Annotated in this window: 50 protein-coding genes (1 of these 50 running past the window's edge); 30 read left to right on the plus strand and 20 right to left on the minus strand. The window is 53.3% G+C overall.

The annotated features are described in order from the left end of the window. Positions 1–328: 328 nt before the first annotated feature. Positions 329–1,633: a tyrosine--tRNA ligase gene (tyrS, locus tag MO867_RS03615; RefSeq protein WP_252464695.1), complete on the minus strand. Its 1,305-nt coding sequence runs from the start codon at positions 1,631–1,633 to the stop codon at positions 329–331. Between the two features lie 276 nt (positions 1,634–1,909). Here tyrS and MO867_RS03620 point away from each other — a divergent pair, with 276 nt between their 5' ends. Both MO867_RS03620 and MO867_RS03625 read left to right on the plus strand, forming a co-directional pair. Beyond that, entirely contained in the window at positions 1,910–3,289 is a 1,380-nt protein-coding gene (locus tag MO867_RS03620) for an OapA family protein (protein WP_252464697.1), read from the plus strand. Between the two features lie 15 nt (positions 3,290–3,304). Further along, positions 3,305–4,414, plus strand: coding sequence for an anhydro-N-acetylmuramic acid kinase (locus MO867_RS03625; RefSeq protein ID WP_252464699.1), 1,110 nt, complete (start codon positions 3,305–3,307; stop codon positions 4,412–4,414). Between the two features lie 25 nt (positions 4,415–4,439). Here MO867_RS03625 and erpA read toward each other — a convergent pair whose 3' ends face one another. The 4 genes from erpA to argC all read right to left on the minus strand — a co-directional run bounded on the left by erpA (position 4,440) and on the right by argC (position 7,277). After that, positions 4,440–4,793, minus strand: a complete 354-nt coding sequence (gene erpA / locus MO867_RS03630) for an iron-sulfur cluster insertion protein ErpA (RefSeq protein ID WP_252464701.1) — start codon at positions 4,791–4,793, stop codon at positions 4,440–4,442. 163 nt (positions 4,794–4,956) lie between these two features. Next, positions 4,957–5,400, minus strand: a complete 444-nt coding sequence (locus MO867_RS03635) for a bactofilin family protein (RefSeq protein ID WP_252464702.1) — start codon at positions 5,398–5,400, stop codon at positions 4,957–4,959. Between the two features lie 33 nt (positions 5,401–5,433). Then, on the minus strand, positions 5,434–6,177 hold the full coding sequence (locus tag MO867_RS03640; RefSeq protein WP_252464704.1) for a DUF6776 family protein: 744 nt from the start codon (positions 6,175–6,177) through the stop codon (positions 5,434–5,436). Between the two features lie 53 nt (positions 6,178–6,230). Then, positions 6,231–7,277 (minus strand): N-acetyl-gamma-glutamyl-phosphate reductase, encoded by a 1,047-nt coding sequence (argC, locus tag MO867_RS03645; protein ID WP_252464705.1) that lies wholly within the window; start codon positions 7,275–7,277, stop codon positions 6,231–6,233. A gap of 176 nt (positions 7,278–7,453) precedes the next feature. Between argC and MO867_RS03650 the strand changes: the two genes are divergently transcribed. From MO867_RS03650 to hemB, 7 genes are all read left to right on the plus strand, one after another. Beyond that, a complete protein-coding gene (locus tag MO867_RS03650; protein WP_252464707.1) occupies positions 7,454–9,199 on the plus strand; it encodes a chloride channel protein in 1,746 nt (581 codons plus the stop codon). A 33-nt stretch (positions 9,200–9,232) separates the two neighbouring features. Then, complete coding sequence (hemJ, locus tag MO867_RS03655) at positions 9,233–9,655, plus strand: protoporphyrinogen oxidase HemJ (RefSeq protein WP_252464709.1); 423 nt, start codon at positions 9,233–9,235, stop codon at positions 9,653–9,655. Positions 9,656–9,737: 82 nt separating this feature from the next. Beyond that, a complete protein-coding gene (gene thiD / locus MO867_RS03660) occupies positions 9,738–10,523 on the plus strand; it encodes a bifunctional hydroxymethylpyrimidine kinase/phosphomethylpyrimidine kinase (RefSeq protein ID WP_252464711.1) in 786 nt (261 codons plus the stop codon). A gap of 162 nt (positions 10,524–10,685) precedes the next feature. Then, positions 10,686–11,969, plus strand: a complete 1,284-nt coding sequence (gene hemL, locus MO867_RS03665; protein ID WP_252464713.1) for a glutamate-1-semialdehyde 2,1-aminomutase — start codon at positions 10,686–10,688, stop codon at positions 11,967–11,969. Positions 11,970–12,134: 165 nt separating this feature from the next. Next, on the plus strand, positions 12,135–13,310 hold the full coding sequence (locus MO867_RS03670; protein ID WP_252464715.1) for a benzoate/H(+) symporter BenE family transporter: 1,176 nt from the start codon (positions 12,135–12,137) through the stop codon (positions 13,308–13,310). Between the two features lie 7 nt (positions 13,311–13,317). Further along, positions 13,318–13,944, plus strand: coding sequence for a GntR family transcriptional regulator (locus MO867_RS03675; RefSeq protein WP_252464717.1), 627 nt, complete (start codon positions 13,318–13,320; stop codon positions 13,942–13,944). A gap of 113 nt (positions 13,945–14,057) precedes the next feature. Further along, on the plus strand, positions 14,058–15,071 hold the full coding sequence (gene hemB, locus MO867_RS03680; protein WP_252464719.1) for a porphobilinogen synthase: 1,014 nt from the start codon (positions 14,058–14,060) through the stop codon (positions 15,069–15,071). A 55-nt stretch (positions 15,072–15,126) separates the two neighbouring features. On the opposite strand, the gene mrcB is transcribed toward hemB, so the two are convergent. Continuing rightward, entirely contained in the window at positions 15,127–17,673 is a 2,547-nt protein-coding gene (gene mrcB, locus MO867_RS03685; RefSeq protein ID WP_252464720.1) for a penicillin-binding protein 1B, read from the minus strand. Positions 17,674–18,055: 382 nt separating this feature from the next. Here mrcB and MO867_RS03690 point away from each other — a divergent pair, with 382 nt between their 5' ends. After that, positions 18,056–19,054: an adenosine kinase gene (locus MO867_RS03690; RefSeq protein WP_252464722.1), complete on the plus strand. Its 999-nt coding sequence runs from the start codon at positions 18,056–18,058 to the stop codon at positions 19,052–19,054. 34 nt (positions 19,055–19,088) lie between these two features. Here MO867_RS03690 and MO867_RS03695 read toward each other — a convergent pair whose 3' ends face one another. The 4 genes from MO867_RS03695 to MO867_RS03710 form a co-directional block, all read right to left on the minus strand. After that, entirely contained in the window at positions 19,089–20,882 is a 1,794-nt protein-coding gene (locus MO867_RS03695) for an EAL domain-containing protein (protein WP_252464724.1), read from the minus strand. A gap of 168 nt (positions 20,883–21,050) precedes the next feature. Beyond that, entirely contained in the window at positions 21,051–21,620 is a 570-nt protein-coding gene (locus tag MO867_RS03700; RefSeq protein ID WP_252464726.1) for a YajG family lipoprotein, read from the minus strand. A 35-nt stretch (positions 21,621–21,655) separates the two neighbouring features. After that, a complete protein-coding gene (locus MO867_RS03705) occupies positions 21,656–22,120 on the minus strand; it encodes a copper chaperone PCu(A)C (RefSeq protein ID WP_252464728.1) in 465 nt (154 codons plus the stop codon). Further along, entirely contained in the window at positions 22,117–22,845 is a 729-nt protein-coding gene (locus tag MO867_RS03710; protein ID WP_252464730.1) for an N-acetylglucosaminyltransferase, read from the minus strand. The genes MO867_RS03705 and MO867_RS03710 overlap by 4 nt, the downstream gene beginning before the upstream one ends. Before the next feature lie 120 nt (positions 22,846–22,965). On the opposite strand from MO867_RS03710, the gene MO867_RS03715 reads away from it, so the two are divergent. The 11 genes from MO867_RS03715 to coq7 all read left to right on the plus strand — a co-directional run bounded on the left by MO867_RS03715 (position 22,966) and on the right by coq7 (position 35,067). Beyond that, positions 22,966–24,765: a protein-disulfide reductase DsbD family protein gene (locus tag MO867_RS03715; RefSeq protein WP_252464731.1), complete on the plus strand. Its 1,800-nt coding sequence runs from the start codon at positions 22,966–22,968 to the stop codon at positions 24,763–24,765. A gap of 260 nt (positions 24,766–25,025) precedes the next feature. Continuing rightward, positions 25,026–25,499: a type II 3-dehydroquinate dehydratase gene (gene aroQ, locus MO867_RS03720; protein ID WP_252464733.1), complete on the plus strand. Its 474-nt coding sequence runs from the start codon at positions 25,026–25,028 to the stop codon at positions 25,497–25,499. 6 nt (positions 25,500–25,505) lie between these two features. After that, on the plus strand, positions 25,506–25,982 hold the full coding sequence (gene accB / locus MO867_RS03725; RefSeq protein WP_252464735.1) for an acetyl-CoA carboxylase biotin carboxyl carrier protein: 477 nt from the start codon (positions 25,506–25,508) through the stop codon (positions 25,980–25,982). 15 nt (positions 25,983–25,997) lie between these two features. Further along, positions 25,998–27,338, plus strand: coding sequence for an acetyl-CoA carboxylase biotin carboxylase subunit (gene accC, locus MO867_RS03730; protein ID WP_252464737.1), 1,341 nt, complete (start codon positions 25,998–26,000; stop codon positions 27,336–27,338). 132 nt (positions 27,339–27,470) lie between these two features. Further along, a complete protein-coding gene (prmA, locus tag MO867_RS03735) occupies positions 27,471–28,352 on the plus strand; it encodes a 50S ribosomal protein L11 methyltransferase (protein WP_252464739.1) in 882 nt (293 codons plus the stop codon). Positions 28,353–28,427: 75 nt separating this feature from the next. Further along, positions 28,428–29,618 (plus strand): DUF3426 domain-containing protein, encoded by a 1,191-nt coding sequence (locus MO867_RS03740; protein ID WP_252464741.1) that lies wholly within the window; start codon positions 28,428–28,430, stop codon positions 29,616–29,618. Positions 29,619–29,824: 206 nt separating this feature from the next. Further along, positions 29,825–30,817, plus strand: a complete 993-nt coding sequence (gene dusB, locus MO867_RS03745) for a tRNA dihydrouridine synthase DusB (RefSeq protein ID WP_373565859.1) — start codon at positions 29,825–29,827, stop codon at positions 30,815–30,817. Further along, positions 30,814–31,122 carry a DNA-binding transcriptional regulator Fis gene (gene fis / locus MO867_RS03750; protein WP_020411495.1) on the plus strand — a complete coding sequence of 103 codons (309 nt, stop codon included), beginning with the start codon at positions 30,814–30,816 and terminating at the stop codon, positions 31,120–31,122. The genes dusB and fis overlap by 4 nt, the downstream gene beginning before the upstream one ends. Before the next feature lie 148 nt (positions 31,123–31,270). Then, entirely contained in the window at positions 31,271–32,842 is a 1,572-nt protein-coding gene (purH, locus tag MO867_RS03755) for a bifunctional phosphoribosylaminoimidazolecarboxamide formyltransferase/IMP cyclohydrolase (protein WP_252464743.1), read from the plus strand. Between the two features lie 221 nt (positions 32,843–33,063). Next, a complete protein-coding gene (gene purD, locus MO867_RS03760) occupies positions 33,064–34,362 on the plus strand; it encodes a phosphoribosylamine--glycine ligase (RefSeq protein WP_252464745.1) in 1,299 nt (432 codons plus the stop codon). A 60-nt stretch (positions 34,363–34,422) separates the two neighbouring features. After that, positions 34,423–35,067, plus strand: a complete 645-nt coding sequence (gene coq7 / locus MO867_RS03765) for a 2-polyprenyl-3-methyl-6-methoxy-1,4-benzoquinone monooxygenase (RefSeq protein ID WP_252464747.1) — start codon at positions 34,423–34,425, stop codon at positions 35,065–35,067. Positions 35,068–35,183: 116 nt separating this feature from the next. Here the strand turns inward: coq7 and MO867_RS03770 are convergent, their stop codons facing one another. Next, positions 35,184–35,591, minus strand: coding sequence for an OsmC family protein (locus MO867_RS03770; RefSeq protein ID WP_252464749.1), 408 nt, complete (start codon positions 35,589–35,591; stop codon positions 35,184–35,186). Between the two features lie 301 nt (positions 35,592–35,892). On the opposite strand from MO867_RS03770, the gene crp reads away from it, so the two are divergent. Beyond that, positions 35,893–36,543, plus strand: a complete 651-nt coding sequence (gene crp, locus MO867_RS03775) for a cAMP-activated global transcriptional regulator CRP (protein ID WP_256473739.1) — start codon at positions 35,893–35,895, stop codon at positions 36,541–36,543. A 63-nt stretch (positions 36,544–36,606) separates the two neighbouring features. Here the strand turns inward: crp and trpC are convergent, their stop codons facing one another. The 8 genes from trpC to MO867_RS03815 form a co-directional block, all read right to left on the minus strand. Continuing rightward, on the minus strand, positions 36,607–37,401 hold the full coding sequence (trpC, locus tag MO867_RS03780) for an indole-3-glycerol phosphate synthase TrpC (protein WP_252464751.1): 795 nt from the start codon (positions 37,399–37,401) through the stop codon (positions 36,607–36,609). Continuing rightward, complete coding sequence (gene trpD, locus MO867_RS03785; RefSeq protein ID WP_252464752.1) at positions 37,398–38,447, minus strand: anthranilate phosphoribosyltransferase; 1,050 nt, start codon at positions 38,445–38,447, stop codon at positions 37,398–37,400. Before trpD ends, trpC begins: the two co-directional genes overlap by 4 nt. Positions 38,448–38,520: 73 nt before the next feature. After that, positions 38,521–39,099 carry an anthranilate synthase component II gene (locus MO867_RS03790; RefSeq protein WP_252464754.1) on the minus strand — a complete coding sequence of 193 codons (579 nt, stop codon included), beginning with the start codon at positions 39,097–39,099 and terminating at the stop codon, positions 38,521–38,523. Beyond that, positions 39,099–39,959, minus strand: coding sequence for an ion transporter (locus MO867_RS03795; protein WP_252464756.1), 861 nt, complete (start codon positions 39,957–39,959; stop codon positions 39,099–39,101). Before MO867_RS03795 ends, MO867_RS03790 begins: the two co-directional genes overlap by 1 nt. Next, positions 39,946–41,457, minus strand: a complete 1,512-nt coding sequence (gene trpE / locus MO867_RS03800; RefSeq protein ID WP_252464758.1) for an anthranilate synthase component I — start codon at positions 41,455–41,457, stop codon at positions 39,946–39,948. Before trpE ends, MO867_RS03795 begins: the two co-directional genes overlap by 14 nt. A 231-nt stretch (positions 41,458–41,688) precedes the next feature. Then, positions 41,689–42,351, minus strand: a complete 663-nt coding sequence (gene rpe / locus MO867_RS03805) for a ribulose-phosphate 3-epimerase (RefSeq protein ID WP_252464760.1) — start codon at positions 42,349–42,351, stop codon at positions 41,689–41,691. 19 nt (positions 42,352–42,370) lie between these two features. Continuing rightward, on the minus strand, positions 42,371–43,078 hold the full coding sequence (locus tag MO867_RS03810) for a nucleotidyltransferase family protein (RefSeq protein WP_252464761.1): 708 nt from the start codon (positions 43,076–43,078) through the stop codon (positions 42,371–42,373). A gap of 29 nt (positions 43,079–43,107) precedes the next feature. Next, positions 43,108–44,190 (minus strand): aminoglycoside phosphotransferase family protein, encoded by a 1,083-nt coding sequence (locus MO867_RS03815; protein WP_252464763.1) that lies wholly within the window; start codon positions 44,188–44,190, stop codon positions 43,108–43,110. Positions 44,191–44,502: 312 nt separating this feature from the next. Here MO867_RS03815 and MO867_RS03820 point away from each other — a divergent pair, with 312 nt between their 5' ends. The 5 genes from MO867_RS03820 to MO867_RS03840 all read left to right on the plus strand — a co-directional run bounded on the left by MO867_RS03820 (position 44,503) and on the right by MO867_RS03840 (position 51,302). Continuing rightward, the gene (locus MO867_RS03820; protein ID WP_252464765.1) at positions 44,503–47,112 is read left to right on the plus strand and encodes an LPS-assembly protein LptD; all 2,610 of its coding nucleotides are present in this window, start codon (positions 44,503–44,505) and stop codon (positions 47,110–47,112) included. Then, positions 47,112–48,455, plus strand: coding sequence for a peptidylprolyl isomerase (locus tag MO867_RS03825; RefSeq protein WP_252464817.1), 1,344 nt, complete (start codon positions 47,112–47,114; stop codon positions 48,453–48,455). The genes MO867_RS03820 and MO867_RS03825 overlap by 1 nt, the downstream gene beginning before the upstream one ends. Before the next feature lie 72 nt (positions 48,456–48,527). Next, positions 48,528–49,514 (plus strand): 4-hydroxythreonine-4-phosphate dehydrogenase PdxA, encoded by a 987-nt coding sequence (gene pdxA, locus MO867_RS03830; RefSeq protein WP_252464767.1) that lies wholly within the window; start codon positions 48,528–48,530, stop codon positions 49,512–49,514. A 147-nt stretch (positions 49,515–49,661) separates the two neighbouring features. Next, positions 49,662–50,459: a 16S rRNA (adenine(1518)-N(6)/adenine(1519)-N(6))-dimethyltransferase RsmA gene (gene rsmA, locus MO867_RS03835; RefSeq protein ID WP_252464769.1), complete on the plus strand. Its 798-nt coding sequence runs from the start codon at positions 49,662–49,664 to the stop codon at positions 50,457–50,459. A 30-nt stretch (positions 50,460–50,489) separates the two neighbouring features. Next, positions 50,490–51,302 (plus strand): symmetrical bis(5'-nucleosyl)-tetraphosphatase, encoded by an 813-nt coding sequence (locus tag MO867_RS03840; protein WP_252464771.1) that lies wholly within the window; start codon positions 50,490–50,492, stop codon positions 51,300–51,302. Positions 51,303–52,690: 1,388 nt separating this feature from the next. Here MO867_RS03840 and galE read toward each other — a convergent pair. Continuing rightward, a complete protein-coding gene (galE, locus tag MO867_RS03845; RefSeq protein WP_252464773.1) occupies positions 52,691–53,719 on the minus strand; it encodes a UDP-glucose 4-epimerase GalE in 1,029 nt (342 codons plus the stop codon). Between the two features lie 353 nt (positions 53,720–54,072). On the opposite strand from galE, the gene MO867_RS03850 reads away from it, so the two are divergent. The 3 genes from MO867_RS03850 to MO867_RS03860 form a co-directional block, all read left to right on the plus strand. Further along, positions 54,073–55,995, plus strand: coding sequence for a PrkA family serine protein kinase (locus MO867_RS03850; protein WP_252464775.1), 1,923 nt, complete (start codon positions 54,073–54,075; stop codon positions 55,993–55,995). A 177-nt stretch (positions 55,996–56,172) separates the two neighbouring features. Then, positions 56,173–57,450, plus strand: a complete 1,278-nt coding sequence (locus MO867_RS03855; RefSeq protein WP_252464777.1) for a YeaH/YhbH family protein — start codon at positions 56,173–56,175, stop codon at positions 57,448–57,450. Beyond that, positions 57,450–57,671, plus strand: the 5' end (the start) of a protein-coding gene (locus tag MO867_RS03860; protein ID WP_252464779.1) for a SpoVR family protein. 1,368 nt of this gene lie beyond the right edge of the window; the window shows 222 of its 1,590 coding nt (coding positions 1–222); it begins with the start codon at positions 57,450–57,452; its stop codon lies beyond the right edge, outside the window. Before MO867_RS03855 ends, MO867_RS03860 begins: the two co-directional genes overlap by 1 nt.

Below are 57,671 nucleotides of genomic sequence, written 5' to 3' on the forward strand. Positions count from 1 at the left end.
GATGCGTATTCTACACATCCTAGCTACTTAATCAAGTGATTTTTTGCAGCTTTTTCCGGCGACCCGTGAGGCTCAAGGCCTGCTCCGAATCCCTGCAAGGTCGTTTCCTTCCTTGCTTTGAGTGGCGTGCATTATAGCCGCCTCTCAGTGCTTGGCAAGCTCTTTTTTGAAGTAATTTTCTTAGGAAAATCAATCACTTGGAGCTGCCTTCCCGCTACTGCCTGAGCAGCGAGGAGGCGAACTATACGGACTTCAGGGGGGGGCGGCAAGCACTTTTATGACAAAAGCGTGAAAAAGATTTACCGCTGCAAAGCCGCCTAAAAAACCATCAACCGGGAAGGGTAAATAGGTGGTACTTTTTCTTGCCCAAGCGCACGATAAAGTAGCTGTTACTCATGGCTTTATCACCACTAAACACTGACGCCGGGGCTGCGTTAGCCGCCATGCCAACAGCCTCCCCATTCACCAGTACCGCATTGCGGCCCAGAGCGTCCTTTATTGGCTTACCCGAAGCAGCCATGCCCGCATCCACGAGTAAATTAATCAAACTTTGCCCACCAAAGTCATTCGGGAGAGAAGAAGAGGGCAGCCCATCGAGACGTAACTGCTCAAGATCACCGGCAGACAGGTCGGCAATATCACCCGAAAAAAGCGCACGAGAAATACGCTCTGCCGCTACCAAGCCATCTTCACCGTGAACCAAACGGGTCACCTCACGGGCAAGAATCCCTTGAGCTTCCGGTTTGCCGGCACGCTCGCTGTCCGCAATCTCGATTGCTTCTATCTCAGCAACACTGAGGAAAGTAAAGTAACGCAGGAAGCTATAGACATCAGCATCGGCGGTATTCAACCAAAACTGATAAAAAGCATAGGGGCTGGTGCGCTTGGGATCGAGCCAGATAGTGCCGCTTTCGGTCTTGCCAAACTTGGTGCCATCCGCTTTAGTCACCAGAGGCAGAGTCAAGCCGAATACCTTGCCACGGTGCTGGCGGCGGGTCAGGTCGACGCCACCGGTGATATTGCCCCACTGATCAGAGCCACCGATTTGCAAGGTGCAACTGTGGAGTTTATACAGCTCGGAAAAGTCCATGGACTGCAGCAACATATAGGAGAACTCGGTAAAGGAAATACCCTCGCCTTCACGCTGGATACGCTGTTTTACTGATTCCTTGTTAACCATATTGTTGATTGAAAAATGTTTTCCCACGTCACGCAGGAAGTCGAGCACATTTAAATCGCGTGTCCAGTCTAGGTTGTTAGCAACGACAGCGCTATTTTCGCCGCAATCGAAGCTGATGAATTGGGAAACTTGCCTCTTTAGCTTATCTACCCAACCGGCAACCACATCGGGCGTGTTAAGACTACGCTCCTGAGCCTTGAAAGATGGATCGCCAATCAACCCGGTAGCACCACCGACCAGGGCAATTGGTTTATGTCCTGCCGCTTGAAACCTCTTCAAGGTCAGCAGCGGTACTAAACTGCCAATATGAAGGGAGTCTGCGGTGGGATCAAAGCCACAATAGAGGGTTCGACTCTCCGACAAATGCTGCGTCAGTTCGCCATCACCAGTCGCTTGATTGATTAATCCGCGACGGTCCAAGTCTTCAAGCAGTGTCATGTCGACCCCAGCCATGCTTTCCCCTCATATTCAGGCTTGAAATTAGCGCCGCCGGTCGGCGGCAAAATGCGCTGCAACATTACCGAAGTTTGCGGCAAATACAAGCATACAGCGGCCTTGTATCTGCTCTAAAAAGAATCCACATGAGGAACCAAATGATGCCGGCACTTGTCAATTATCTCGTGAACCAAGGCGGCTTTTTTGCTATAAAGTCTCCTCAATGCCTGTTTTTTAAACACTCATATCCTCACGTGCAAATAACAACGACCGCCGGTACCGTCCGTTAACGTCATGCAAAACCATCGTAAATCGAATTCAAGCCTACGTATTGGTGGCTTACCCAAGCATTTCCCCCGCGTTCATGCCCTGATTGCCGGCACTGCGGCTTTTATGCTCTCACTCGCCATCATTATCCCTACGCCAGAGGTGGCAGCGAAACGAACCCCGCTGCCAGTTAATCTCTCGGCAGTGACAAGCACCGATGAGCCATTACCCACTCCCGCACCAACGTTCACACCAGCAGAGACCCCGCTACTGAATGTCAGCGTTGAGGCGGTGAAATCATTGAGCTTGCAAGTGCGTAATGGCGATACGCTTTCAGATTTATTTCAACGCGCAAAAATTAGCGCCAAAGAAATGTATCAATTACTCGGTAGTGGTAGCGAGGCAAAACAATTAGCACGCCTAGCTCCAGGTGAAGAACTCACCTTCCAGATGAATAACGATGGTCAGCTACAGTCGCTGAAACTGCAGCGCGATCGCCTTAGTCATATCGAGTTTACCCGGACAACTTCAGATCAGTTTGAGCACGCCCTGATACAGCGCGAACCGGACAGCCACCCCGCCTATCGCCAGGCGCAAATCGACAGTTCACTTTTCCTGGCCGGTAGTGACGCCGGTTTAAGTGACAGCCTAATTATGGAGATGGCCGATGTATTCAGCTCCGATATCGATTTTGCCCTGGACATTCGCAAAGATGACCACTTCAGCGTGATGTTCGAAGAACAGTTCCTCGATGGGGAGAAAATTGGTAATGGCCCAATTTTAGCGGTGAGCTTTACCAATCAGGGGAAGACCTTTAGTGCCGTACGCTATGTGGATAACAGTGGAGATGCCAATTACTACACCCCAGAAGGCAAGAGTATGCGCAAGGCGTTTATTCGCACACCTCTGGATATAGTACGTATCAGCTCCCATTTTAACCCGCGACGACTGCACCCCGTTTTCAAATCCCGCCGCCCTCACAACGGAACTGATTATGCGGCGCCACGAGGGACTCCAGTCTATACCACCGGCGACGGCCGGGTGATCGCAGCCGGCTACAGCAAGCCCAACGGAAACTATGTGTTTATCCAGCACGGTGAGCGCTACGTTACCCGCTACCTTCACCTAACTAAGCGCAAGGTTAAGCGGGGGCAGCGAGTCAAGCAGCATCAGGTGATTGGCACCGTTGGCTCAACCGGATACGCTACAGGTCCTCATTTGCACTATGAGTTTCTGGTGGATGGAAGACATCGCAATCCTGCCACTATTGTGCGCAAGCTGCCCAAAGCCAAATCTGTGCCAGCTTCAGAAATGATCCGCTTTAAAAATCAGACACAGCCATTGCTGGCAAAGCTGGAAAACTTCCAGGGTCCGGCACTGGCTCAACTGGACGAAGATAACCCTTAAAAAGCGCCAACGAATATGCCCGATCTGTTTATCGGCCTGATGTCCGGCACCAGCGTTGACTCCATCGACGCAGTGCTGGTTGATTTTGGTGATGAAGAAAAAATAACGCCCCACATCCTGGCCGCACTTGCCCATCCCATTCACGCTCGTCTGCGCGAGTCCATTCTGGGGCTGTGTGCCCCCGGCCCCTCAGAGTTGGACCGCGCCGGCCAGCTCGATCGGCAACTCGGACAGATTTTTGCTGAAGCCACCAATACGCTCTTGGCACGAGCTGGCGTTAAGGGCGACTCGATCACGGCTATCGGCAGCCACGGCCAGACCGTACGCCACCGCCCGCCTGGCACTGTAACTTCACCCTTTACTCTTCAGCTCGGCGACCCAAATACTATCTCGGCACTCACCGGGATCTGCACTGTCGCGGACTTCCGCCGACGCGATATCGCTCTCGGAGGCCAAGGTGCACCTTTAATGCCGGCATTCCACCAAGCCGCCTTTAGAACTGATAGAAGTCGTGCCGTTGTGAATATTGGCGGAATGGCCAACATCACGGAGCTGACGGCAAGTGGGCAGGTTTATGGCTATGACACAGGGCCTGGTAATGCACTGCTGGATTACTGGGTAGACCTACATAGAAACCAACCCTATGACCGGGACGGCGCTTGGGGCGCAAGTGGCCGCGCCATCCCAGAATTGCTCAATCGCTTGCTGTCAGCCCCCTACTTCGCCGCCGAACCTCCCAAAAGCACCGGACGCGAGACTTTCAATCCTAGCTGGCTGGAACAGGCTTGTATCGGCCTGGAACTGGCCCCAGCCGATGTCCAGGCCACTCTGGCAGAGGTAACTGCTGCCAGCATCGCTGAGGCAGTGCGTGCATTTGCCGATGGTGGAGAATTGTTGACCTGTGGCGGAGGGGCAAAGAATAAGGATTTGATCGCGCGTCTACAGCGCCGCTTACCCACCTGGTCAATTACTGACACTGGCACCTATGGTATTGATGCAGACTGGCTTGAAGCGGTTGGGTTTGCGTGGCTGGCCCGCCAGACATTGCGGGGGCTGCCAGGGAACTGTCCAGGAGTTACCGGTGCGCAGAAGGAGGCCGTTTTAGGCGCTATTTACCCGCCCTGACAAAGTCGAGCGGGTCGTGAACTATTCAGATAGAAAATGAGGATCCGCAGCCACAGGTAGCAGAAGCATTGGGATTCTGTACGACAAAGCGCGAACCGGAAAGCCCCTCTTCATAGTCCACATTGGCGCCGGCCAGATAAGGGTAACTCATGGCGTCTACCAGAACCTGAATGCCGTCTTTTTCTATCACGGCATCGTCCTCAGCGACCAACTCGTCAAAGGTAAAACCGTATTGGAAGCCAGAGCAGCCACCCCCGGTAACAAATACTCTGAGCTTCAACTCCGAGTTTCCCTCCTCTTCCAACAGGCTTTTTACCTTGGCCACAGCCTTGTCAGTTACCACCAGGGGCGCGGGAGAAAAGGATACAGCTTCTGACATAAGTTTCTCTCAACTCATCGGGACGTTCACAACTCGGATAAAAGTTATACAAAGCGCAGCCCCTGGGGGCATCATCTTGCTTAAACCCAGCAAATCAGTCAAGTATTAACCAGCAGATCAACGGCCGAGCAAAGTGTCGATAGGCCGCTGCAGCACCTCTCGGCTAAGAAGCCTCGATCACGGTTTCATCTTCGGAATAACCAATCATATGGGGCTCACCGGTACTGCTCAAATCAACACTAGAAACAAGTGCCCCATTCACCTGCGCACCTTTAAGCATCTCGATCAGTTTATAGTGTACATTGCCTTCGACCATTGCCTTGGCGGCAAGCTCCAAATGGCGTGCTGAGTAGACATCTCCTTTCACGTGGCCATTGATCACTACCTGGGGCACGCGAATCTCGCCTTCGATAATACCGCCATCGACAATTTGCAAGCGCGCATCGCTATCGCTATGAGCGGAAACATTACCGCGCACTTTACCCTCAACCACTAAATTGCCGCGAAAGTGGATATCTCCGGTAATTTCTGTTTGCCGAGCGATCAGTGTCGTGTGGTTACTACCGGTATTGGCCATAGTTATCTGTTTCTCTTTTTTTCTTAACATAATCCCCAAAACCTCGTGCCTTTGGCACCTATGTTAGCTTTCCTGTACCAACCAACCGTAACGCTGCTCAATATTGAAGCCTTTGCGCTCAGAAGATTTAAGAGACAGCTCCACACCTTCAGGCACAAAGCCCTCCGGTAAGCGCAGCTCGCCTTCGATATTCTGAAAATATTTGAAACGCAGTAGTATCGATTCACTATCCACCTGCTCTGAAAGGTCCCTCAATGGGTAGCTTTTCGGCTCTCCTCCCTCGCGGCCGACTACCGTAAATGTGGCCGAACCCTTTACAACATTGCGACGTGCAGCCGACTGCTGTACCTGCAATTTGTATTGATAATTCCGTGGATCTGCAGTCTGCGAAAGAATAAAACGCCCGATTGATACGCCTTCGCCATCATCGGCCGGAGCCATAACACCGCGGTAAAAAGAGATTTCTTGTTTTAACTCTGCAATTTGGCTTTCTTTTTGTACCAGCTCAGCACGTACCGACTCGCTCGCTTGCTCGCCGATCGTCAGTGATTGCTCCGCAGTGGCCACACGCACGCGCAGAGATTCATTTTCGCTCTCCAGCCCCGTGAGACGATCAAGCACTCGGGTGTACTCTAGCGTTTTTTTATCGAGATTTTGGCGCAACTGATACTGCCCGGCAAAATAAGAACCTGCTGAAGCGGCCAATACCAAAAAAGCGACCCCCACTACGGCAATAACGCCAGAGAAGGGTCGGTGGGGCACCACTTTCATGCGGTACTGCTTGCTGTTTTTAACTTTGAGCACCATGAAATCTGCTAAGTATTATCCGGGATTTATCGATTGTCGGGAATATCCCGATTCTAAGGCAGCAATGCCAGGCTATCCAGGCCCAACGTCTCAGTTAAGCCAAACATAATATTCATATTCTGGATTGCCTGAGCCGAGGCACCTTTGGCAAGATTATCAATAGCCGACAAAACCAGCACCGTATCCCGCTCTTGAGGTTGCATTACCGAAATGCGACACATGTTGGTGCCTCTCACCGTGCGGGTCTGTGGATGGCAGCCCGCCGGCATAACGTCTACGAACGGTTCATTTTTATAGCGCTCTTCAAAGACCTGCTGCAGCTCTCTAGCATCTAACTGTCCAACTGCGCGGGCAAACAAAGTGGCGTGAATACCACGAATCATAGGCAGTAAGTGAGGTACAAAAGTAACTTGCGCCGGGCTGGAAGCCCGTGGCTGTACTTGGCGCAGCCCCTGCTCAATCTCCGGCAAGTGACGGTGGCCTGCGGCAGAATAGGCACGGAAGTTGTCACTATTTTCAGCCATAATCAAATCGGTCTTACCCTGTCGCCCGGCACCGCTAATACCGCTCGCGGCACTGGCAATCAGCTCAGCAGGCTGCACGATTCCTTTTTCCAGCAAGGGTACCCAGCCAAGCTGGATCGCTGTAGGGTAACAACCGGGACAAGCGATCAACTGCGCCGTTACAATTTGCTCTCGGTTAACTTCGGGCAAGCCATAGACGGCTAGCTCTGCCAACTCGGGCGCCGTATGGGCTTGACCGTACCACTGCTCCCAGGAGGAGATATCCTTAAGACGAAAATCGGCGGACAAATCGATAACCCGTACACCGCGCTTGATCAGCTCCGGTACTTGAGCCTGGGCAACCCCGTGAGGTGTGGCAAAAAATACAACGTCACAGGCTGCCAATTGGTCAATCTCAGGAGTACAGAAAGACAGTTGCGAATGACCACGCAGACTGGGGAAAAGCTCGGCAACAGGAGTGCCATTCAATGATCGAGAAGTGATAGCGGTTAATTCCGCCTGCGGGTGTGTCGATAGGAGTCGAAGTAACTCCACTCCTGTATAACCGGTACCTCCAACAATCGCTACTTTTATCATCTTACTAAAATCTCCGCTAAATCCGCCAACTGAGACGATAATCGTAAAGCCAAACAGGCACTCTACCACAAGCCCCAGTATTTTAAGGATGTGCGGTGTCACAGCGCCCCGGTAAATCACTAAAAAGGCCTCTTGCGCGATGTTTACCCAGGTCAGGTAGCCTGGAGCATATACGCTTGCAACTATCCTCCAAGGACGCTCTGGCGCCGTTGGTAGGAATGGCCCTGCTCACCGGAGCTCTCGCCGGAGGCGTCACCGTGCTTTTTCGCCTGGTGATGGAATGGCCCACAAACCTGTTTTTATCGATCCCGCAAAATTATGAGTCGCTTCCTCCCCACTGGCGCTTTGCACTGCCGGTCATCGGTTCTTTAATTGTTGGCAGTATTTATCTATTAATCAGTCCAAACCGCTACAACGTCGGAGTAGTTCACGTTCTCGATCGGCTTTACAACCACCAGGGACAGATGCCGATGCAAAATGCCTTGTTACAATTTTTCGCCGGCGCCGTGGTATTAATCAGTGGCCACTCGATGGGAAGGGAAGGTCCCGCAGTACATCTCGGCGCTGCCAGTGGCAGCTGGCTAGCGAAAGCCTTGCGGTTGCCCAATAATTCTGCCCGCAGCTTGCTAGGCTGCGGCGTTGCTGCGGCGATCGCCGCCTCTTTTAATACTCCTTTAGCTGGCGTTGTGTTTGCCATGGAAGTCGTTATGTTGGAGTATTCAGTCGCGGGCTTTTTGCCAGTGATACTCGCCGCAGTTACCGGCAGCACCATCACTCAGCTGACGTTCGGCAGCCAGCCAGATTTTAATGTCCCCGCCATCCAGCTCAACTCTCTCGCTGAACTACCCCTACTTCTCGTTTGCGCATTGATAATCGGGGCGCTCGCAGGGTTATTTATTCGATCCCAGCGCATTTTAATACCGCAACAACGCCGATCGCCGTTACTTCGCTTTCTGCTCGTGGGTCTTGTAACGGGTACCCTCGGTATCTGGGTGCCGGAAATTCTGGGCGCCGGTTATGACACCTTGCAGATCGCTATGCTGGGTGAGCTGGGGGTAGCTGCCCTCATTGTTATTGTCGCAGCAAAATTGGTGGCAACCGCCCTGGGGGCCGGTCTCGGCATTCCCGGTGGCGTTATCGGCCCCAGTTTGATTATTGGCGCCTGTATCGGGGGTATCGCTGGCGGGTTGGCAAACGCATGGTTAGGTGCACACACCGCCAGTCCGGGTTTTTACGCAATGGTTGGGATGGCGGCAATGATGGCCGCCATGCTCAACGCGCCGCTCGCAGCGCTACTCGCCATACTGGAACTCACTTATAACCCGCATATTCTATTTCCAGGAATGATGATGATAGTGGTCGCTACATTGGTGAGCCGACAACTGTTTTCCACCATTGGCCTCTACCAAGAAACTCTGCGAGCGCTAAATAAAGCCGGTATGCCAAGCTGGCGACAACAAGTGTTAAGCAGCGTCGGGGTTGCCAGTGAGATGGACCAGCGCTTTGTCATCTCCCCGCGTGAAATTACCCGAACTGCGGCAACAGAACTCATTAGCCATCACCCCCAGTGGGTGCTGATTGACCTGCCGGAAGACCCCGCCCCTCAACTACTGCGCGCTGCAGATCTGGCAACCTTTCTTCAAGGCGGGGCCAAAGAGGTCATCGACAGCGAGAGCCAGGTTTCACCCACAGGAGAAAAAATTGAGGACCCGGGAACAACTATTGATCTGCTGAGAATACCGGGGGAACGCAAACAGCTGGCGTCTTTAAGTTGGCGCGCCACAATGTTGGAGGCTTCACAAAAACTGGAAAAAAGCGGAGCCGACGGCCTGTACATCTGCCGCCATCAGAGTGGTTCTCTGGACAATCGCACGGCGGGTATTATTCTGCCGCTACAAATTAACAATTTTTATCGGAAGTAGTTTTCTTCCAATTTCCTTTTAAGGGGGTCTCCGATGCTGTGGGTTAAGGCTTTTCACATTATTGCTATGGTCTGCTGGTTTGCTGCACTGTTTTATCTGCCGAGATTGTTTGTCTACCATGTCGATGCCACCGATGCCGTCAGCCGCGACCGCTTTTGTATCATGGAGCGGCGCCTCTATCGCGGTATCGCCATTCCTTCAATGCTCGCTACCATTGTGCTGGGTATTTGGCTGTACAGTGCGAATCCCAGCTACTACACCTCCGCCGGCTGGATGCACGCTAAGCTTACCTTTGTTGTTCTGCTTCTCGGTTTTCACCATATCTGTGGTGCCTATGTCCGTAAGTTTGCCCAGGGGGCCGTTACACGAAGCCGCCGCTACTTCCTAATATTTAATGAGTTTCCTGCGGTTGCACTTGTCGCCATCGTTATTCTGGTCATCGTAAAACCCTTTTAATTTGGCGCTTATTCATTCCTTGCCCGAGGCGTACAGCAACTAGAATTAGGCGCACAGCTATTGGCCGTCATGTAGATCACTTATGGATACACCTCAGCCCGTTATTCTGACCGTTACACACCACGACCCCAGCGGCAGTGCCGGAATTGCCGCAGATACTGAGACAGCGGTCAGTCTCGGCTGCCATGCGGCGTCGGCGGTTTCCTCCATCAGCGTGTGCAACACCGGCGAGCTGTTGGGGGTAGCGCCCGTGGATGACAGCCTCCTGATCGAACAGACCCGCGCTGTTTTGGAGGATATGCCGATAGCCGCAATCAAGGTCGGCTACCTGGGTTCGGTGGAAAATGTACGGGCGCTGCATAGCGTTCTTCACGACTACCCGGATATTCCCGTAGTGATCGACCCGGATGCAACCCTGGCCGATAAGGACAGTGTGCTTGCCCCCCCCCTATGGGAGGCAATGGTGTCACTGCTTCTGCCGCACGCCACTATGGTCTGTCCCAACCGGCGTGAAGCCCGTGCCATGGCGGTGGAGGCCGATGTACTCGATGCCATGGCCCAGGAAATTCTGGAATCCGGCTGTCGCTACCTGTTGCTAACCGGGGTACCCCAGGGGCAACAGATGCAAAACCGGCTTTATGATGAACGCGGCCTAGTGCGCGAATTCAAGTGGGAAAGGCTTCAGCCTGCCGCCTACGGAGTCTGCGGTACTCTCGCCACCGCTATCGCCTGTCACATTGCCCACGGCCTGACCATTATTGAAGCGGTCACCCGCAGCCAACAGTATGCCTGGAGTGCCATTAAGGACAGCCGTCGCCTAGGAATGGGCAGGCCCATTCCCAATCGGCTTTTCTGGTGCGAGCGCTGATCTAACATCCCCCTAGCCTTTAAACCTCACCGGTCCCCCACCGGAGGGGGACCAGCTGGTCACACTATCTGTGGCCGACTGTCGCTCATCTATACATTGTCCTCAGGCGCCACCACCGCGATAATGGCCCCAGGCCCTTTATGCAATACCTGAAAGAAGTTTATGAGTAAGTCCGAGCAGCTCTTCGCAGAAGCACAACAGTTTATCCCTGGTGGGGTTAACTCACCCGTCCGCGCTTTCCGCGCCGTAGGCGGAACTCCACTGTTTATACAGCGTGCAGAGGGTGCTTACCTCTACGACGCAGATGGCAAACGCTACATCGATTATGTGCAGTCCTGGGGCCCAATGGTTCTCGGCCACGCACACCCCGAAGTAATCGAGGCGGTCGTAGAGCAGGCCCAGTCCGGTCTCAGCTTTGGTGCACCGACCGAACTGGAAACCGAGTTGGCAGAAGAATTATGCCGCCTGTGGCCAAATATGGATTTGGTGCGCTTCGTCAATTCCGGAACCGAAGCCACCATGAGCGCTATCCGCCTGGCGCGCGGCTTCACAGGACGCGACAAGATTGTCAAATTTGAGGGCTGCTATCACGGCCATTCCGACTCATTACTGGTGAAAGCAGGTTCCGGCGCACTGACTATGGGCGTGCCCTCTTCTCCCGGCGTGCCCGCCGCGCTGGCAGATCACACCATCACATTGAGTTACAACGATGCCGATGGCGTGCGCAGCTGCTTCGAAGAACTTGGCGGTCAGATCGCCTGCATCATCGTCGAGCCGGTTGCCGGCAATATGAACTGTATCCCCCCGGTCGCAGGGTTTCTGGAGACCCTGCGTGAGGTGTGTGACCAGCACGGCGCCCTGCTCATTCTGGACGAGGTGATGACGGGCTTTCGTGTGAGTCTCACCGGCGCCCAGGGCTTTTTTGATATTGAGGCCGACTTAACCACCCTCGGCAAGGTAATCGGCGGCGGAATGCCAGTCGGAGCTTTCGGCGGCAAGCGTGAAATTATGGAGCAAATTGCTCCTTTGGGACCGGTCTATCAGGCCGGCACCCTGTCCGGTAACCCGGTGGCCATGGTGGCCGGCCTTGAAACCCTACGCCTGGTACAGGAAAGCGGTTTTTATGAGCCCCTAATCACTAAAACAGAGCGGCTGGTTGAAGGCATATTGGCTGCAGGCAAAGCTGCGGGGATTCCCATTACGGCTAACAAGGCCGGCAGCATGTTTGGCTTCTTCTTCACCGAGGAGCCCCAAGTGACCAACTACCAGCAGGTGATGGATTGTAGCAACGAGCGCTTTAATCAGTTCTTCCACGGTATGCTCGAAGAAGGTGTTTACCTAGCTCCTGCATCCTACGAAGCTGGATTTATGTCTGCGGCCCACTCCGATGAAGATATCGAAGCCACTATTGCTGCCGCAGAGCGTGTCTTCATCCGTATAGACTAACCCCTCTCCAAAGCACCCGCTATCTTGCGGGTGCTTTCCCTGACCGATGCTCAGCGCCTCAGCCAAGTACCGATTTGCTCTTCAGCAGCTCGCTTTGTCGCATTGATATTGAACAGTTCAATTGAGTACCGTAAAAATGTATACAAAATATATTAGGTATACATTTTGAGAAGAATACCACTCTCTGATACCAGCCTCTCGACCATCAGCGCCGGATTTATTGCTGTGTTAGTCGGTGTTGCCAGCTCTGCCGCCATTGTATTTGAAGCCGCAAAGGCTGCCGGTGCCGATCAGGCGATGATCGCCTCCTGGCTCGGAGCTCTGGGTTTGGGCATCGGGCTCACTTGTATCACCTTTTCCTGGTACTACCGAGCTCCCGTCATCACCGCTTGGTCAACACCCGGTGCGGCACTGTTGGTCACGAGCCTCAGCGGAGTTTCTACCGCTGAAGCCATCGGTGCGTTCTTTTTCTGTGCCCTGCTGACTTTAGTGGTTGGCCTTTCCGGCGCCTTTGAGCGAATAACCAAGATGGTGCCTGCACCCATCGCCTGTGCGATGCTCGCGGGGATATTGCTGCAGTTCGGTCTGTCCATATTTACTTCGTTGCAAGCTCAACCGCTATTGATAGGGGTCATGCTACTAACCTATGTGATTGGGCGCCGCTGGGCGCCGCGATACGTCATCCTCCTGGTATTACTAGCCGGAGTGGCAACCTGCTGGAAACTACAGCTGATCGCCTTCGAACAGGTCCGCTGGCAGGCTGCCCACCCCGTGTGGGTTACGCCGGAGTTTCGCTTTTCCACACTGATCGGCGTGGGACTCCCTCTGTTTATCGTTACCATGACTTCCCAGAACCTGCCCGGTGCGGCGGCCCTAGCCGCCAGTGGCTACGGACGAGTACCTATTTCGCCGGTGATCAGTGGTACTGGTCTGGCATCACTGCTACTGACGCCATTTGGCGGTTTTGCAGTGAATTTGGCCGCCATCACCGCAGCTATCTGTACCGGCCCCGAGGCACACCCTAATCCCGAAAAGCGCTACACAGCGGGTATTGCCGCCGGCTTCTTTTATCTGATGATGGGCTTGTGTGGCGCCAGTGTGGTGACTCTTTTCAACGCCTTTCCACAAGCGATGATCGCGGGCCTTGCAGGGTTGGCCCTAGTCGGCGTCATCGGCTCTAGCTTAGCGGGTGCCACAACAGACGCGGACAGTCGTGAAGCCGCGATCATTACCTTTCTTGTGAGCGGTTCCGGAGCGACCATTTTTGGGGTTAGCTCCGCCTTTTGGGGACTTTTGGCCGGACTGCTGTGCCACTGGTTTTTTAAGCGCAAGGATTCATAATAATCCAATGGGTTTATATGAAAAAATCAAAATAGACTTGCAGCGCGGACGCTTCCGTCCCGGCGAGGTTCTCAAGCAAGCAAACCTGGCGGAGCTCTATGCAGTGAGTCGTATACCGGTGCGAGACGCGCTGCAAAGGCTTCAGAGTGAAGGCTGGCTGACCCCACACGGAAAGCGCGGAGTGGCCGTGCCGTTGTTTGACCCTCTCGAAGTGGAAGACCTCTACTTAATGCGCATGCGCATTGAGCCACTACTGCAAACCCTGGCACTGAATAAACTCAACGGTGAAATACTCGGCCGGGCGCGGGATATCCTCGATACCCTGGAACAGGACCCTGGCCTCTCTGCAGTCCAGATCGGTGCTTTGAACTGGCAGTTTCACGCCTGTATCTATCGAGCCGCCGGACGCCCCACCCTGTTTGCTGCCGTGGAACAGCTGCACCGGCAATGTGGACGCTATATCGGCTACCAATCCGGCAAACTAGGTTACCAGAACACGAGCCAAAGCGAGCACCACCACCTCCTGGACAGTCTGCAGGCCGGCCGTGGTGAGGAAGCGGCAATCCAGCTCAGGGACCATATTGAAGGCGCGGGCAAACAATTGGTGAATTACCTGCGCACCTTGTCGGAATAAGACCGTTCAGGCCCGTAACCCAGGGCCACTACGTACGTCACGTTTGATATGATGGCCGCCAGTGCGGTCGCGGGATTAGCGCGGCCCTTTTTCAAAGCCGGAGTGAATTCCCTATGAGTCAAAGTCTCGGCCGCGGCGCCTATCCCAATACCCGCTTGCGCCGTCTGCGCGCCCAGGATTTTTCCCGCCGCCTAGTACGCGAAACCCAGCTCAGCTGCGATGACCTGATACTGCCTCTGTTCGTTATTGAAGGCCGTAACGAGACCCACAAAATTGCTTCGATGCCCGGCGTGGAGAGGCTGAGTGTCGACCTATTATCTCAAAAGGCCAAAAAGGTTAGGGAGCTTGGAATACCCGCCGTCGCTCTGTTCCCAGTAGTGGACCCATCGGCAAAGTCAGATTGTGCTAGCGCCGCCCACGACCCCAATGGATTGGGGCAGAGAGCTGTACGAGCACTTAAGGATGCCGTGCCGGAATTGGGGGTAATCACTGACGTGGCTCTGGACCCTTTCACCAGTCATGGGCAAGACGGCCTGATGGACCACCAAGGCTACATCGTCAACGATGAAACAGTGGATGTACTGGTACAACAAGCCCTTTCTCACGCTGCCGCAGGTGCTGATATGGTGGCCCCGTCGGACATGATGGATGGCCGTATCGGCGCTATCCGCAACGCCCTAGAAAGCGCAGGTCACAGCAACACCCTGATTATGTCCTACGCCGCCAAGTACGCCTCCGCCTACTATGGCCCCTTCCGCGATGCGGTGGGCTCAGCCGGTAACCTCAAGGGTGGCTGTAAGGCCAGCTACCAAATGGATCCCGCCAATGCCGACGAGGCGCTACACGAATGTGCCCTGGATCTGCAGGAAGGCGCAGATATGGTGATGGTAAAACCCGGTATGCCTTACCTGGATATAGTGCGCCGGGTCAAAGATGAACTGCGTGTACCCACCTTTGCCTACCAGGTCAGTGGCGAGTACGCCATGCACTGCGCCGCCTTCGAAAATGGCTGGCTGCAGCGGGAAGCGGTAATTCTGGAGTCGTTACTTGCATTCAAACGTGCTGGCGCCGATGGCATTTTGACCTACTTTGCGGAAGAGGCCGCGCAGCTGCTGCACCGCCGCTGAACCCAGTCCCTTCGCCTGAATAAGCCGGGAGCCACTATCCCTATTGGCCCCGGCTCTAGGGCCACTGATCTTCCAAATCGGGCCCAACCGGTTGAACCGCTTCGATGGTGACGCCACCGCGCTGGAACTCAATGGGCTCCTCCTCGGTTCCCGGCGCGGAGCGGTGCTCGTCATCGTCATCTCCACGCATCTGCTCCTGGAGTTGGCGACGGCGTTCATTATTGAGCTGCTGCTCACTGGGATCGACGCCCCACCCCGGACTCATCTGCTCTCTCGGGGCAGCTCCTTCACGCTCGCCGCCAAACAGGTTGCGGAACCAGCGCCAGCGATTTTGTCCCTGGCATTCTGGTGCCGGTTTAAGGCGGGTTTCATAGGAAAAGGGGATCTCGTAGCCACCGCGACAATAGTCTGGGTCCATATACTGGCCACGCGCATTGACGAATTTGAACTCCACACCGCGGGGCGCCTCTACCGGCCCGTGCTGATGCGGCAGCTTGCGCATAATCTCTGTCCAGATGGGGAGCGCACCAGTTGAACCAGTCAGTCTGGTACGCTCGTTATCATCGCGCCCCAGCCATACCACCGCGGTGACTTCCGGCGAAAAACCGGCAAACCAGCTATCACGATTCTTGTTGGTGGTTCCGGTCTTACCCGCAAAAGCAATACTGCTGGGCAAGCGTTTGGCGGAACGGCGCCCGGTGCCCTCACGCATCGCCTGCTCTAGGCCCCAGCGGAGTAAATAGGCCGGAACCGGATCTACACCACGATTTGCACGGCGGCGGAAGTGTTGTACCCGTCCACCCTGCCCATCGGAGACAGCCAGTAAAGTTCGCGGTTGTACCGTTTCACCACCGTTGGCGATTGTCTGATACATACCGGCCACCTCAAACGGGGTCATCTCTACTGCACCGAGCAGCATCGCCGGCACACGTGGCAACTTCGTTTGCACTCCCAGGCGACGAATGGTCTGGCGCACTTCCTGCAGCCCCAGGTCCAAGCCCAAATGCGCGGTCGCCAGGTTGTAAGATTTGGCCAGGGCAATGTAGAGAGGTACCTGCCCGTGCGCACGCTTATCGAAATTCTGTGGCATCCATACGTCGCCATCCGCCTCTTCGATACGCACTGGGGCATCATCAATCAAAGTGGCAAGGTTGTATTCCTCGGGCCGCTCCAGTGCAGTGAGATAGATCGCCGGTTTGATGAGAGAGCCCACCTGGCGCCGGGCTTCCAAAGCGCGGTTGAAGCCCGGATAGTCAGGATTGCGGTCGCCGACCATAGCCAGCACATTGCCGCTGCGGTTATCTAAGAGTACCGTGGCGGCCTGCAGAGAGTTGGCCGTGATGCTACGGTCTTTCTCCAACTGGCTGACACCTTTACTGATAGACTCCTCCGCCAATTTTTGCACCGACGGTGCCAGGGTGGTGTAAATTCTCAGCCCCGAGGTACGCAGCTCCTCGTAGGAATAGTAGGGCCGTAATTCAGCCAACAACCGCTCGGTAAACGCGGGATAAGGGTTCTGCGCGCCCACACCGCCTTTAACCACCCCCAGTGGCTTGGCGGAATAGTTCTGGAACTCCTCTTGGTTGATCAAGCCCTGCTCCAACATCACCTCCAGCACCGTATTGCGCCGCTGCAAAGCCCTCTTGGGATTGCGCCAGGGATTGTAATAAGATGCACCTTTAGCCAGTCCAACCAACAGAGCTACCTGGTGCGCCTCCAATGTATCCAGGGGTTGTTGGAAGTAGAACTCTGAAGCCAAGCCAAAGCCATAAATACCGCGAGCGCCCTGCTGCCCCAGCCACACCTCATTGATGTACTCTTGCAGGATATAGCCCTTGTCGTAGTGCACTTCCATTAGCACTGCCATCAGCGCTTCATTGAGCTTGCGCTGCAAGGTGGGCTTGTGGTCAAAGAAAATATTTTTTACCAGCTGCTGAGTAATTGTTGAGCCGCCCTGTACCAGGCGCCCGGCCTTCACATTAGCTACCATAGCTCGAGCAATTCCGCGCGGGGAGACACCGAAGTGGTTGAGAAAATCCTGGTCTTCTACTGCGATCAGGGTATTAGCTACCAGCGGCGGAATCTTGTCGAAGTTGACCGGATTGCGGTCATCCCCCCCCCCCAGCAAGGTGCCGATATTGGCCGCATCCAGACGGAACTCTGCCAGACTGCGGCCATTACTGTCGCGCAGATTACTGATTTCATCGTTGCGCAAGCGAAAAGAAACCGCTGCCGCAGGTTGGCGACCATTGGCATGGATAAAGTCGCGGCGCCAAACTTTATAAGTCATCCCCTCCTGCACCCAAGATCCAGGTTCACCGAGAGTGTCCTGTTTACGGTAATTCAGGGCCGCAAATTCGGAAGCAAGTTCGGCCGGGTGCATGACCATTCCCTCGCGCAGCACCAGAGGGCGAGCATAAACACGGGCGGGAAGCTGGTATTGGCGGCTGTCCAGCCGCTCGCGCAACTGCACATCCAGATAGGCCATATATGCTGCCAGTGCTAACGTCCCTATCAGGGCAAGTAGCACCAGCAACTTGAGCCAGCGGTATCGTCTTTTGGGCTTTGACGCTTTGACGCGCCGGCGTTTCGTTGATGCCATATGAGAATTCGTTCCCACTGCCAACTCAGTACATCAGGCGACTCTCGAAAGCTCATTAAGCCCACAGAGAGTCGAGGCAGGAGACCAGCAGGTGACAGCTCCGCTGGTATCTTGCTGCAGGCACCTGTTGGTGCCAGTGGACACGCCTAAAAAGCGCTCCAAAGTCCAGGTCTGGCAGTATCTATCACCTGGCTGATAACGTGAAGGTGCTATTTACACCTGTGCGTCGATTGACCACAGTATGTACCCATAAGTTCACCAAGATGGAACAAGCGCCTTTGTTGTTGATCCGCTCTGAGAGTCAAACCCTGCGCCTTGCACTCGGCAAAATCACGTCCATAATGCGGCGGATATGTAGACAATAACCCCCAATAGGAAAGCTATGCATCAATACGACCTCTACGGCATAGGTGCCGCTCTGCTCGATACAGAAATCGAAGTGTCGGACCGGGACTTGGATGCCCTCAGTGTAGAAAAGGGGATTATGACACTGGTAGACGATGCCCGGCAGCAACAGCTGGTAGACGACCTAGAAAACCATTTGGTCACCGCCAAATTGGCCTGTGGTGGGTCCGGTGCCAACACCGTTATTGCGGCGAGCTATTTCGGGTTGAATACCTTCTATTCCTGCAAAGTTGCCGCCGATGATAACGGCGACTTCTACCGCGACAATCTACACAGTGCCGGTGTCGACTACCCAGCCACCTTGAAACAAGCCGACAAGGGTACCACCGGGAAGTGCCTGGTGCTGATTACCCCAGATGCCGAGCGCAGCATGAACACCTACTTAGGGATTAGTGAGCAGCTGTCCGTTTCAGAGCTGGACAGCGAAGCACTTGCCGCATCAAAGTGGGTATATATCGAAGGCTATCTGGTCTCCTCTGAAACCGGGCGCGCGGCAGCGGTCAAGCTGCGGGAAGAGGCCCGAAATCACGGAGTCAGAACCGCCCTGAGTCTCTCAGACCCTGCGATGGTGCAGTTTTTCGGTGAAGGGCTGCGTGAGATGATTGGTGGCGGCGTCGACATGCTGTTTTGCAACCGTGATGAGGCGCTAGGCTTCACCAACACAGATTCTATCGATGCCGCCGCAGAAGCTTTGCGCGATTACTGCCATAGCTTTGCCATCACCCTGGGTGCCGAGGGCGCCCTACTATGGGATGGCAATGAAATCCGGCGAATTGCCAGCCCTGAAGTACGCGCCATCGACACCAACGGTGCCGGCGACATGTTTGCCGGGGCCTTCCTCTATGGTATCAACCGGGATATGAATTTTATTGAAGCGGGCGAACTCGCATGCCGCGCTGCGGCCCAGGTAGTCAGTCAATACGGACCCCGACTCCAGGCCGAGCAACACTCAGAGTTACTCATTCCTGTTACCTAATTCGCTGCCCTTGAAACAGGTTTCGTTCCGGAGGTTAGCGTTTAGGGCCTCTGGAGCGATGAAGCCGGCCGGGATAGTCGTCCAGCTCAGGCAGTTCAGTGGCGGCGGCAATGCCAAACCCCTGTGCGTAGTCCACTCCCATAAAGCTCAATTTTTCCATTAATTCCGGGCTTTCCACATACTCGGCGATGGTGCTGATACCCATGCGCTTGGCCAAGTGGTCAATCGTACTGACCATGGCGCTATCGATTTCGTCATCCAGCATATTGCGAACGAAGCTGCCATCAATTTTGAGAAAATCCACCGGCAGCTGACGTAAATAAGCCAAGGAGGAAACTCCGCGGCCAAAATCATCCAGGGCAAAACTACAGCCCGCCGCTCTCAGCTTGTGAATGAAAATAAGCGCCCGCTCCAGATTATTGATTGCACTAGTTTCAGTAATCTCAAATTGCACCCGCGACGGTGTTACCCCAGCATCGGTTAGTGCCTGCAGGACAAAACCGGCAAAGGTGTCATCTCCCAGGCTGATACCAGAAATATTAATCGCGTAGTTAATACCTCCAATCCCCTGGCGCTGCTCCAGGGCCATATAGTCGAATACACGGCGAATCACCCAGCGATCCACTTCCTCGATCAGCCCATAGCGCTCCGCTGCCGGCAGGAACAAGCCCGGTGAAATTACCCCTCCGTCCCGACCGCGCATCCGCACCAGAATTTCATAGTGGTGAACACTGCGATCCCCCTTCAGGGAGATCACCGGCTGGCGGTAGAGCATCAAGCGATCTTCTCGCAGAGCCGCATGAATTTCAGCTACCCAGGTGGTCTCTCGACGCTTCTCTAATACCCTACGAGAATCTCCGAACAGCTTGACGCGATTTCTGCCCTGCTCGCGGGCGCTACAACAGGCATCATTGGCTGACGCTAGCAGCTGGCTGGCACTGGGGGTAAAGTGATCTACACCCACCACACCGATGGATACGGCCACACGATTGTCGTTACCCTCCCAGCTAAAACTGAAATTCTGCACCGAGTCGCGTAGCCTTGCCACCACTCGCCCGCCCTCTTCCAGAGTGCAGTCGCGCAACAAAATGGCAAATTCATCGCTGCCTACCCGGGCAAAAAGGTCCGCACTGGACAAGCCGAGTTGCAACAGTTCCACCAACTGCACTAATAGCTGATCCCCAGCGACAAAACCGAGTGTGTCATTGATCACTTTGAACTGGTAAACATCCAGATAGAGGAGTACATGGTGCTGGCGCTTGTCGACACAGAGGCTGAGTTGATTCTGCAACTCACTTTCAAAAAACTGCCGATTAGGCAATCGGGTAAGGGCATCGTGACTGCTCTGCCACATAAGGCGGGTGGAAACTCGGCGCGCTGCAGAGGTATCTCTCAGTACCAGTACATAGCTTTTGAGCACACCCAGCTCCCACAAAGCCATAACCTGAACCGTTACCTCGAGCGGTGCCTGATTCCCACCGGAGCGCTCGATATAGGCATTAAACTCCCGTGTTCTCGGCACATCGCCCAGATCACCAGTCAGTGGCTGTATCGGCTGAACCGGGTCTCCCTGACTGTTACAAAGCTTCAAACCCTCACTGAGTGGCTGGCCCGGCAGCAGTCCGACCAGATCTCCTGTCATCTCATTAACCAGGGGATTGGTGTATACAACGGTACCGCCGGCATCAGTGACAATAACACCATCGGCAATTTCGCCCAGGGCGGCCTCAGCGGCTTGCAGACTAATCTGCTCACAAGGTCGAAGTCCCTCTTCCAACTGAGTTAAGGGACCCAGGTAATGTGCGGAGTCGGGATCAAATAGCGTCACGCGCTGACCTCCTCAGCCGCGGCCAAGGCCCTCACGCCGCAACAGGAAGTTTCTATTAACTGCCCATAGCCAAGACCAGTTAACCATTTCATCACCCAAGATCGCCGATTTTATTCAATTATCTGGCCTCCCAGCCGGCTTTTCCCTGCAAAGGTATAAACTGCACATTCACAGATTGGTACGCAAGAAATTTTTCAACTTCTGATCTTCAAATACTCGCTGCAGAGTTGCGCTTAGCAGTCCATTCACCCGGCTTTGCACTTCCTCACGGCTGGGTTTGACCAGGTTGCGATCTTTTCCTGAGGTGCTGTAGGTACCGAAATAGGTACGGGGGCCAATCTTCACCTCCAGATTAATTTCCGCAGAAGTATCAATCTGAGTGGTATAAAACGTATTTGGACTGTTATAAGTCAGCTTTACCAGCTTTGCGACCACGTCTACTTGCGGGGCGCCATCGGACATGCGAAACGACCAGTTTGAAAACCCCTGGCGCAACCCGGCAGCAATCGCCTCACCGGCATCATTCCCAATCGTTACCTGTGCTGTATCGGCATAGACCCCACCCAGGGAGCCCAAGCCGCCGCCCGGCAGCTCATTGACTCCGCTAATACTCATGCTGTACCCCTCACCTATAGCTTCGGGCGCTACCTGAACTTGTGGCTGCAACCAAATTTGCAGCGGACTATGCGCACAGGCAGCAAGTACCAGCGTTCCTACAAGTATCAACAATTTTTTCATTTTCCATTCCCCCTTACTTCAATAAAAAACATTAATTAACCATGCTGATGATGGTGGTGATTCTCACTGTCATCACTCAGGCCAACTATCGGCAATAAAATATCGACACTGCTCCCATCGGAGAAAAGTAATCGCAGGGGCAGTTGATCCCCCGCTTGTAGACGCAGGCCGTTAATCATCAAGTGGAGTCCGCCCGGTACCATTTCCAGGTGCGCTCCAGCGGCAATCACTACCTTTTGCAAGGGGCGCATACGATTGACCCCACCTTCGGATATCGTACTGTGCAAGTCTGCTGAAGCACCTTCAAGACCCGGCAGCTCGATACCAGTGAGAACCTGCTCCGAACGCCCGGTGTTGTGTAAAGAGACAAAGGCAGCACTCATTGGGGGGCCTGGCGGTGTTTCGCGTGCGTAACCCTGCGCTGCAATTGTGGCTGGCTGAGCACTCGTCGACCAAGCCACCCCAAGTAGTATCAAGGTAAATACCAATGTTTTATTCATAGGGCCCCTCCGCTGGGCTTGAGTAGAATGAGTCGTGCCGGATTGCCAACTTTGATATCTCCGCGCACCCGATAGCCAGGTACCGCTTCGCGCAACTGTTGGTAAATCCAGCGGCCCTCGACATCACTTCGGGCCACGATCATCACACGCAATTGCTCACTGCGGATTCGTTCGGCGATGCGTTGCAGCTGCTCCACCAGCCCGGCAGATTTTGCCGATAGCTCTGTCGAAGGCAACCCGATGACTTCTCCTCCGGGTGCGTCGAGCCTCGCCCTACCCCGTTCACTGGCCAACTGAAAGCGCACCTCGGCCGCCAGCGGATTGGCTGGTGCCAGCATCTCAGCCCGTTTGAGCAAGGTAGTGACCTCGCCGAAGTCACGTCGACGCAGGGCATCGCGGGCCCGCTCAACATAGGTAACAACGATGGTTTGAATACCGGTTTCCGCACGGCTGTTGTGTGGTTGCAACTGCAGCACACGCAAGTAGTAGTCATAAGCACTAGCACCAGCAGGCTGGGTCAAGTGCCCTTTGCGCAACGCCTGCTCTGCCCGCCGTAAAAAGAAGCTGATATTGTTCCTGCGGACCTGATCCTGTGACGGAACCTTTTTAGGCGGCGGCGCTGGCACAACCGTTTTTGGCGCGGGTGTGTTGGATGAGCAGGCACTCAGGCAAAGAACCAGCAACAGGGAAACCCCAAGGCTGTGAAGGCGTTCAAATGACGGCAAAACAATCCTCCATTGTTGTTTTTTTGTACCACTAGCGTCGCTATACTGCTGCCGCAATTGAACCCCCGTTAGGTGCAGCAGTCAGAACTATGCGCCCGACTATAATGAATTTTTTCATTTATGGCTGTGATGACCAAAAATTTCGGAAATAATTTCCTCGCTCTGCTGACAATCTTGCTGGCAATGGCCAGTGTCGGCACTTCGGCCCAAAACTCTGGCAATCCATTCGCCTCACTCGGCAATACGCAGGAAGACAGTTTTCTTCCTGTCGATGAGGCCTACCAACAAGACTTGCTATTCGATGCCAACGGCCTCAATGCTCTCTTCCAGATCGCTCCTGAGTACTATCTCTATCGCGACAAGCTGGCGGTTTACCAGATTGAAAATGGACAGAAAACGCCAATCCCAGTGAGCTTACCCAAGGGCGAAGTTATTTGGGATGACTACTTTGAGAAAGACACCGAGGTCTACCGGGACCAATTGGAGTTTTCGCTCAAAATTTCAAAGGCCAGTGGTAGCACCCAGCTCGAATTACACTATCAAGGCTGTGCCGATGCCGGACTTTGCTATCCACCGCAGACACGCTACTACAATGTCGACCCCGTCAGCCAAAAAATAGAAGCCCGCGAAGATGCCTTTACCATGGGAGCTACCAGCTCCCCAACGGGGGGAACTCCAAATAACAATGCCAGTAACATCACCCTACCGCTGGCGCTTTTACTGGCATTTGTGGGTGGACTGATTCTGAACTTGATGCCCTGTGTGTTCCCTGTTCTGTCAATCAAACTGCTAGCGGTAAGCCAAGCCGCCCAAAACGCAAGCCAACGACACCACCACGGATGGGCCTACACTTTCGGCGTGGTAGTGAGCTTTGTCACTATTGCAGCAGTTATGCTTGCCCTCCGAGCTGGGGGTGAGGCCGTCGGTTGGGGCTTCCAGCTACAATCCCCCTGGTTGGTCGCAGCACTCGCCTATCTCTTCTTTACCATGGGGCTGAGCTTGTCCGGGGTTACCGAGTTCGGCGCTAGTCTGATGGGCATCGGCAGCAACCTCAACAAGAGCCAGGGCCTGCGTGGATCAGTGGCCTCCGGCGCACTGGCCACTCTGGTGGCCAGTCCCTGTACTGCCCCGCTAATGGGTTCTGCCCTTGGATTTGCAGTCACCCAATCTCCACTGATTGCACTGAGTGTTTTCGCCGCTCTTGGTGCAGGCATGGCCGCCCCATTCCTGCTTTTAACCTATCTCCCCTCACTGGTACAGAAACTGCCAAAGCCAGGTCCCTGGATGGATCACCTGAAACAGCTATTGGCATTCCCCATGTATCTGACAGCGGTATGGCTCCTCTGGGTTCTTGGCCGACAAGCCGGGGGTGATGGGGTCACGCTGGTACTCGCGGGTGCCGTGGCCATTGCATTTTCCCTATGGCTCTGGCCACGCCCGCAGTGGCAATGGGTACGTGGCTCTGTAGCCGTGGCAGCCCTGGCCGTTGCCATATTCATATTGCCGCAGCTCAACACCAGCACCCAAGCTGAACAACGGAGTAGCGATTACTGGCAGCCCTATTCAGCTGAAAGTCTGGAAGCAGCACGGAGTGAAGGACGTGCGGTACTGGCAAATATGACTGCCGCCTGGTGTCTCACCTGCCTGATGAATGAAAAGACGGTACTTTCGAGCAGTGAAGTGAGCGATGCACTCGAGCGTCTGGATGTCGTGGCGTTGAAGGGCGATTGGACCAATCAAGACCCGCGTATTAGTGAGTTACTCGCCAAATACGGTCGCACCAGTGTACCGCTGTACCTTCTTTATCCCGCAGACTGTGGAGAGGCCAAAATACTGCCGCAGATACTTTCCCGAGACGATTTACTACAGGAATTGGAGAATGCTGTGGGCTCTCCGTTGAGCACCACTTCATCAAAATGAAGCTTCCTGCGTCTTTGTAGCCACTAACCCAAGGGAAAAAGGCCACAGCCTGGATATTTTGAACTAATTTTTTGCCAAAGATCGCCGAACTGCCGCTAACTTCGATAAACTCCGGGATCGGCATGGACAGGGAGTCACTTTTGCGGCAGACTCGGTTAAAGAACTCGGGCAAATAGGCCAGAATTTCGGATTTGCCTGCAAGATAGCCAGCTTTAACCCAATTTTACGCGGGTTTTCGGCAACTTTTCCCAGGGCAGACTATGGCTACACTTCTTCTCCTGCACGGCCCAAACTTGAATCTTTTGGGCAGCCGTGAACCGCAGATCTACGGGGCCACCACCCTGGCGGAAATCAATGAAGCTTCCCAACACCTCTGCGATGCCGCCGGCCACCAACTGGAAACCCTGCAGAGTAACAGTGAGTCTGTGCTGGTGGAGCGTATCCATTTGGCAGCAACCAGTGGGGTCAATTTTATCGTGATAAACCCTGCAGCCTTTACCCACACCAGCATCGCCCTGCGCGATGCCCTGGCTGCGGTTGCCATCCCGTTTATCGAGCTTCACCTGTCCAACCCCCACGCCAGGGAAACTTTTCGACACCATTCCTATCTTTCAGACCTGGCCCGCGGCGTAATCTGTGGCTTTGGCGCTCACAGCTACTCCCTGGCCCTACAGGCAGCCATTCACCTACTGGATGCATCACGCCTGCACAACAATGAATCAAACTGCGAGTAAATAACTATGGATATCCGCAAAATTAAAAAACTGATTGAGCTGCTCGAAGAATCGGATATCGGCGAGCTGGAAATCAAAGAGGGCGAAGAGTCCGTGCGCATCAGTCGCGGCACAGGCAATGCGGCACAGGCCCCTGCCCCGATCTACAGCATTCCCGGCGCGCCAACCTACGCACCGGCTTTCGCAACAGCAGCCCCTGCAACTAGTACACCAGCTCCTGCTGAGAAGGAATCTAAGCCGGCTTTTAGCGGGCACGCAGTTAAATCCCCGATGGTAGGCACCTTCTATGCCGCACCCAGCCCCGGCGTTGAATCGTTTGTCAAAGTCGGCCAGCAAGTAAAGGTGGGCGATGTGGTATGCATCGTAGAAGCCATGAAAATGATGAACCAGATTGAAGCCGACAAAGCGGGGACGGTCGAGTCTATCCTGCTGGAAGACGGCCAGCCGGTAGAGTTTGATCAGCCGCTCGTGACCATCGTCTGATCGGGGAAAGTCATAATGTTCGACAAAATCCTGATCGCCAATCGCGGCGAAATCGCCCTGCGAATTTTACGCGCCTGCAAAGAGATGGGTATCGCCACGGTAGCGGTGCACTCTCTCGTGGATCGCAATTTGAAGCATGTACGCCTGGCCGATGAGTCCGTGTGTATTGGCCCTAACCCCTCTCCGCAGAGCTACCTGAATATCCCAGCCCTGATTTCCGCTATGGAGATTACCGACGCGGTAGCCGTCCACCCCGGTTACGGCTTCCTCGCAGAGAACGCCGACTTCGCCGAACAGGTGCAAAAAAGCGGCTTCACCTTTATTGGCCCCGATCCGGATGTTATCCGTCTTATGGGCGATAAGGTTTCCGCCATCGCTGCCATGAAAAAGGCCGGCGTTCCCACGGTACCGGGTTCCGACGGTCCGCTGCCAGACAACAGCGAACGCAGTATGGAAATCGGCCGCCGTATCGGTTATCCCGTAATTATTAAGGCGGCTTCCGGCGGCGGTGGCCGCGGTATGCGTGTCGTCCATAACGAAGAGGAGTTAGTCAACGCGATAGCCGTGACCAAATCCGAGGCGCAAGCTGCCTTTGGTGACGGCACCGTGTACATGGAAAAATTCCTGCAGAATCCCCGCCATGTCGAAGTCCAGATAATGTCCGACGGTCAGGGCAACGCCGTACATCTGGGAGATCGGGACTGCTCGTTGCAGCGTCGCCACCAGAAGGTATTGGAGGAAGCTCCCGCACCGGGTATTTCCGAAGAGGTGCGCAATCAGGTACATGAATCCTGTGTGCAGGCCTGTATCGATATCGGCTACCGTGGCGCGGGGACTTTTGAATTTCTATACGAAAACGAGTGCTTCTACTTTATCGAAATGAACACCCGTATCCAGGTAGAGCACCCGGTTACCGAAATGGTCACTGGCGTTGACTTGATCAAGGAGCAAATCCGGGTTTGTGCCGGGGAGAAATTATCTCTCAAGCAGGAAGATATCGTAATTCACGGCCACTCGTTTGAGTGTCGTATCAATGCAGAAGATCCACAGACCTTTTTCCCGAGTCCGGGCAAGGTAAACAATTTCCACATGCCTGGCGGCCTGGGCGTGCGGGTGGATTCCCACCTTTACTCCGGCTACTCGGTCCCCCCTAATTACGATTCAATGATCGCCAAACTGATCACCCATGCGGAAGACCGCGAAACCGCTCTGGCGCGCATGCGCGTGGCGCTATCCGAACTCGTGGTTGACGGGATCAAAACCAATATTCCTCTGCAAGAAGAGTTGGTGCGGGATGAAAATTTTGCTAAAGGTGGAGTTAACATCCACTACCTGGAGAAAAAGTTAGGCCTTTAAGCGCTCGCAAGCCGGGGCAAAGTTAGCGAAAATTGCAGCAAACTCAACGACACTATGCCGCCAACCCGCGGCGGCAGGTGTTAACTGAGTGCGGCCCCCGCACCACCGGCAATTATTCACTACGGAATCACTATGCCCTGGCTACAACTCCGCGTGGACACTCACAGTGAACACGCAGAAAAAACTGAAAACGCACTGCTTTTTGCTGGCGCGGCATCTGTCACCCTGCAAGACAATGCGAATCAGCCCATCCTGGAACCCGGACTCGGCGAAACCCCACTGTGGGATCAAACACGCATTACCGGACTTTTTGACGCAGAAATTGATACTTCCGTAACCGAAGCCAAAGCCGCCTCGTTTCTATGTGAATTACTGCCCAATGCGCACTGGGAACAACTGGAAGACAAAGACTGGGAGCGCGAATGGATGGCCCACTACAAGCCAATCCAGTGTGGTCACAATCTCTGGATCTGTCCCAGCTGGTGTGAGCCACCTGCGCCTGACGCAGTCAACCTGCTACTCGATCCCGGCCTCGCTTTCGGCACCGGTACCCACCCAACTACCTTTTTATGCCTGCAGTGGTTAGCAGCTCAACCCCTGAAAGACAAAAGCACTATCGACTTCGGTTGTGGCTCAGGCATTCTCGGCGTAGGTGCACTGCTCCTAGGTGCCGATAGGGCGCAAGGGATTGATATCGACCCCCAGGCACTGATCGCCAGTCGCGAGAACGCCCAGCGTAACGGTATAGCCCCGGAGCGCTTTCCTGTATCCCTACCCGATCAACTACCTTCTGAGCCCGTCGAAATAATGCTTGCCAATATCCTTGCCGGGCCCCTGATAAAACTCGCAAGCCAGCTGGTACAACTGACCCAGGTGGGTGGGAAAATCTGCCTATCGGGAATTCTCAGCTCCCAGGCAGAACAAGTAAAAAATGCCTATCGCGCATGGATAGAGTTCGATACCGATGGTGAACACGAGGGCTGGATCAGGCTGAGTGGCACCCGAGTGCGCTAAATGCGCTCCTGAACACTACGCGGGAACTCCGCGGACTGATAAACTTGGCTGCTAAATAAACTGCGCTCTAGTCGAATGTCTCAACTGGTAACCCGCTGCCCTCACTGCAGCACCTCATTTCACATCAATGACCAGCAACTGCGCGCTGCTCGCGGCGCTGTGCGCTGTGGATCCTGCCTGCAAGTCTTTCGCGCAGATGAAAATATCGTTTTTGCCGAGAGTGATGCCGACAGTCGCAGTGATCTGGAAGCCCTCCTGGAAGACGATGATTTTCTCATCCACGACGATATCGAACTCGATGATGATGAGCCATTAGAGGAACCACCCGAGCGCAACCCCGCCGCACCAGCGCAAGTGGCAGAGGCCGAATTGGCGCAGGAAACCGATGACAATCCTGCACAAGAACTGATCGGCGATGCCTTTGGTGACCACGAATGGCAGGAGCTAGAGGCCGCCACTGAGGAAGAACTGGAACCTGAAGAAGATATCGGGAGTGTTCTCAAACCGGACGGGGAGGATGTTCCGGACTTTGACCCAAGCCCCCTACCTCAGAACAGCCCGCCAGAAATCGCCCCAGTGCACACGTCTCATAGTGGCGGCACCCTGGAATACCTTCACACAAATAAACCGGCGGGGCACAATGGGGTAGCGCCCCCGGAAAATGAGAGCCGCCAGGAGCCTTTCTTCGGCAGCGAATCCCCCGAGCCGGAAGAGCCCCAACGGGAGCAGTTAATTTCTGCGATCCAACCTGCCCCACTGGAAGTATCCTGGGGGCGCCCCAGCAAGAAGCGCGCTGTCTCGCCCTGGTTATGGCGCGCACTCATTCCCCTGTCAATCCTTGGGATTACCGTGCAGATCGCTTATTTTCAGTTCGACAGCCTGAGCCGAAAGCAGCCTTGGCGCAATTTTTATGCATTCATTTGTCCGCTCTTGAACTGTACCTTGCCACAGCTGCAAGACACCAAAGCTATCCAGGCCTCCAACCTGATGGTCCGCACACACCCTCAACTGGAAGGCGCCCTGATCGTCGATGCTGTACTCCTCAATACCGCGCCCTATCCACAGCCATTTCCGAACTTGCGGCTCAACTTCAGTGATCTCAAAAATAAGGCTGTTGCCAGCCGCCGCTTTACACCGGGCGAGTACCTGCAGGGAGAGCTGGCAGGGCGGCAACTTATGCCCCAGGGCAGCCCTATCCACATCGCCATAGAGGTGGTTGATCCCGGCACCGAGGCGGTAAACTACGAGCTAAATATCACTCACTAGCGCCCGACGGTCGCTTGCCACAAGATGGCTCTTCCGCAGGATCTGGCGCAGAAAGCAACTGAAACTGCACGTTCTGCAGGCTAAACGCACAGTGATCGATCAAATTGCCCGCTTTTTCGCTTTGCCATTAACGGACCAGCCGCTATTATAGGCGGCTGTTTTGCCGGGGCTCATAATGCCCTTCCCACAGCCCAAATGGAGCTAGCGTGTCCACTGCCATAGGCCCCTATATTATCGAAAACCCGGTAATTCTGGCGCCCATGGCCGGAGTTACTGACCGCCCTTTCCGCCAGCTGTGCCGAAAACTTGGTGCCGGTTTGGTGGTTTCGGAAATGGTGACCGCGGACACCCGCTTGTGGAACAGTCGCAAGTCTCGCCTGCGTCTGGATCACGGCGGAGAAAAGGCCCCGATATCGGTGCAAATCGCTGGCGGTGACCCCGAAATGATGGCGCAAGCCGCTCGGGAAAACGTTCGCCGCGGCGCGCAAATCGTTGATATCAACATGGGCTGCCCGGCAAAAAAGGTGTGTAAGAAAGCAGCGGGCTCCGCCCTACTGCGGGATGAAAAGCTGGTAGCGGATATTCTCCAGGCCGTGGTCCAGTCTGTTTCCGTCCCGGTGACGCTGAAGATCCGCACCGGCTGGTGCCCGGATTCCCGCAATGGCGTCAATGTAGCCAAAATGGCCGAGGACTCGGGGATCGCCGCGTTGGCGATTCACGGTCGCACTCGTGCCTGCGGCTACCACGGACAGGCTGAATTCGATACCATTGCCGAAATTGTATCCAAGGTGAAAATTCCGGTTTTCGCCAATGGCGACATCACCAGTGCCGAGAGAGCCCGCGAGGTGCTCGATTACACTGGTGCATCTGCGGTCATGATTGGCCGCGCAGCACAGGGAAGACCATGGATTTTTCGGGAAATAGCCCATTATCTCGCCACTGGCGAGCGGCTACCCGAACCGACATTGGATGAAGTCAGGAACATTTTGCTCGCCCACTTGGGCGAACTACACCAATTCTACGGTGAGGTGATGGGGGTCCGTATCGCCCGCAAGCATGTGGGCTGGTACTTGAAGACACTCGCTGACAGCGAGTCCTTCCGCAAAACCTTTTTCCAAATAGAGAGCGCAGAAATACAACATGCCAGCGTTCACGAGTGGTTTGAACGCCGAATAACGAGAGGGGCACAAGCGGCATGAATAATGAAGTATTGATTCCGGATACTGGCAATGAAGAAGTATCCTCCAGGGGGCAGACTCAGTTGGCTCAGCCACAGCAGCAGTCCCTGCGCGATGCCGTTGAGCACGCAATGGAGAACTACTTCCGCCACCTGGATGGCCAGATGGTTACCGATGTCTACGACATGGTGCTGTCAGAGATCGAAGCGCCCATGCTCGAAGTGGTGATGAAATATACCCGTCATAACCAGACCCGCGCCGCACAGCTTCTGGGTCTCAACCGCGGCACCTTGCGCAAGAAACTGAAGCGCTACGGGCTGCTGTAAGCAACCGAACAAACTGAATACCCGAAGGGGGGATGAGGTCACTCATCCCCCCTTCGGGTTTTCCCGGCGGTAGTTTTTACCGCCCCACCGGCAATCTCTTGAAAATCCGGTGGCAAATCCTTTTCAGAAACCAGTTGGACCAAGTGCTATGACAGACCAGGTATCGATCCGCCGCGCACTGATTAGTGTATCTGACAAGAGTGGCATCGTAGAGTTCGCCCAACAGCTCACCGCATTGGGCGTCGAAATACTCTCTACCGGCGGTACCCATCGCCAACTCAAAGACGCTGGCATTCCGGTGGTGGAAGTTTCCGACTACACCGGCTTTCCGGAAATGATGGATGGCCGAGTCAAAACCCTACACCCGAAAGTGCACGGTGGCATCCTCGGCCGCCGCGGTACCGACGACGCCATAATGAACGAGCACGGTATCACGCCTATTGATATGGTGGTGGTGAACCTCTACCCGTTTGCACAGACTGTGGCCAAACCGGACTGCTTCCTGGAAGACGCCATCGAGAATATCGACATTGGCGGTCCGACCATGGTGCGCGCCGCAGCCAAGAACCGCAAAGATGTCACTATCGTGGTGAACGCCAGCGACTACGGCAGCATCACCGATGAGATGAAAGCCAACGATGGCGCGCTAAGCCACGCCACTCGCTTCAATCTGGCAGTGAAAGCCTTCGAACACACCGCCGCTTACGACGGCGCTATTGCCAATTATCTTGGCACCCTCAAAGGCGATGAAAAACAGCTGTTCCCGCGCACCTACAACAGCCAGTTCAGCAAGAAACTAGACTTGCGCTACGGTGAAAACCCCCATCAGAAATCCGCTTTCTATACTGAGGCAAACCCGGCTGAAGCCAGTATCTCCACTGCGATTCAGTTGCAGGGCAAAGAGCTGTCCTACAACAACATCGCCGATACCGACGCAGCGTTGGAGTGCGTAAAAGCCTTCGACGAACCCGCCTGTGTGATCGTCAAGCATGCCAACCCCTGTGGCGTTGCTATCGGCAAGGATATCGGTAAAGCCTATGATCTCGCCTTTGCCACGGATAGCGAGTCCGCCTTTGGCGGCATTATCGCTTTCAACCGTGAACTGGACGGCTCCACCGCACGCGCTATTGTGGAGCGCCAATTCGTAGAGGTAATTATCGCGCCAACCGTATCCGAAGAAGCCAGACTGGCCGTTGCCGGGAAGAAAAACCTGCGACTACTGGTATGCGGCCAGTGGAGCAGGGAGCGTATTCCGGCACTTGATTACAAACGCGTTAACGGGGGGCTGTTGGTACAAGATCGCGACGACGGTATCGTTACCGCCGTCGACTTGAAAGTGGTTTCCAAGCGCCAACCGTCGGAAACAGAGGTACGCGACCTGCTGTTTACCTGGAAAGTGGCCAAGATGGTGAAATCCAATGCCATTGTCTACGGCAAAGACGGTCGCACTATCGGTGTGGGTGCCGGCCAGATGAGTCGCATCAATTCAGCCCGCATTGCCGCGATTAAAGCAGAGCATGCAGGCCTGGCAGTACAGAGATCAGTGATGGCTTCTGATGCATTTTTCCCCTTCCGCGATGGCATCGACAACGCTGCTGCAGCGGGTATTCAGGCTGTCATCCAGCCCGGTGGTTCAATGCGCGATGAAGAAGTCATCGCCGCAGCCGACGAGCACGATATGGCTATGGTCTTTACCGGCATGCGCCACTTCCGCCACTAATCAAACGGCGGACACCAAGGGCCGCTTTCAGCGGCTCGCAGTATCCAGGCGGCAGTGGTACCCGATAGTATCCTGCCGCTCTTTGTATTCAATCAAAACGCCCGCCCTGGCAAGGCGACAAGTGCGAACCCGCAACTCCGCTTCGCACTGATTCCGCGCTAAACTAGCGCTCCTGATACCTGTCCAATGGACCCAAGCGGTCGACTTAGGGGGATTTAACAATGAATGTATTGATCATCGGTTCTGGTGGCCGCGAGCACGCGCTGGCGTGGAAAGCCGCACAAAACCCCACGGTGAGCACCGTGTTTGTGGCGCCGGGCAACGCCGGTACCGCACGCGAAGAAAAGCTGCAAAATGTAGCCATCGGTATCGATAATTTCCCCGCTCTCGCCGACTTTGCCGAGGAGAATGGTGTAGAACTCACCATTGTTGGTCCCGAGGCCCCATTGGTTGAAGGCATCGTAGATTTCTTTAGCGGTCGCGGTCTCGCCGCCTTTGGCCCGAGCAAGGGGGCCGCCCAGCTGGAGGGCTCCAAAGCCTTTACCAAAGATTTCCTCGAACGTCACAAGATTCCCACCGCTGCTTACCATAATTTCACCGAGGTGGAACCCGCTATCGCCTACATCCGTGAACGCGGCGCGCCCATCGTGGTTAAAGCAGACGGCTTAGCCGCTGGCAAAGGCGTGATCGTGGCGGAAACAGAAGAGCAGGCTGAACTGGCGGTACGTGATATGCTGTCTGGTAACGCCTTTGGTGACGCCGGCTGCCGAGTAGTCATCGAAGAGTTCCTGCAAGGTGAGGAAGCCAGCTTTATTGTAATGGTGGACGGCGAAAACATACTGCCGATGGCCACCAGCCAGGACCACAAGCGTGTTGGCGATGGCGACACGGGCCCCAATACCGGCGGCATGGGCGCTTACTCCCCTGCACCGGTGGTCACCGACACTATCTACCAGCGCATTATGCAAGAGGTGATCGAGCCCACAGTTAAAGGTTTAGCCGCAGAGGGCACGCCCTACACCGGTTTCCTTTACGCCGGCCTGATGATTGACGCGGACGGCACACCCAAGGTTATCGAATATAACTGCCGCTTCGGCGATCCAGAAACCCAGCCCATTATGATCCGCTTGAAATCCGACCTGGTTGATCTGTGCACGGCAGCCCTGGACAAGAAACTCGACAGCGTGACTGCCGAATGGGATTCCCGCCCCGCCCTCGGCGTGGTACTGGCCGCACATGGTTATCCGGGCAGTTATCGCAAAGGCGACGCGATCAATGGTTTGGATAAAGCAGACAGCGACAACGCCAAAGTTTTCCACGCTGGCACCGCTATCGACGGCGAGCGTGTAGTCACCAACGGTGGGCGCGTTCTCTGTGCCACCGCGCTGGGTAACACCGTTGCCGAAGCTCAGGAAAACGCCTACGAGTCAGCACGCGCTATTTACTGGGACGGCGTCTTCTTCCGAAAAGATATTGGCTATCGCGCCGTAGCGAGAGAGAAGGTTGCTGCAGAGCAGTAGGAATAACCGTTGGCGCTGGTGGTCCACTGCTGACCGTCTCGTCGGAGGGAGCAAATAACGATGAGCAAACGCAACCTCAGCGGGCTTGACCGCCTGCTAATCCAGGCAGACAGAGCACTGCGAACTTTGAGCCCCGGTGAACCTTGTCACCGCAGGCCTTCACCGGCAAAGGGCGAGGCCGAAGCCGATCTTTCAGAAGAGGAACGCAAACACGCGGCAGGCCTGATGCGGGTCAATCACAGCGGTGAAGTTTGTGCTCAAGCTCTTTACCAGGGACAGGCCCTGACAGCCAAACTGCCAGAAGTACGTGGTGAGATGGAACGTGCCGCTGACGAAGAAATCGACCACCTGGCTTGGTGTGAGCAGCGCCTGAAAGAGTTGGATAGCCGCCCCAGCCTGTTCAATCCACTGTGGTACGGATTGTCCTTTGGACTGGGCGCCGCAGCCGGGAAAGTCAGCGACCGCATCAGCCTCGGCTTCGTTGCCGCCACAGAAAATCAGGTGTGTAAGCACTTGGAGAGCCACCTGCAAAAACTACCTCCCGAGGATAACAAAAGCCGCGCGGTGGTAGAGCAAATGCTGGTGGATGAAGACGAACACGCCCATGCCGCACTCGCTGCGGGTGGCGCGCGTTTTCCATCGCCGGTAAAGGGGGTTATGTCACTGGTCTCTAAGGTAATGACTTCAGCCAGCTATAAAATTTGAGACTAGGCCCGGTGCCGCACTGGCTTCGTACTGAGCGGCACCGGGCTGATTAACCGACTTCAAGCAGGGGCGAGGAATACTGCCGCAGTACTTAAGCAAACACTAATACGAGGGCTTTAAATTTCCTCGATTTTATAGCGATGTATAATCTCTACACCGGCATTGCGTAACATTATCGAAGCCGAGCAATATTTTTCTGCAGAAAGCTCCACCGCTCGCGCCACCTGACTTTCCTTTAGCCCGCGACCACGTACAACAAATTCCATTTCTATACGCTCAAATGGCGATGGTGTTGTATCCGGGCGTACTCCTTCAAGTTCACAATGGCAGGAAACAATATCCTGGCGAGCCTTTTGTAAAATACTCACCACATCGTAAGCGGCGCAGCCACCCACACCCAATAAAATCATTTCCATCGGGCGCAGGCCATTATTCTTGCGGCCCCCTTCCATCACCACAGAGTTACCACTGCCAGCTTCACCGACAAATGTTAAATCGTTTACCCAGGTTACTCTCCCCTGCATGACCTTAACTCCCGTTAAAACTGAGCAGCGAAGCTTAGCATAACGGACAAGTCTATCCCGACACCTGATTGTTTCGGGTATAGTGTCCAACACGCCTCCGCGCGAAATGCCTTGCGGGACTTATTTGGGTGCTTTTCAGTGAACACCCAGGTGTTTGTGAAGTCCAACCTAATCGGTGCCATAGTGTCACAGATCACACTGCGGAACTTTGCCGCGGTCAGCCCCTGTTGGGGATTCTGTTTTCGCGCGATAATTCATTAGTGCTCCGCTGCTAAAGCCGGGATAGAGCACAAGACTAAAAATGAGGAATAAATCCGTGACGGTTGCTATCCAAGACCCCATGACTATCGGCAATATTGAAGACTTTCTGGCCCACTGCCACCGGCGTCGCTACCCGGCCAAGAGCACTATTATCTATGCCGGCGACCGCTGTGAATCCCTATATTTCATTATGCGAGGCTCGGTTACTGTTCTCATCGAGGATGATGAAGGACGCGAGATGATTGTCGCCTACCTGAATGATGGCGACTTTTTTGGTGAGATGGGCCTGTTTGACCAGGATACTCGCAGCGCCTGGGTACGCACCAAAACTGAGTGTGAAGTAGCGGAAATTTCCTACACCAAATTCCAGGAGCTCACGCGGCAGCATCCGGAATTTCTTTTTGCCCTGGCCACCCAAATGGCCCGACGCCTGCGTAATACCACTCGAAAAGTCGGCGATCTTGCTTTCCTAGATGTCACCGGTCGTGTCGCACGCACACTTTTAGACCTGTGTAACGAGCCCGATGCAATGACTCACCCAGAAGGAATGCAAATTAAAATCACTCGCCAGGAAATTGGTCGTATCGTCGGTTGCTCCCGCGAAATGGTCGGGCGTGTATTAAAAACCCTGGAAGAGCAGGGCCTGGTTTCCGTAAAAGGAAAAACTATGGTGGTTTACGGTACTCGCTAAGCTGTTTCACCGAAAAAAAAGGGCGATCTGAGTATCGCCCTTTTTTTCAGTCACTATCCGCTGTCAATTAAACATTTCCATTAATTTCCTGCCCGGCTCATCCTCGCGCATAAACGCTTCGCCCACCAAGAACGCATTGACATTATGTCCCCGCATCGCCGCTACATCATCAGTAGTGTGAATACCGCTCTCTGTCACCACAAGCCGGTCCGCCGGAATCAAGTCTAGTAACTTAAACGTATTTTCCAGCTGCACATCAAAAGTATGCAGATTGCGATTATTGATACCAATTAAACGATTTGGGAGTTGAAGGGCTCGTTCCAGTTCCTTGCGATTGTGTACTTCGACAAGTACATCAAGGCCCAACTCCAATGCCAACCCATTGAGGTCCTGCATTTTTGGATCTTCCAAACACGCAGCAATCAGCAGGATACAATCGGCTCCTATCGCGCGGGATTCATATACCTGATAGGGATCAACGGTGAAGTCTTTACGCAGTACTGGCAGGCGCACAGCGTCGCGCGCCTGTTGCAGATAATTATCTGCACCCTGGAAAAAATCCACATCGGTCAACACCGACAAGCAAGCCGCCCCGCCTTTCTCGTAACTGGTCGCAATTTCTGCGGGTTGAAAGTCCTCGCGGATCACCCCTTTACTGGGAGAGGCTTTTTTGATTTCAGCAATTACCGCCGCTTCATCATTGGAGATTTTTCGCTCCATGGCATCGACAAAGCCCCGGCTCGCATCCTGGTCTTGCGCGCGAAGGCGAATCTCATCGTCAGAGCACTGAGTCCTGCGCTGCGCGACTTCCTGCCATTTGCGTTCGACAATAGTTTTCAGAATGGTGGGGGTAGTCATGATTGAGTTTCCTCCGGGCGAAACGCACTCGTAAATGCGGCCAGATCATTTATTTTTTCCCCGGCAAGACCACTGTCAATAGCGTCTTGTGCCATGGCTACGCCCTGCTCTGCGGTATTCGCGGTCCCGCTGACATAGATTGCCAGACCCGCATTGAAAGCAATAATATCCGCTGCTTTGCATCCAGCCTCAGTATTGCGTTTACCCAGCGCATCGCGGATTAACGCCAGGGATTCTTCTGAACCGGAAACAATAAGACCGGAGAGATCACGCCGTTCCAAGCCAAAGTCCTCCGGGCGCAGGGTATATTCACGCAGGCTGCCACCCTTAAGCTCTACCGCAAAAGTATCGGCAGCGATGCTCGCCTCATCCAGTCCATCGTCACTGTGCAGTACCAACACATGTTCTGAACCGAGACGCTGTAATACTTCGGCAAGCAAACGGCAATAATGCTTATCATAAACACCGATAACTTTGCGCTTTACTCCGGCGGGGTTGGTCATGGGCCCCAGCAAGTTAAAAATGGTACGCAACCCCAAGGCCTTGCGTGCAGGCCCTACATGACGCACCGCGTTGTGAAAGCTGGGCGCAAACATAAAACCGATACCAATAGTTTCCACACAGCGCACCATTTGTTCCGGGCTCAGCTCCAGAAAAACACCTGCGCGCTCGAGCAGATCAGCGGAACCACTGCTTGAGGACACCGAGCGATTGCCGTGCTTGGCAACTTTGGCGCCTGCGGCCGCAGCGACAAAACTACTTGCGCTGGAGACATTAAAAAGATTGGCACCATCACCCCCGGTACCCACAATATCAACGGTGTTCTCCAGGTCGAGGTCTACTTTGATCGCCAGCTCACGCATAGTCTCCACTGCGCCGGCAATTTCATCGACTGTTTCGCCGCGAATACGCAAAGCAATCAGCAGAGCACCTATTTGCGACTCCTGCGCTTCGCCGCGCATAATCTGGCCCACAGTTTCGCGCATTTCCACACGGGTGAGGTGTTCGCCATTCACCAGCTTGGCAATGGCCTGTTGAATATTCATTTTTCCCCCTTTACCCAGTTCTGGTTATTCGCTCTGGCGGGGCACACCCGCCATGCAATCAGTTGTCCTGTGATCACGACTCGATAAAATTTCTCAGCATATCGTGACCATGCAGGGTGAGAATTGACTCCGGGTGGAATTGCACCCCTTCAACTGCTAACTCGCGATGACGCAACCCCATAATCTCGTCAATTTCGCCGTTGTCAGTTTCAGTCCAGGCGGTAACTTCCAAACATTCCGGCAAACCGCTCTTCTCTACTACCAACGAATGGTAACGGGTTGCCTCAAACGGGTTGGACAAACCGTGAAAAACGCCCAGATTGTTGTGCACTATAGGAGAGGTTTTACCGTGCATAACCTGCCGTGCACGCACCACCCTGCCACCGAAGACCTGACCGATACTCTGGTGGCCCAGGCAGATTCCCAATATAGGAATGCTTCCGGCGAAACGGCGAATGGCAGCGAGAGAAATACCCGCTTCATTGGGGGTACAAGGGCCCGGAGAGATCACAAGTTTTTCTGGTGTCATGGAATCAATGTCATCAAGCGTAATTTCATCATTGCGCTTTACCACCACCTCTACACCCAACTCCTCCAGATACTGGACGACATTCCAGGTAAAGGAGTCATAGTTGTCGATCATTAAAATCATTACTTGGCCCCCGTAGCCGCTGGCGTATAACTGGACTCTTCCATTCTTTTCTGCAGGCGCCCAAGAGAGGCCTGGGTGGCGCGAAGTTCGCGCAATATTTCGGTCTGGCTGGGCGGCAGGCACATCTCATCCATACGCCGCAATTTAGCCTCCTCCAGGTTGTTTAAGACAACACCAATAAAGAGGTTAATCATCACAAATGCCCCCATTACCACAAAGCTGACAAAATAGAGCCAAGCCCAGGGCATCGCATCCATGGCGGTGTACATGATATCTGTCCAGTCCTCAAAAGTGACAATCCGAAACAAACTTAAAAAGGCGATAGGTAGACTGCGCCAGTGAGTGGGATCCACATCGTGGAACAAGAAGTATCCGGCGACGCCGTAAATATAAAAGATAATGCTCATCAGCAAAGCGATATGCATCATGCTCGGCAAGCTGCGTAATAACGTATCCACCAATGTGCGAAGCTCTGGAAATGCAGATACCAAGCGCAATACCCTCAGTACTCGAATCAGACGCGCCAGGGTAGCCAGTGGTCCCGTTGCAGGGATTAGACTTAACGCAATAATGATGAAGTCAAAGCAGTTCCAACCACTGGCAAAATAGCGCCAGGGACGGGCGCCGTGGGCGACGATTTTAACCAGCGCCTCAAGAATGAAAGATACAAGTATCAGCTGATTGATAACACCTAACTGCGGTCCAAAACGTTCCATAACCCAGCTGAATGTCTCCAGCCCAACGGCCAGGGCGTTAAGCAGGATCATGCCGATAATGACCTGATTAAACAGGGGCGCCGCGACTATCCGCTCACAGCGCTCAACCAGGGTCAACTTTTGGTAAATACTAGCTTCGCTCATTTTTCTCTATCTTTACTGGGTCACTACTTTTAGCCAATGCCATTCCGGCTGCGCGAAACAGCGCACGGGCCTTATTCATTGTTTCATCCCATTCTGATTGGGGATCGGAGTCTGCCACCAGGCCCGCTCCCGCCTGTGCGTAGAGCTGGCCGTTTTTTATCACTGCGGTGCGGATGGCAATAGCGGTATCCATATTGCCATTCCAGGCCAGATAACCGACGGCGCCGCCATAGATGCCGCGCTTTTCAGGCTCCAGTTCATCAATAATTTCCATCGCTCGAATTTTCGGCGCTCCCGATAAAGTTCCCGCAGGCAGTGCCGCACGCAAGGCATCCATCGCTGTCAGACCGGGCTTTAAGCGACCGGTAACATTGGAGGTAATGTGCATCACGTGGGAGTAGCGCTCAACGTACATACGATCAGTGACCTGCACACTGCCTGTGTCAGCCACCCGGCCAATATCGTTGCGCCCCAGGTCGATTAACATCAGGTGCTCAGCGAGTTCTTTGGGGTCGGCCAGCAATTCCTTCTCAAGAGCCTGGTCTTCTTCCTCCGTCGCCCCGCGATGGCGTGTTCCCGCCAGGGGGCGTACCGTCATTTCGCCCTCTTCCAGGCGCACCAAGATCTCTGGACTGGAACCGACAACCTGATGATCACCAAAGTCGAAGAAGTACATATAGGGCGAAGGATTAAGACTGCGCAAAGCGCGGTAGAAATTCAGTGGCGGGGCCTCGAAAGGAGTGGAAAGACGCTGAGACGGCACTACCTGCATCACATCGCCGGCAAGTACATACTCTTTAACCCGGTCCACCGCGCGCTTAAAGGTGTCTTCTCCGAAATGTGAGCGAAAAGCACTTTCATCGATACCGCGACCATGTAAATCCAGCGGTACCGTATCCGGCAACGGCTGCGCCAACTTAGCCACCAACTGATCCAGGCGCTGCTGTGCCTGCTCAAAGGCCCCCCCTTCATTGACATCCGCGTGAACGATTAAAATAACCGCGCCAGCGAGGTTATCGAAGACCACCAGCTCATCGCTGACCATCAATAAAATATCGGGATTACCCAGGGTATCCGGCGGCGTACTTGCGGCAAGGCGCGGCTCAATATAGCGCACACAATCGTAACCAAAATATCCAACCAATCCGCCGTTAAAGCGAGGTAAATCTTCCAGTTCGGGGACCTTGTAGCGCTGCTGAAACTGCTCGACAAACTCAAGTGGGTCTTTCGAGCGGTGACTCTCCAGTACTTCGCCGTCTCTCTCAACAGTGATCTCAGCACCGGTTACCCGCAACAGGGTTCGCGCCGGTAGACCAATAATGGAGTAGCGGCCCCACTTCTCACCGCCTTGCACCGATTCCAGCAAGTAGCTATAGCGACCTCCCGCCAGTTTCAAGTAGGTCGACAGCGGCGTTTCAATATCGGCCAGCACACGCCTTACCAGGGGTATACGGTTGTAGCCCTCAGACGCAAGTTGAGCGTATTCAGTTGGGGTCATAAAGACTCCGAATAATTTTTCATTTTTAAGTTGGCGCCAGAGTACAAGCAGCGCCCACGGAAGAGGTGGCCACAATCGCAGCGAGTCGATTGGGCTTCAGCGGATCAGTGGCGCCATCGCCAACTGTTTGTCAGGGAGACAGAATGGTTCAAGGAAATTCCCTCAGTGCAGGCGCACAAGTTTACAAATCCCATCTGTGGCGGGCAAGAGATTGCCCGCCAGTTTTGCAACTTAAGCCAAGCTTTCACGCATAGCCGCAATCACTTCAGCGTAGTCCGGTGTATTGAAAATGGCAGAGCCCGCGACAAAAGTGTCCGCTCCAGCCAAGGCTATCTCGGCAATATTATCGCGGTTTACCCCTCCATCAATCTCCAGACGGATATCTAAGCCCGATTCATCGATCATTGCCTGGGCCTCACGCAACTTGGTCAGGGTGTTGGGAATAAACTTCTGTCCACCAAAACCGGGGTTCACTGACATCAGCAGGATCATATCCAGCTTATCCATGACGTACTTTGCCGCCTCGAGACCACTGGCTGGATTGAATACCAAGCCAGCCTTACAGCCGAGACTCTGTATCAATTGTAAGGAGCGATCCGGGTGGCGGGATGCCTCAGGGTGGAAAGTAATATAGGTGGCGCCGGCATCGGCAAATTGGCGGATCATATCGTCCACCGGCTCGACCATCAGGTGTACATCGATGGGTGCTTCCACTCCATGCTTACGCAGGGCCTGGCACACCATAGGGCCGATAGTAAGGTTCGGCACATAGTGATTGTCCATCACATCAAAATGCACCCAGTCCGCTCCGGCGGCTAATACCGTATCCACTTCTTCACCCAAACGAGCAAAATCGGCAGAGAGAATAGAGGGAGCAATTTTGTAATCTGACATCAGAATATCCTTTGGTGACTCAATTTTCGCCAGTCAGTCGGCGGTGCAATCTTTCCAGGCGCTCGGGCGTACCGACATCACACCAGTCCCCCTGATAGAGCTCGGCCTGCAATTTGTCTTCGTTAAAAGTGAATACTTCTCCAAGCCCGAAGCATTCGCGCCGATGTGGGTATTCGGTCAGTGTTTCACCTCGCAACCAGCTGAGACCAGCAAAAGTACAGCGGGGCTTGGCAGTGCCGGATAGCAACCCCTTCTCGATGCCGAAATCCCCCTCGGGGTTGTGGGGCGGATTGGGGACCATTAACAGACGCCCGGGACAATCCTCTGGCAACGGTCGACTGGCCCATTGTGACAAATCAAAGTCACACCAGACATCGCCATTCACCACCAAAAAAGGGGAATCCCCTAAAAGTGGCATGGCTTTCAGAATCCCCCCGGCGGTTTCCAGCGGCTCTTCTTCGCGCTCCACGGAGTACTGGATATCCAGCCCCCAACGAGCACCGGAACCGAGCTGCTGCCGAATCTTAGAACCAAGATAACCCAGGTTAATAACAACCCGCTGCACGCCAATATCAGCCAGGCGCTCCAGCGCGTGCTCTATCAGCGGCTTGCCGGCTACCGGCAGAAGGGGCTTGGGAACCTGATCGGTTAGCGGGCGCATTCTGCGCCCAAAGCCTGCAGCCAGTAGCATGGCTGTCACAGGCGGACTCTGTTTGAGTTTGCTCATCAAATTAATCTGTACAGTTATCGTGCGGCTTACTTCAACATCTCGCCCGCGCTGCGATAGTCGCAGTACCAAGGCAGCGGCTCTATTTGCGGTAACAAAATACTACTGAACCAGTCGGCAAACGGCTTCAATTCAGGGTAGCGCCCAGCAGTTTCCAACACGTAGCGAATCACCAGGGGTAAGTGCTGCAGGTAGCCCTGTTTACCATCGCGCAGGCAAAGACGTGGGAATAAACCCAGTACTTTAATATGACGCTGCAGCCCCATCCAGTCGAACCATCGCAGATATATTTCCGGATCGACCGGCGCCATCACGCCCGCAGCCTCGGCCGTTGCGGCATAGGCCAGCGCCCACCGCTCTACGCGCTCGCGGGGCCAGCGGATATAGCAGTCTCGCAGCAGTGATACCAGGTCGTAGGTAGCAGGGCCCCACACAGCATCCTGAAAATCGACAATGCCCGGCCGCTCCCCATCGCGGATCATTAAATTGCGGCTGTGGTAATCCCGATGTACCAGAGTATGCGGCTGCTCTTCGGCACTATTCAGCAACAGTTCAAAAGTACTCTTTAAAAGTTCCTGCTCCCGCTCACTGAGCTGATGACCAAGCAGCTCTTGTACCAGCCACTCCGGCATCACCTGCATTTCTTTCAGAAGTAACTCGCGACTATATGATGGGAATAATTGTTCCTCTAAAGGGATTTGTTGCAGGCATAAAAGTTCACTCATCACCTCCGCATAGAGGCCTTCAACACTGTCAGTGCCGAGCACGCTAAATAACTGGATGTCTCCGAGATCTTCCAACAGCAGGTAGCCTTCGGTGGTATCAGCAGCCACCACCATCGGAGTGTGGATGCCGTTGCGGCGCAAATAATCAGCCAGAGCCACAAAACGAGCGGGATTGGTCAGCTGCGGCGGGGTATCCACTGCAATTAGCGGCGGCTCCGTTTGCGTGCGAAAATACCGCCGAAACCCAGCATCCCCGGCCAAATTTGACAGTGCTGCGGGCGCCTCCAAGCCCAGGGCCGCCCCAACCCATTGGCGCAACGCATCGTGCCTGAGGTCAGAATCGATATCACATTTTTGCTCAATTTCGCTGCTCGGTCTTACGCTCATCGTGTCGCTTTCCAACTGTTGCAAGCTGCATTTTAACCTTGAGCCCTCCCGCGTCCAGCGGCGCCATTCCTATTTACCCTGAGCCACGCGACGCACTCCAGCAAAAACAGTACAAATGTCCCAGAAAAACAATGACCTGGCACTCGATCCAAGTGCCATCCCAGCTCGTAGCATCCCCGTTCATAGTACGGCTATTAACCACTTCTACATTCAAGTAGAATCGGACGATGATTTTGCGCGCCCCGGCTCGATAGCTGTCGCACGTATCTACCGATAAAGAAATACTAAAAGATAGTTGGAACATATCGTTTGATGCTTGAAGTTTCCCGGTGGCGTCGCCTCGCTCTGGCGATTGCTAGAAATTCCCACACCTGCTCCATCGCTCTCGGCCTGATCGCCGCACAGCCTCTGTGGGCGCAAACCAATCAAAGCGAACTGATTCCAGATCCCGACTACAACCCTTATTTGTACTTGGACTGGTTACCACGCTCCGAACTTACGGCTGAGGAACAGGCCAATCTGCCGGCCGTGTGCTCCGGCACTTTCGTTGCTCCGCCACGAAACTATCCCGGCTCAGACCTCCCCCCTGGAGAAGCATCGCTCAGGGCTACCGCAGAGAAATCACAGTGGCTCGAGGATGGCTCCGCCAAGCTGAGCGGCAATGTACATATCACCCAAGGTTACCGCCAGCTGTTCGCCGATCAGGTCAGGTTTAACCGCCAGGAGAATGTTGCTTCGCTGGATGGTGCTATCGAACTTCGCGAGCCCAACCTGCTAATCCGCGGCGCGTCCGCAGAGGTTCACACGAACAGTGAGGCCGCGTCGATTGAGGACGCCACCTACGTCGTCCACGATGCCTTTATCCATGGCGATGCCGCTCTGGTTGCACGGCAAACCAGTGGCGAGCTGACCCTGACGGAAGGCACCTACACCCGTTGCGAACCCGGGCGCGAGTTTTGGCGGCTGACGGGCGACGAAATCAATATTGATAAGGTGGAGAACCAGGGAACGGCACGGAATGTACGCTTGGAAATCCTGGATGTGCCCATTCTGTACCTTCCCTATTTCCGCTTCCCTGTAGGCGATGCACGCATGTCCGGGTTCCTGTTCCCCTCCCTCAGTAATAGCGACAAGAACGGCTGGGACTTTACCATTCCCTATTATTGGAATATTGCACCGCAGATGGATGCCACCATCTCCCCGCGCCATATCCAGTACCGCGGTACCGGACTGGAAGTTGAATTCCGCCATCTGAGTGAAATGTTCAGCACTGAGATCCGTCTTGCTGATCTGCCAGATGACGACGGCGGCAACAATGATTTGGCGCAGGAACTGATTGATGAAGGCTTCCCTGAAAATCTGGTACTGCCTTACAAAGGTGAAGACCGCTGGCTCGCCAGTTTGAAACAGCAGGGTGGATACAGCGGCAGCGTCTGGCGTACGGATATCGATTACACCAAGGTCAGTGATCCAGACTATTTTCGCGACCTAAGCACCGCCAGCCTCGATATCAACGCCGAGACCCGAGTGAACCAGAAGGTCCAGGGTCTCCTGCGCAGTGATCACTGGCAAATAACCCTGCGCACCCAGGATTACCAGGTGCTGGAAAACGACTCCTTCGATGTATTTGCCCAGTACCCCCGCTTTGATGTCGATGGCGACTATCGCTGGGGCGACTGGTTGCTATCGATGCAAAATCAGGCGACCGTTTGGGACCATCAAGATACCCAGACCATCACCTATATCGGGGATACTGATGATCCCGATAGTGTCACTACCGATATACGGGACTTTATCACCGCCGATCGTTTGCGCCTCGACTATGAATTCTTCTGGGACAAACAGTGGCTTTGGGGATATTTTAAACCGGGCGTGGCTGGCCGCTATCTCAGTTACAAGGTCAGTGATCAATTCCTGGCAGAGGGGGCCAACGATTCGCCCAGCGCAGCAGCGGCTCAATTCACCTTGGATACCGGACTGTACTTTGAACGCGACAGCTATATCTTCGACCGGGACTTTATCCAGACACTGGAGCCACGGTTGTTCACCCTGATTAGCAGCAATGCCGATCAGGGGGATTTCTTCGATATCAGTGATCGTGCTAACGACATCAATCCTGACATTGAAATCGATCCTGACAGCAATAATTTGCTCTACGATACCTCGCTATTCACGTTCAGCTATGACCAGCTATTCCGCAACAGTCGCTTCACCGGCAGTGACCGGATCGACGATGCGGATAGGCTCGCACTGGGTCTCACCACCCGATTTATCGACCCTATCAGCGGCCGGGACCTTTTCTCTGCCAGTATTGGACAAGTGTACTATTCCAGCGACCGCCAGATCGGTCGCACTGCTTATATCGAGGATACGCCCCGCTCAGAGCTGGCTGCACGGATAGAGAGCCGTCCATTCCAGTCTTTGCGATTAGGCACCGAGGTGGTTTATGAGGATAGTGAGCACAACATTAATCGGGGCAACTTCAGTCTGCGCTACTTTGACGATGACTTCCGCATCTTCAATTTGAGTTACTACTATGAGCGCCCGGATGCCACTGATGACGACGATATCGATGAAGACGATAACGATACCGTCAGCCAACTGAATGCCTCCACCGTACTACCACTAAATACCCATACCTCTTTCATGGCTGGTGCCAGCTATGATCTTACTTTGAACCGGGAACTGGAATACCTGGCAGGGATCGAATATGACGACTGCTGCTACCGGACCCGACTGGTGTGGAGACGCACCCTGGATAATGATCTCGCCGGGGTTGTCTCAGCAGAGGACCTCGAGTATGACGAGGGTATCTACCTCGAAATTGAACTCAAGGGCCTAGCCGGCTTCGGTGCAACAGTGACGGAAATGCTGACCCAGGGGATTGCCAACTTTGATCAGAGAGAAGAGCTGAAACAGTGATGAGAATAATTAAGAAGTTTATACCGAAACTGGGCCTATCACCCGTACTGGCAGCCTGCGCCCTGATCGCCGCTACTGCCACTGCGCAAGTAAGGACTCTAGACCGAGTGGTCGCTGTTGTCGATGACGATGTCGTGATGGCCAGTGAGCTAACCCAACGTATAAATACCATCACCAGCCAGATCCAGGCTCAGCAGGTTCAGGCTCCACCGATGGATGTTTTGCGCCGCCAGGTTCTGGAGCAGCTGATTATCGAGCGGCTCCAACTGCAGATGGCCTCGCGAGCGGGAGTCACTGTTTCTGAGTCGGAACTGGACCAGGCTATCGCCAGAGTTCAGCAAAACGCGGGGGTGAGCCCCGAAGAGTTCCGCCAGCGCCTGCTCGCTGATGGCATGAGCATGAAAAGCTTTCGCCAGCAGATCCGCCAGGAATTAATGATTCGCCGTGTTGAGCAAGGCAGCGTCAATCGCCGAATCCAGATCACTGATCAAGATATCGACAACTTCCTGCGCTCGAAAGAGGGAGAGTTCTGGAAATCACCAGAGTTTGAACTGGGACATATCCTCATTCCCGTGGCTTCCAGTGCACCGGCCAGCGATGTTACCCAGGCACGCGAAAAAGCTGAAGAACTGGCTCAGCAGGCCCTGGGGGGAGCAGACTTCCGCCGTCTCGCGATCGCCAACTCCGCGGGACAAAATGCCCTCGCGGGCGGTGACCTGGGCTGGCGCAAGACTGTAGAGCTCCCCACCCTGTTTGCCGATGCGCTGGCCGATTTAAAAGTGGGTGACATTACCGCGCCCTTCCGCAGTGACGCCGGCTACCACCTATTAAAAATTCATGCTCAAAAAGGGGCCAGCGAACAATTGGTAGAACAAACCAAAGTGCGCCACATCCTACTCAAACCGTCCGCCATCCTCACCGATGATCAGGCCTACAACAAGTTAATCGCTCTGCGCGATGAGGCTATGGCCAGCGAAAATTTTTCTGATCTGGCCCGCGAAAACTCTGAGGATATCGGATCTATGCTGTCCGGCGGTGACCTCGGCTGGTCTATGCCCGGTCAGTTTGTACCGGAATTTACCCAGGCCATGAAGACTACTGAAATCGGTAACATCAGCCTGCCCTTCCGCAGCCAGTTTGGTTGGCATATTCTCCAAGTGGAAGACCGCCGCAAACAGGACATGACCGATCAATACATCCGCAACCAAGCTGCCAACATGTTGCGTAATCGCCGGTATGAAGAAGAACTGCAGAATTGGCGCCGCGAAATTCGTGACCAAGCTTATGTAGAGATCAAACTGCCAGATACCAAGACAGCCGAAGGCGCAGGCAATCAGCAGTAGGACCCCATTATTGCGGGATAGACCGGGCCCCAGTGCCCGGTTTTTTTATTCACACAGGAAAGTCACAAATCGATGATCCCTAGAATTGCCTTTACCCCTGGAGAGCCCGCAGGTATCGGTCCCGAACTGGCTGTAAAAGTGGCTCAAAAGGGCTCTAATGCCCAAATCGTAGCCATCACAGACCCTCAACTACTGATGGACACCGCTGAAACTTTAGGGCTGCCACTAAAACTTCTCCCTTTGTCTGCAGACGCCAGTTCCATAAGTACCCCACCCGGCAGCCTTTACCTGCTACCGACCGCTTTGGAGGTACCTGCCAGACCCGGGGAACTCGATACAGCTAATGCAGCCTACGTACTGAAGACTCTGTCAGTCGCCACAGACGGCTGTCTGCAGGGCCATTTCGATGCCTTGGTCACCGGGCCAGTGCACAAAGGCGTTATCAACGATGCTGGCACCCCATTTAGTGGACATACAGAATTCTTTGCCGAAAAAGCCGGAGCCGAACGTGTGGTTATGATGCTTGCCACAGAGGGCCTCCGCGTCGCCCTGGTCACAACGCATCTGCCGCTCAAAGACGTCAGTACCGCAATAAGCAGCACTCTGCTGGAACAGGTTATTAAAATCCTCAATACCAGCTTGCAGGACTTATTCCGAATTCCGTCGCCGCGTATCAGCGTATGCGGTCTCAACCCACACGCCGGCGAGGGCGGGTATTTAGGCCGGGAAGAAATCGAAATCATTGAGCCCACACTGAGTCAATTACGCTCTCAGGGCATTATCTTGAATGGCCCTCTACCTGCGGACACCTTGTTTACCCCACCCCACTTAACCGAGTGCGATGCAGTTTTAGCCATGTACCACGACCAAGGGCTTCCAGTGTTAAAATTCAAAGGTTTTGGGCACGCGGTAAATATCACCCTAGGATTGCCTTTTATCCGTACTTCTGTGGATCACGGCACCGCATTGAATATCGCCGGCACAGGTTCCGCCCAAATAGGCAGTCTGCACGCCGCGATCCAGCACGCTGTCACACTGGCCAAATTACGCAATACATAGCTACTTTCCGGAAATATTCCCGAGGCTCTTATGCCCTTCCGAGTCGGATAGTGGCCGGGGGAATAGGGCATCAAACGATGCACTTATGGCAGCTGCCGCACTGGGATTTAGCAACGAAAACCATTCATTCAAATTACAGATATACCCATGGACAACTTCTTTCAGCACAAGGCTCGCAAGCGCTTTGGACAAAATTTCCTAGTCGACGAGAATATTATCGAGCGCATCGTTCGCGCGGTCGGGCCAAAGGAGTCAGACACATTAGTCGAGATTGGCCCTGGCCAAGGCGCCATTACCGAGTTGCTACTCAAACGCTGTCCCTCCCTGACAGCCGTCGAGCTGGATCGCGATTTGATCCCGATGCTGCAATTCAAATTCAGGGAATATGCTAAATTCAATATTATTGAGACAGATGCGCTCAAATTTGATTTTGGCACTTTTGCTGGAGACAAGCAGTTGCGTATTGTCGGTAATCTACCTTACAACATATCCACCCCCCTACTGTTCCATTTGCTCGGTTTTCGCGGACAGGTTAAGGATATGCACTTTATGCTACAAAAGGAGGTTGTTGACCGCCTTAGCGCTAGTCCCTCAACCAAGTCCTACGGCCGCCTCAGCGTGATGGTTCAATACTACTGCCGAGTGCAGGGACTCTTCCTGGTACCACCGCAATCCTTCCGACCAGCCCCGAAAGTTGATTCTGCCATCGTAAGACTGGTACCCCATAGCACACTGCCATTTATCGCCAAGGATGAGAATCTGCTGGAGCGAATCGTCAATGTCGCCTTCCAGCAGCGCCGTAAAACATTGCGAAATGCTCTGAAACCTTTATTCCCAGAACTCAAACCAGAGCTACTACCGTTAGATGCCGGCCGCCGCCCTGAGACCTTGAGTGTTGAGGATTTTGTGATGCTGGCTGACTACTGCACAGACCTGAATCAATAATAAATAGCTAACGGATTTTTGGGGGAAACTTTGGCAACTTACGCCGTCGGAGATATACAGGGCTGCTATGCGGCATTTCAACGTCTGCTCAAGCAAGTCAAATTCCGACCTGATCGAGATAAACTTTGGATTGCCGGCGATATGGTTCATCGAGGCGATGATAGCCTCAGCACCCTTCGCTTTCTCTATCAACACCGCCAGCAAGTCACTGCGGTGTTGGGCAATCACGATTTGCACTTACTCGCATTAGCCCACGGTGCAAAGCCCTTATCCGAAAAAGAGCATGACCTTGCCAAAATATTAACAGCAAAGGATGCAGATAGGCTTTTAAACTGGCTGCAAAGCCTTCCCCTTTTGGTACATAAAAAGGGGTACACCATGGTACACGCCGGGATTCCCCCAACTTGGAGCGTAACAAAAGCACAAAAGCTCGCCAGTGAAGTACACCAGGCACTCGCAGATGAAGCTATGGCTAAAGCTTATTTTTATGGCATGTACGGTAATGAACCTCACTGCTGGGACGATCACCTCATCGGTATTGAACGACTACGAGTAATCACTAATTATTTTACCCGAATGCGTTTCTGCAAAGCGGATGGCACCCTAGACCTCATCAATAAAAAGGGGGTTCAAACCTCTCACGGTGATTATCAACCATGGTTCAGCTTTGCCGATCGTAAGAGCAAAAATGATAAAGTCATTTTTGGTCACTGGGCTTCATTGGAAGGCCGTACGGATACAGAAAATGTATACGCGCTGGATACCGGTTGTGTCTGGGGCGGCTCCTTGACAGCCATGCGCTTGGATGATGAAGCGCTTTTTGGTATAGACTGCAGTTTGTAGGGTTTAAAAAACAGACCTATTAAACTTTGGGGTGAAAAATAAGATTAATAACACTGATGTCAAACCAGAGCTGACAGTTGCAATTTAAACTCTGGGCAACTGTCAACTCTTAGCCAAAATTAACACAACCACATAACGCTAAAACTTTACATGTTCTGAATTAATATACTCAAAGTATTCTCAGGAATAGCCTGTTTACTGTTCGCCAATTTTTCGCTGGAGTCAGCAGTTCTTGTGAGGTCTCCTGCTCCACCCTCAACTTTTTGGCGGAAATTTTTTCATAACAAAAAATCCGTAAAGTCCCGTTGCTTTTCTTTTGCAGGGGTTGCCCGATGTATAAATAGACCACAAGTAAAATGTAGATCAGATCTATCGCGACTAGCCGCTTCAAGCAGCGGGAATTCGTTCAAGCCTTCAGAGCATCTCGCCTTGAACCTCTAAAGTTTACGATTTACATACCCCTCTAAATCGGGATACCAATCTAATATAGCCAACCTGTCCGTATTTCCCACTGGCACCCAGGATTCAATAGCCCCACCGGATAACACGCCCTCTTGATGAAAATGAGCCACTTCATGAGTAAAAACCAAAGAACCTCATTGACAAACTTGGGGGCTTCTAGCTTCTCATCAAAATCACTCCAATTCCAATGCATGAATATCTAGTTCGGCAAGGTATCACCCTGCCGATCACAGCCATCGACCTTGGCATATCATGCGTATAGGGTTGGTTTCACGCCACTGGATTACCCCAGCCTCACCTCAAAATATCCTTTCAGTTTTGGAATATTTGAATGCAGGCAGGTATTCTTCATTATCAATAGAAACTATTTCAAAACCTAACAATAAAGGCTTCCAGCGCTCAGCCCGAGATACGTCTGGATTACGAACAAATCAAGCCGACTGGCTAACCTACTTAGGTTATAAGTGAGGCTCCAAATATTATCTGCAGACTTAAACATTGAAATATCTACTCCAGGATTTTTTTTAGCGCAAACGGAAAAGCTAATTAAAAATAGCTGTACGATCACGATATGCTTCAACTTTAACTCCTTTTAGATCTAAAGAAATGGTCGAAGAATATTCTAATGTGTAGCCTATAAAAAATATTAAAAGACGCAATATGAATGAGATAAGAAAAAGATAACCTCTCTTACAAGCTAGGGGATGTTATTTCGTTATGTACTGGAGCTTGAGTACTAAAAATCATGATTGCACTCGTGGCTTATTCAATACCCACCACTTACGCCCACTCAAATAAGCTCACGTAAGCGGCAGATAGCACTGGACTGGCGGTATACCCAGCGTAATGCCAAAATCAGGTACTGAATAACCACACCTTAATAAAGATTTCGGCTGCTACTTGATCTCGAATCAAATCTGGAAAATCTAGTCCTCGCTATACCCTTTAGGGTTCTGATACTGCCAACGCCAGGTATCTTCCACCATTTGCACCAAATCATATTCGGCTTTCCAGCCCAGCTCTTTCTCAGCCAGCTCGGGGGCCGCATAGCACTCGGCGATATCACCCGCTCTTCTGGGTGCGATATGGTAGGGGACCTCGCGACCACTGACTCGCTCAAAAGCCCGAACAACTTCCAACACGGAGCTTCCCTGACCTGTACCCAGATTATGGGTATAACACCCTTCTGAAGTCTCAGCTTTACGAAGTAAATTCAGCGCGGCTAAATGCCCACGGGCCAGATCCACAACATGGATATAATCACGAACACCAGTACCATCTACAGTATCGTAGTCACCACCAAAAATCTGTAGCTGCTCCAACCGCCCTACCGCTACCTGGGACACATAGGGTAAAAGATTGTTGGGGATACCACTGGGATCTTCGCCAATGGTGCCACTTTCATGGGCACCAATCGGATTAAAATAGCGCAGTACGCTCACCTTCCACAAACTGTCTGGAGCTGCACAAAGATCCCCCAGAATATTCTCAACCAACAGCTTGCTTGATCCGTAGGGATTGGTTGCGCCCGTGGGAAAATCCTCTTTAATCGGTACTGTTTCAGGGTCGCCGTAAACCGTCGCAGATGAGCTGAAGATCAAACGATGGACTCCAAACTCCGCCATCACTTCGCATAGAGACAAGGTTCCAGCGACGTTATTCTGGTAATAGCGCAGTGGCTGCGCCACTGATTCACCCACAGCTTTTAGTCCTGCAAAGTGGATTACCGCGTCAATTTCAAATTCGGAGAATACTTTGCGCAATCCCTTACTGTCCCGAATATCGAGATCATAAAAAGGGATCGATTTACCACCTATAAACTCCACACGACGCAACGCCTCTTCGCTGCTATTCGATAAATTATCCACAACTACCGGCTGAAAACCCGCTGCGAGTAACTCAACACAAGTATGACTGCCAATATAACCAGCACCTCCAGTCACCAGAATTGCCATTTATATTCCTTAATATTTCTTGGATACCTAATATAGCCGCTAGTAGAGCGTAAAACTGCCGTCGAATTCAACCCATATAAGCGACATTCCACTGCCTCGGTGAGTCAGAAAGCTATGCTGGAAAAGCTGGAAGCAATTCACCACCACTTCCAGCAAAGAACAAGGTTCATAACGGCAATAACGATAGTGCTTCACGCCAAGCGTATCCCAAACAAGGCCTGGACTGCACAGCCTCATGCACCATTCGTCCCAAGTGGGCAAGTCGCACAGTAAGAGCATTCAAAGGCGCACGAAATCCCAACGAAAAGCAGGGCGCTGAACTTCATCCAGTACGCTACAGGGAGGTAGACACCATGACAATTTTTAATCATTACCTGGAAAGATACGAATCCATCCAGGACGAAGAACTCAGCATCCAGGAGTACCTGGAGCTGTGTAAAACAGACCGAAGTGCCTACGCATCACCCGCTGAACGAATGCTAATGGCGATAGGAGAAGCCCAACTGGTAGATACCTCCCGCGATCCGCGCCTATCGCGGATTTTCTGCAATAAGGTCATCAAGCGCTACAAAGCGTTTAGTGAGTTTTACGGCATGGAGGAAGCAATCGAGCAAATTGTCTCGTTCTTTCGCCATGCCGCTCAGGGCCTTGAGGAAAAAAAGCAGATCTTATATCTCCTCGGGCCTGTGGGTGGCGGCAAGTCTTCCCTGGCGGAACGCCTCAAAGCCTTAATGGAACAAGTTCCCATATACGCAATTAAGGGGTCCCCCGTCTTTGAGTCCCCCTTAAGTCTATTTTCCCCTGATGAAGACGGTCGTATCCTCGAAGAGGATTATGGTATTGCACGCCGTTATGTGGGAACCATTATGTCGCCTTGGTCGGTTAAACGGCTGCACGAATTCAAGGGAGATATCAGTAAATTCCGCGTCGTTAAAGTTCGCCCCTCAATCCTCGACCAGGTGGCAATATCCAAAACGGAACCCGGCGATGAAAACAACCAGGACATTTCTTCCCTGGTCGGAAAAATAGATATTCGTAAACTGGAAGACTTTCCTCAGAATGACCCAGACGCCTATAGCTTCTCGGGCAGTCTCTGCAGAGCTAACCAGGGCTTGATGGAGTTTGTCGAGATGTTCAAGGCGCCCATCAAGGTTTTACATCCTTTATTAACCGCAACCCAAGAGGGTAACTACAACAGTACCGAAGGCTTGGGATCGATCCCCTTTAGCGGCACGATACTCGCCCACTCTAACGAATCAGAATGGCAAACTTTCCGTAACAATCGCAACAACGAAGCCTTCCTGGACCGTATTTATATTGTCAAAGTACCCTATTGTGTCCGCGTGCAGGAAGAAATCAGAATTTACCAAAAGTTATTAGAAAACAGCTCATTAGCAAAAGCGTCCTGTGCGCCAGATACACTGCGGATGCTGGCACAATTCTCCGTGCTATCAAGAGTCAAAAACCCGGATAACTCCAGCCTTTATTCCAAGATGTGCATTTACGACGGTGAGAACCTAAAAGACACCGATCCAAAAGCTAAAACAATGCAGGAATACAGGGATAATGCCGGTGTCGACGAGGGCATGAACGGTTTATCAACCCGATTTTCCTTCAAAATTCTCTCCAAAGTATTTAATTTTGATGCCACAGAAGTAGCGGCAAATCCAGTACATCTCCTGTATGTATTGGAACAGCAAATCGAACAAGAACAGTTTCCTCCAGAGATTCAAGAGAATTACTTAGGCTTCATCAAAGAGTTCCTCGCTCCACGATATGTGGAATTCATCGGAAAAGAGATTCAAACAGCCTATCTCGAATCCTATGCGGAATATGGTCAAAACTTGTTTGATCGGTACGTTACTTACGCCGACTTCTGGATACAGGATCAGGAATATCGTGACCCTGAAACCGGGGAAATTCTCGATCGGGGCGCCCTCAACGAGGAACTGGAAAAAACAGAAAAGCCTGCAGGCATTTCCAATCCGAAAGATTTCCGCAACGAAATTGTTAATTTTGTACTGCGAGCCAGAGCCAACAATCAAGGCAAGAATCCAGACTGGAGATCCTACGAAAAACTACGTGCCGTTATCGAGAAAAAAATGTTCTCTAACACTGAGGATCTGCTGCCAGTCATCTCATTCAATACTAAAGCTTCAGCAGATGATAAGCGTAAACACGCAGACTTCGTTGAACGTATGGTGGAGCGCGGCTATACCGAAAAACAAGTCAGGTTGTTATCAGAGTGGTATCTGCGTGTCAGGAAGTCCCAGTAGTAGGACTTTTCGGCCAGCACTGAGAGTGCCATCGCAGGAAAATATCTGGCGCTTAAAGCTATGACTCGCAGAGTACACAGAGCAACGCTTGAATTGGGTTGACCCAGCAGGGAAATTTCTGAATAGATTGTATGGCAGTGGATGCCTCAAGATTTTATTCAGAGCAAAGGCAGATATATGAGCTACATCATCGACCGCCGCTTGAATGGAAAGAAAAAGAGTACGGTTAACCGGCAGCGCTTCTTGAGACGCTATAAAGCTCACATTAAGAAAGCTGTTGGCGATGCCATGAATAGCCGTTCCATTATGGATATGGATAAGGGCGAGCGAATCAGTATCCCTACACGGGATATCAGCGAACCCCTTTTCTCACATGGGGCTGGCGGCCATGTGGAGCGAGTGCTACCCGGAAACAAGCAATTTACAGCTGGGGATCGTATCCCGCGCCAGGGACAAAGAGGCGGTGACGGCGGGGGTAGTGGCGCCAGTGATAGCGGAGAGGGCGTTGACGAGTTTGTATTCCAAATCTCTCAGGAAGAGTTTCTCGACTTTATGTTCGAAGGCTTGCAACTGCCGAACATGATCAAGCAGCGCTTGGCTGGTAACGAATCATTCCAAATAGTCCGCGCCGGTATCAGCAACGAGGGTACCCCAGGTCGTATCAATGTAATTCGTTCTCTCAGAGCTGCCCACGCGAGACGTATCGCCCTGACCAGTAGTAAGCGACGCAACTTACGCGCCTTGGAAAACGATCTCACCCAGGAAGAGGAGAAGGACACTGCCCTGCGTGACCAACGAAAAATAGAAGCCCTGAAAACCCAGATTGCAGACCTTCGCAGCCGTATTCAGCGCGTGCCATTTCTCGATGATTTTGACCTTAAATACAACTTGTTAATCCGGCAACCCAAGCCTCGCTCAAGGGCTGTGATGTTTTGCCTGATGGACGTATCCGGCTCCATGAATCAAGCCACCAAGGATATGGCCAAACGCTTCTTTTTACTTCTCTACCTTTTCTTACAGCGCAGTTACGAATATACCGAAGTGGTTTTCATTCGACATCACACCAGCGCCAAAGAAGTCGATGAAGAAGAATTTTTCTACTCTCGGGAAACCGGTGGCACCATCGTATCCAGTGCGCTCAAACTCATGCGGCGAATTATACAAGAGCGTTACCCGGACAATGAATGGAATATTTATGGTGCCCAGGCCTCCGATGGAGATAATTGGAACGACGATTCCAGCACCTGCCACCGGATTCTAATCGATGACATTATGCCCCATGTGCAGTACTACTCTTACGTGGAAATCACTCCCAGAGATCACCAGGCCCTGTGGGAGGAGTATGAAAGTGTTCGCACTCTATTTCCAAGCCACTTTGCCATGGAACAAATTGTCGATGTACAGGATATCTACCCTGTATTTCGCCAGCTATTCAGCCAGAAGGTGACTGCCTGATGCTCGATAAGTTTGCCAGTGGCAGTGAAGCGCCCGAATCAAAATCGCCCCAGCCTATTTCCACCAGTTCAGAATGGACTTTTGAGCTAATCCAGGAATACGACCGCGCAATCGGCGCACTGGCTGAAGAGTTCGGGCTGGATACCTACCCCAATCAGATTGAAGTGATCTGCTCAGAACAAATGATGGATGCCTACTCCTCCGTAGGCATGCCGGTAGGC

Source organism: Microbulbifer okhotskensis, from assembly GCF_023895975.1.
Classification (GTDB): Bacteria; Pseudomonadota; Gammaproteobacteria; order Pseudomonadales; family Cellvibrionaceae; genus Microbulbifer; species Microbulbifer okhotskensis.

Bases quoted from the DNA above. Each gene is read 5' to 3' on its own strand.
- MO867_RS03705 (WP_252464728.1), bottom strand. From the start codon at position 22,120: ATGAATAAAACATTGGTATTTACCTTGATACTACTTGGGGTGGCTTGG.
- tyrS (WP_252464695.1), bottom strand. From the start codon at position 1,633: ATGGCTGGGGTCGACATGACACTGCTTGAAGACTTGGACCGTCGCGGA.
- pdxA (WP_252464767.1), top strand. From the start codon at position 48,528: ATGATCCCTAGAATTGCCTTTACCCCTGGAGAGCCCGCAGGTATCGGT.
- MO867_RS03635 (WP_252464702.1), bottom strand. From the start codon at position 5,400: ATGTTAAGAAAAAAAGAGAAACAGATAACTATGGCCAATACCGGTAGT.
- MO867_RS03810 (WP_252464761.1), bottom strand. From the start codon at position 43,078: ATGAGCAAACTCAAACAGAGTCCGCCTGTGACAGCCATGCTACTGGCT.
- MO867_RS03825 (WP_252464817.1), top strand. From the start codon at position 47,112: ATGAGAATAATTAAGAAGTTTATACCGAAACTGGGCCTATCACCCGTA.
- trpE (WP_252464758.1), bottom strand. From the start codon at position 41,457: ATGACCCCAACTGAATACGCTCAACTTGCGTCTGAGGGCTACAACCGT.
- hemL (WP_252464713.1), top strand. From the start codon at position 10,686: ATGAGTAAGTCCGAGCAGCTCTTCGCAGAAGCACAACAGTTTATCCCT.
- MO867_RS03620 (WP_252464697.1), top strand. From the start codon at position 1,910: ATGCAAAACCATCGTAAATCGAATTCAAGCCTACGTATTGGTGGCTTA.
- prmA (WP_252464739.1), top strand. From the start codon at position 27,471: ATGCCCTGGCTACAACTCCGCGTGGACACTCACAGTGAACACGCAGAA.
- MO867_RS03770 (WP_252464749.1), bottom strand. From the start codon at position 35,591: ATGCAGGGGAGAGTAACCTGGGTAAACGATTTAACATTTGTCGGTGAA.
- erpA (WP_252464701.1), bottom strand. From the start codon at position 4,793: ATGTCAGAAGCTGTATCCTTTTCTCCCGCGCCCCTGGTGGTAACTGAC.
- trpC (WP_252464751.1), bottom strand. From the start codon at position 37,401: ATGACTACCCCCACCATTCTGAAAACTATTGTCGAACGCAAATGGCAG.
- mrcB (WP_252464720.1), bottom strand. From the start codon at position 17,673: ATGGCATCAACGAAACGCCGGCGCGTCAAAGCGTCAAAGCCCAAAAGA.
- argC (WP_252464705.1), bottom strand. From the start codon at position 7,277: ATGATAAAAGTAGCGATTGTTGGAGGTACCGGTTATACAGGAGTGGAG.
- rsmA (WP_252464769.1), top strand. From the start codon at position 49,662: ATGGACAACTTCTTTCAGCACAAGGCTCGCAAGCGCTTTGGACAAAAT.
- MO867_RS03740 (WP_252464741.1), top strand. From the start codon at position 28,428: ATGTCTCAACTGGTAACCCGCTGCCCTCACTGCAGCACCTCATTTCAC.
- MO867_RS03820 (WP_252464765.1), top strand. From the start codon at position 44,503: ATGCTTGAAGTTTCCCGGTGGCGTCGCCTCGCTCTGGCGATTGCTAGA.
- trpD (WP_252464752.1), bottom strand. From the start codon at position 38,447: ATGAATATTCAACAGGCCATTGCCAAGCTGGTGAATGGCGAACACCTC.
- hemB (WP_252464719.1), top strand. From the start codon at position 14,058: ATGAGTCAAAGTCTCGGCCGCGGCGCCTATCCCAATACCCGCTTGCGC.
- MO867_RS03625 (WP_252464699.1), top strand. From the start codon at position 3,305: ATGCCCGATCTGTTTATCGGCCTGATGTCCGGCACCAGCGTTGACTCC.
- fis (WP_020411495.1), top strand. From the start codon at position 30,814: ATGAATAATGAAGTATTGATTCCGGATACTGGCAATGAAGAAGTATCC.
- MO867_RS03690 (WP_252464722.1), top strand. From the start codon at position 18,056: ATGCATCAATACGACCTCTACGGCATAGGTGCCGCTCTGCTCGATACA.
- galE (WP_252464773.1), bottom strand. From the start codon at position 53,719: ATGGCAATTCTGGTGACTGGAGGTGCTGGTTATATTGGCAGTCATACT.
- MO867_RS03790 (WP_252464754.1), bottom strand. From the start codon at position 39,099: ATGATTTTAATGATCGACAACTATGACTCCTTTACCTGGAATGTCGTC.
- MO867_RS03675 (WP_252464717.1), top strand. From the start codon at position 13,318: ATGGGTTTATATGAAAAAATCAAAATAGACTTGCAGCGCGGACGCTTC.
- MO867_RS03715 (WP_252464731.1), top strand. From the start codon at position 22,966: ATGGCTGTGATGACCAAAAATTTCGGAAATAATTTCCTCGCTCTGCTG.
- purH (WP_252464743.1), top strand. From the start codon at position 31,271: ATGACAGACCAGGTATCGATCCGCCGCGCACTGATTAGTGTATCTGAC.
- rpe (WP_252464760.1), bottom strand. From the start codon at position 42,351: ATGTCAGATTACAAAATTGCTCCCTCTATTCTCTCTGCCGATTTTGCT.
- MO867_RS03795 (WP_252464756.1), bottom strand. From the start codon at position 39,959: ATGAGCGAAGCTAGTATTTACCAAAAGTTGACCCTGGTTGAGCGCTGT.
- aroQ (WP_252464733.1), top strand. From the start codon at position 25,026: ATGGCTACACTTCTTCTCCTGCACGGCCCAAACTTGAATCTTTTGGGC.
- thiD (WP_252464711.1), top strand. From the start codon at position 9,738: ATGGATACACCTCAGCCCGTTATTCTGACCGTTACACACCACGACCCC.
- MO867_RS03815 (WP_252464763.1), bottom strand. From the start codon at position 44,190: ATGAGCGTAAGACCGAGCAGCGAAATTGAGCAAAAATGTGATATCGAT.
- crp (WP_256473739.1), top strand. From the start codon at position 35,893: ATGAGGAATAAATCCGTGACGGTTGCTATCCAAGACCCCATGACTATC.
- purD (WP_252464745.1), top strand. From the start codon at position 33,064: ATGAATGTATTGATCATCGGTTCTGGTGGCCGCGAGCACGCGCTGGCG.
- MO867_RS03700 (WP_252464726.1), bottom strand. From the start codon at position 21,620: ATGAAAAAATTGTTGATACTTGTAGGAACGCTGGTACTTGCTGCCTGT.
- accB (WP_252464735.1), top strand. From the start codon at position 25,506: ATGGATATCCGCAAAATTAAAAAACTGATTGAGCTGCTCGAAGAATCG.
- MO867_RS03855 (WP_252464777.1), top strand. From the start codon at position 56,173: ATGAGCTACATCATCGACCGCCGCTTGAATGGAAAGAAAAAGAGTACG.
- accC (WP_252464737.1), top strand. From the start codon at position 25,998: ATGTTCGACAAAATCCTGATCGCCAATCGCGGCGAAATCGCCCTGCGA.
- MO867_RS03640 (WP_252464704.1), bottom strand. From the start codon at position 6,177: ATGGTGCTCAAAGTTAAAAACAGCAAGCAGTACCGCATGAAAGTGGTG.
- hemJ (WP_252464709.1), top strand. From the start codon at position 9,233: ATGCTGTGGGTTAAGGCTTTTCACATTATTGCTATGGTCTGCTGGTTT.
- MO867_RS03850 (WP_252464775.1), top strand. From the start codon at position 54,073: ATGACAATTTTTAATCATTACCTGGAAAGATACGAATCCATCCAGGAC.
- coq7 (WP_252464747.1), top strand. From the start codon at position 34,423: ATGAGCAAACGCAACCTCAGCGGGCTTGACCGCCTGCTAATCCAGGCA.